57 protein-coding genes (2 of these 57 cut by a window edge) are annotated in these 57,671 nt (G+C 29.3%); 46 read left to right on the top strand and 11 right to left on the bottom strand.

Annotation, left to right across the window (positions count from 1 at the left end; all coding sequences use genetic code 11):
• From ABD715_RS09780 to ABD715_RS09630, 31 genes are all read left to right on the top strand, one after another.
• A protein-coding gene (locus ABD715_RS09780; protein WP_344788019.1) for an ABC transporter ATP-binding protein crosses the window boundary here: on the top strand, positions 1–804 show its 3' portion. The gene continues 444 nt to the left of window position 1, outside the view; 804 of the gene's 1,248 nt are visible here — the last part of the coding sequence; its start codon lies off the left edge, out of view; its stop codon occupies positions 802–804.
• A complete protein-coding gene (locus ABD715_RS09775) occupies positions 797–1,945 on the top strand; it encodes a glycosyltransferase family 4 protein (RefSeq protein ID WP_344788018.1) in 1,149 nt (382 codons plus the stop codon). The genes ABD715_RS09780 and ABD715_RS09775 overlap by 8 nt, the downstream gene beginning before the upstream one ends.
• A complete protein-coding gene (locus tag ABD715_RS09770) occupies positions 1,927–2,931 on the top strand; it encodes a glycosyltransferase family 2 protein (RefSeq protein WP_344788017.1) in 1,005 nt (334 codons plus the stop codon). Before ABD715_RS09775 ends, ABD715_RS09770 begins: the two co-directional genes overlap by 19 nt.
• 37 nt (positions 2,932–2,968) lie before the next feature.
• Positions 2,969–4,138, top strand: coding sequence for a glycosyltransferase family 4 protein (locus tag ABD715_RS09765; RefSeq protein ID WP_344788016.1), 1,170 nt, complete (start codon positions 2,969–2,971; stop codon positions 4,136–4,138).
• Positions 4,139–4,140: 2 nt separating this feature from the next.
• Entirely contained in the window at positions 4,141–5,157 is a 1,017-nt protein-coding gene (locus tag ABD715_RS09760) for a glycosyltransferase family 2 protein (RefSeq protein WP_344788015.1), read from the top strand.
• 80 nt (positions 5,158–5,237) lie between these two features.
• On the top strand, positions 5,238–6,083 hold the full coding sequence (locus ABD715_RS09755) for a class I SAM-dependent methyltransferase (RefSeq protein WP_344788014.1): 846 nt from the start codon (positions 5,238–5,240) through the stop codon (positions 6,081–6,083).
• Positions 6,084–6,141: 58 nt separating this feature from the next.
• A complete protein-coding gene (locus ABD715_RS09750; RefSeq protein ID WP_344788013.1) occupies positions 6,142–7,095 on the top strand; it encodes a beta-1,6-N-acetylglucosaminyltransferase in 954 nt (317 codons plus the stop codon).
• Between the two features lie 107 nt (positions 7,096–7,202).
• Positions 7,203–8,132, top strand: coding sequence for a glycosyltransferase family 2 protein (locus ABD715_RS09745; RefSeq protein ID WP_344788012.1), 930 nt, complete (start codon positions 7,203–7,205; stop codon positions 8,130–8,132).
• 1 nt (position 8,133) lies between these two features.
• A complete protein-coding gene (locus ABD715_RS09740; protein WP_344788011.1) occupies positions 8,134–9,342 on the top strand; it encodes a glycosyltransferase family protein in 1,209 nt (402 codons plus the stop codon).
• Positions 9,343–9,345: 3 nt separating this feature from the next.
• On the top strand, positions 9,346–10,017 hold the full coding sequence (locus ABD715_RS09735; RefSeq protein ID WP_344788010.1) for an FkbM family methyltransferase: 672 nt from the start codon (positions 9,346–9,348) through the stop codon (positions 10,015–10,017).
• 1 nt (position 10,018) lies between these two features.
• Positions 10,019–11,044 carry a glycosyltransferase family 2 protein gene (locus tag ABD715_RS09730; protein ID WP_344788009.1) on the top strand — a complete coding sequence of 342 codons (1,026 nt, stop codon included), beginning with the start codon at positions 10,019–10,021 and terminating at the stop codon, positions 11,042–11,044.
• Positions 11,045–12,328 (top strand): glycosyltransferase family protein, encoded by a 1,284-nt coding sequence (locus ABD715_RS09725; RefSeq protein ID WP_344788008.1) that lies wholly within the window; start codon positions 11,045–11,047, stop codon positions 12,326–12,328.
• A gap of 25 nt (positions 12,329–12,353) precedes the next feature.
• Entirely contained in the window at positions 12,354–13,028 is a 675-nt protein-coding gene (locus tag ABD715_RS09720; protein WP_344788007.1) for an acylneuraminate cytidylyltransferase family protein, read from the top strand.
• Positions 13,029–13,038: 10 nt separating this feature from the next.
• A complete protein-coding gene (locus ABD715_RS09715; protein ID WP_344788006.1) occupies positions 13,039–14,091 on the top strand; it encodes an acyltransferase family protein in 1,053 nt (350 codons plus the stop codon).
• A gap of 11 nt (positions 14,092–14,102) precedes the next feature.
• A complete protein-coding gene (locus ABD715_RS09710; RefSeq protein ID WP_344788005.1) occupies positions 14,103–15,152 on the top strand; it encodes an N-acetylneuraminate synthase family protein in 1,050 nt (349 codons plus the stop codon).
• A complete protein-coding gene (locus ABD715_RS09705; protein ID WP_344788004.1) occupies positions 15,146–15,733 on the top strand; it encodes an LbetaH domain-containing protein in 588 nt (195 codons plus the stop codon). The genes ABD715_RS09710 and ABD715_RS09705 overlap by 7 nt, the downstream gene beginning before the upstream one ends.
• Before the next feature lie 4 nt (positions 15,734–15,737).
• Positions 15,738–16,856, top strand: a complete 1,119-nt coding sequence (neuC, locus tag ABD715_RS09700) for a UDP-N-acetylglucosamine 2-epimerase (protein ID WP_344788002.1) — start codon at positions 15,738–15,740, stop codon at positions 16,854–16,856.
• A gap of 3 nt (positions 16,857–16,859) precedes the next feature.
• Entirely contained in the window at positions 16,860–17,774 is a 915-nt protein-coding gene (locus ABD715_RS09695; RefSeq protein WP_344788001.1) for a polysaccharide deacetylase family protein, read from the top strand.
• Positions 17,771–18,604: a GNAT family N-acetyltransferase gene (locus ABD715_RS09690; RefSeq protein ID WP_344787999.1), complete on the top strand. Its 834-nt coding sequence runs from the start codon at positions 17,771–17,773 to the stop codon at positions 18,602–18,604. The genes ABD715_RS09695 and ABD715_RS09690 overlap by 4 nt, the downstream gene beginning before the upstream one ends.
• A gap of 6 nt (positions 18,605–18,610) precedes the next feature.
• Complete coding sequence (locus ABD715_RS09685) at positions 18,611–20,014, top strand: UDP-glycosyltransferase (RefSeq protein ID WP_344787997.1); 1,404 nt, start codon at positions 18,611–18,613, stop codon at positions 20,012–20,014.
• Between the two features lie 4 nt (positions 20,015–20,018).
• On the top strand, positions 20,019–20,582 hold the full coding sequence (locus tag ABD715_RS09680; protein ID WP_344787996.1) for a serine O-acetyltransferase: 564 nt from the start codon (positions 20,019–20,021) through the stop codon (positions 20,580–20,582).
• Positions 20,583–20,604: 22 nt separating this feature from the next.
• Positions 20,605–21,330: a glycosyltransferase family 2 protein gene (locus tag ABD715_RS09675; protein WP_344787994.1), complete on the top strand. Its 726-nt coding sequence runs from the start codon at positions 20,605–20,607 to the stop codon at positions 21,328–21,330.
• Positions 21,331–21,332: 2 nt separating this feature from the next.
• Positions 21,333–22,634 (top strand): hypothetical protein, encoded by a 1,302-nt coding sequence (locus ABD715_RS09670; protein WP_344787993.1) that lies wholly within the window; start codon positions 21,333–21,335, stop codon positions 22,632–22,634.
• A complete protein-coding gene (locus ABD715_RS09665) occupies positions 22,631–23,791 on the top strand; it encodes a glycosyltransferase family 4 protein (protein WP_344787992.1) in 1,161 nt (386 codons plus the stop codon). Before ABD715_RS09670 ends, ABD715_RS09665 begins: the two co-directional genes overlap by 4 nt.
• On the top strand, positions 23,772–25,304 hold the full coding sequence (locus ABD715_RS09660; RefSeq protein ID WP_344787991.1) for a glycosyltransferase family 2 protein: 1,533 nt from the start codon (positions 23,772–23,774) through the stop codon (positions 25,302–25,304). The genes ABD715_RS09665 and ABD715_RS09660 overlap by 20 nt, the downstream gene beginning before the upstream one ends.
• 1 nt (position 25,305) lies before the next feature.
• On the top strand, positions 25,306–26,301 hold the full coding sequence (locus ABD715_RS09655) for a glycosyltransferase family 2 protein (RefSeq protein ID WP_344787989.1): 996 nt from the start codon (positions 25,306–25,308) through the stop codon (positions 26,299–26,301).
• A 128-nt stretch (positions 26,302–26,429) separates the two neighbouring features.
• Entirely contained in the window at positions 26,430–27,551 is a 1,122-nt protein-coding gene (locus ABD715_RS09650; protein ID WP_344787988.1) for a glycosyltransferase family 4 protein, read from the top strand.
• Positions 27,548–28,615: a glycosyltransferase gene (locus ABD715_RS09645; RefSeq protein WP_344787987.1), complete on the top strand. Its 1,068-nt coding sequence runs from the start codon at positions 27,548–27,550 to the stop codon at positions 28,613–28,615. The genes ABD715_RS09650 and ABD715_RS09645 overlap by 4 nt, the downstream gene beginning before the upstream one ends.
• An 8-nt stretch (positions 28,616–28,623) precedes the next feature.
• The gene (locus ABD715_RS09640; RefSeq protein ID WP_344787986.1) at positions 28,624–29,979 is read left to right on the top strand and encodes an O-antigen ligase family protein; all 1,356 of its coding nucleotides are present in this window, start codon (positions 28,624–28,626) and stop codon (positions 29,977–29,979) included.
• Positions 29,933–30,943 carry a glycosyltransferase family 4 protein gene (locus ABD715_RS09635; RefSeq protein ID WP_344787985.1) on the top strand — a complete coding sequence of 337 codons (1,011 nt, stop codon included), beginning with the start codon at positions 29,933–29,935 and terminating at the stop codon, positions 30,941–30,943. The genes ABD715_RS09640 and ABD715_RS09635 overlap by 47 nt, the downstream gene beginning before the upstream one ends.
• Before the next feature lie 57 nt (positions 30,944–31,000).
• Positions 31,001–32,398 (top strand): sugar transferase, encoded by a 1,398-nt coding sequence (locus ABD715_RS09630; protein ID WP_344787984.1) that lies wholly within the window; start codon positions 31,001–31,003, stop codon positions 32,396–32,398.
• A gap of 4 nt (positions 32,399–32,402) precedes the next feature.
• Here the strand turns inward: ABD715_RS09630 and ABD715_RS09625 are convergent, their stop codons facing one another.
• Both ABD715_RS09625 and ABD715_RS09620 read right to left on the bottom strand, forming a co-directional pair.
• Entirely contained in the window at positions 32,403–33,590 is a 1,188-nt protein-coding gene (locus tag ABD715_RS09625; protein ID WP_344787983.1) for a lipoprotein N-acyltransferase Lnb domain-containing protein, read from the bottom strand.
• Between the two features lie 15 nt (positions 33,591–33,605).
• Positions 33,606–34,703, bottom strand: a complete 1,098-nt coding sequence (locus tag ABD715_RS09620) for a putative type IX sorting system protein PorV2 (RefSeq protein ID WP_486357905.1) — start codon at positions 34,701–34,703, stop codon at positions 33,606–33,608.
• Between the two features lie 147 nt (positions 34,704–34,850).
• Between ABD715_RS09620 and ABD715_RS09615 the strand changes: the two genes are divergently transcribed.
• Genes ABD715_RS09615 through ABD715_RS09605 form a run of 3 tightly spaced genes read left to right on the top strand, consistent with a single transcriptional unit; the run spans position 34,851 to position 37,032 of the window.
• Positions 34,851–35,600: a CDP-alcohol phosphatidyltransferase family protein gene (locus ABD715_RS09615; RefSeq protein WP_344787981.1), complete on the top strand. Its 750-nt coding sequence runs from the start codon at positions 34,851–34,853 to the stop codon at positions 35,598–35,600.
• A gap of 8 nt (positions 35,601–35,608) precedes the next feature.
• Positions 35,609–36,415 (top strand): TerC family protein, encoded by an 807-nt coding sequence (locus tag ABD715_RS09610; protein ID WP_344787979.1) that lies wholly within the window; start codon positions 35,609–35,611, stop codon positions 36,413–36,415.
• A 20-nt stretch (positions 36,416–36,435) separates the two neighbouring features.
• A complete protein-coding gene (locus ABD715_RS09605; RefSeq protein ID WP_344787978.1) occupies positions 36,436–37,032 on the top strand; it encodes an LURP-one-related family protein in 597 nt (198 codons plus the stop codon).
• Between the two features lie 116 nt (positions 37,033–37,148).
• On the opposite strand, the gene lptB is transcribed toward ABD715_RS09605, so the two are convergent.
• From lptB to ABD715_RS09590, 3 genes are all read right to left on the bottom strand, one after another.
• Complete coding sequence (gene lptB / locus ABD715_RS09600; protein ID WP_344787977.1) at positions 37,149–37,889, bottom strand: LPS export ABC transporter ATP-binding protein; 741 nt, start codon at positions 37,887–37,889, stop codon at positions 37,149–37,151.
• Positions 37,890–37,997: 108 nt separating this feature from the next.
• A complete protein-coding gene (gene tatC / locus ABD715_RS09595) occupies positions 37,998–38,828 on the bottom strand; it encodes a twin-arginine translocase subunit TatC (RefSeq protein WP_344787975.1) in 831 nt (276 codons plus the stop codon).
• A complete protein-coding gene (locus ABD715_RS09590) occupies positions 38,828–39,793 on the bottom strand; it encodes a KpsF/GutQ family sugar-phosphate isomerase (RefSeq protein WP_344787974.1) in 966 nt (321 codons plus the stop codon). The genes tatC and ABD715_RS09590 overlap by 1 nt, the downstream gene beginning before the upstream one ends.
• 202 nt (positions 39,794–39,995) lie before the next feature.
• Here ABD715_RS09590 and ABD715_RS09585 point away from each other — a divergent pair, with 202 nt between their 5' ends.
• The 5 genes from ABD715_RS09585 (at position 39,996) to ABD715_RS09565 (ending at position 45,259) form a co-directional block, all read left to right on the top strand.
• The gene (locus tag ABD715_RS09585; protein ID WP_344787973.1) at positions 39,996–42,200 is read left to right on the top strand and encodes a RecQ family ATP-dependent DNA helicase; all 2,205 of its coding nucleotides are present in this window, start codon (positions 39,996–39,998) and stop codon (positions 42,198–42,200) included.
• Between the two features lie 283 nt (positions 42,201–42,483).
• Positions 42,484–43,416 carry a peptidylprolyl isomerase gene (locus ABD715_RS09580; RefSeq protein ID WP_344787972.1) on the top strand — a complete coding sequence of 311 codons (933 nt, stop codon included), beginning with the start codon at positions 42,484–42,486 and terminating at the stop codon, positions 43,414–43,416.
• 328 nt (positions 43,417–43,744) lie between these two features.
• Entirely contained in the window at positions 43,745–44,167 is a 423-nt protein-coding gene (locus tag ABD715_RS09575; RefSeq protein ID WP_344787971.1) for a hypothetical protein, read from the top strand.
• 56 nt (positions 44,168–44,223) lie between these two features.
• Complete coding sequence (locus tag ABD715_RS09570) at positions 44,224–44,766, top strand: YfiT family bacillithiol transferase (RefSeq protein ID WP_344787970.1); 543 nt, start codon at positions 44,224–44,226, stop codon at positions 44,764–44,766.
• A 7-nt stretch (positions 44,767–44,773) separates the two neighbouring features.
• Positions 44,774–45,259 (top strand): GNAT family N-acetyltransferase, encoded by a 486-nt coding sequence (locus tag ABD715_RS09565; RefSeq protein WP_344787969.1) that lies wholly within the window; start codon positions 44,774–44,776, stop codon positions 45,257–45,259.
• On the opposite strand, the gene ABD715_RS09560 is transcribed toward ABD715_RS09565, so the two are convergent.
• Positions 45,256–45,813, bottom strand: a complete 558-nt coding sequence (locus ABD715_RS09560; protein ID WP_344787968.1) for a thioredoxin family protein — start codon at positions 45,811–45,813, stop codon at positions 45,256–45,258. The genes ABD715_RS09565 and ABD715_RS09560 overlap by 4 nt on opposite strands.
• Before the next feature lie 125 nt (positions 45,814–45,938).
• On the opposite strand from ABD715_RS09560, the gene ABD715_RS09555 reads away from it, so the two are divergent.
• The 3 genes from ABD715_RS09555 to ABD715_RS09545 are packed head-to-tail and all read left to right on the top strand — an operon-like array spanning position 45,939 to position 48,217.
• Positions 45,939–46,274: a tRNA-binding protein gene (locus ABD715_RS09555; RefSeq protein WP_344787967.1), complete on the top strand. Its 336-nt coding sequence runs from the start codon at positions 45,939–45,941 to the stop codon at positions 46,272–46,274.
• Positions 46,275–46,277: 3 nt separating this feature from the next.
• Complete coding sequence (locus ABD715_RS09550; protein WP_344787966.1) at positions 46,278–47,174, top strand: bile acid:sodium symporter family protein; 897 nt, start codon at positions 46,278–46,280, stop codon at positions 47,172–47,174.
• Between the two features lie 11 nt (positions 47,175–47,185).
• A complete protein-coding gene (locus ABD715_RS09545; RefSeq protein ID WP_344787965.1) occupies positions 47,186–48,217 on the top strand; it encodes a lysophospholipid acyltransferase family protein in 1,032 nt (343 codons plus the stop codon).
• 50 nt (positions 48,218–48,267) lie between these two features.
• Here ABD715_RS09545 and ABD715_RS09540 read toward each other — a convergent pair whose 3' ends face one another.
• Both ABD715_RS09540 and ABD715_RS09535 read right to left on the bottom strand, forming a co-directional pair.
• On the bottom strand, positions 48,268–48,672 hold the full coding sequence (locus ABD715_RS09540; RefSeq protein ID WP_344787964.1) for a PUR family DNA/RNA-binding protein: 405 nt from the start codon (positions 48,670–48,672) through the stop codon (positions 48,268–48,270).
• Positions 48,673–48,832: 160 nt separating this feature from the next.
• Positions 48,833–50,590 carry an ABC transporter ATP-binding protein gene (locus ABD715_RS09535; protein WP_344787962.1) on the bottom strand — a complete coding sequence of 586 codons (1,758 nt, stop codon included), beginning with the start codon at positions 50,588–50,590 and terminating at the stop codon, positions 48,833–48,835.
• Between the two features lie 238 nt (positions 50,591–50,828).
• Between ABD715_RS09535 and nusB the strand changes: the two genes are divergently transcribed.
• The 3 genes from nusB to yajC all read left to right on the top strand — a co-directional run bounded on the left by nusB (position 50,829) and on the right by yajC (position 52,648).
• A complete protein-coding gene (gene nusB / locus ABD715_RS09530; protein WP_344787961.1) occupies positions 50,829–51,773 on the top strand; it encodes a transcription antitermination factor NusB in 945 nt (314 codons plus the stop codon).
• 77 nt (positions 51,774–51,850) lie between these two features.
• The gene (locus ABD715_RS09525) at positions 51,851–52,336 is read left to right on the top strand and encodes a DUF1573 domain-containing protein (protein ID WP_344787960.1); all 486 of its coding nucleotides are present in this window, start codon (positions 51,851–51,853) and stop codon (positions 52,334–52,336) included.
• Positions 52,337–52,357: 21 nt separating this feature from the next.
• The gene (gene yajC, locus ABD715_RS09520) at positions 52,358–52,648 is read left to right on the top strand and encodes a preprotein translocase subunit YajC (protein ID WP_344787959.1); all 291 of its coding nucleotides are present in this window, start codon (positions 52,358–52,360) and stop codon (positions 52,646–52,648) included.
• 89 nt (positions 52,649–52,737) lie between these two features.
• On the opposite strand, the gene cysK is transcribed toward yajC, so the two are convergent.
• Positions 52,738–53,649 (bottom strand): cysteine synthase A, encoded by a 912-nt coding sequence (gene cysK / locus ABD715_RS09515; RefSeq protein ID WP_344787957.1) that lies wholly within the window; start codon positions 53,647–53,649, stop codon positions 52,738–52,740.
• An 18-nt stretch (positions 53,650–53,667) separates the two neighbouring features.
• Complete coding sequence (gene pepT, locus ABD715_RS09510) at positions 53,668–54,909, bottom strand: peptidase T (RefSeq protein ID WP_344787956.1); 1,242 nt, start codon at positions 54,907–54,909, stop codon at positions 53,668–53,670.
• Between the two features lie 255 nt (positions 54,910–55,164).
• Here pepT and ABD715_RS09505 point away from each other — a divergent pair, with 255 nt between their 5' ends.
• Positions 55,165–56,193 carry a quinone-dependent dihydroorotate dehydrogenase gene (locus tag ABD715_RS09505; RefSeq protein WP_344787955.1) on the top strand — a complete coding sequence of 343 codons (1,029 nt, stop codon included), beginning with the start codon at positions 55,165–55,167 and terminating at the stop codon, positions 56,191–56,193.
• A 9-nt stretch (positions 56,194–56,202) separates the two neighbouring features.
• Here the strand turns inward: ABD715_RS09505 and ABD715_RS09500 are convergent, their stop codons facing one another.
• Positions 56,203–57,671, bottom strand: the 3' portion of a protein-coding gene (locus ABD715_RS09500; protein WP_344787954.1) for a T9SS-dependent choice-of-anchor J family protein. Its footprint extends 484 nt past the window's final position; only the last 1,469 of its 1,953 coding nucleotides appear in the window; the start codon falls outside the window, past its right edge; its stop codon occupies positions 56,203–56,205.

Below are 57,671 nucleotides of genomic sequence, written 5' to 3'. Positions count from 1 at the left end.
TCTAAAATAGATGAGATTATAGACTTTTCTGGCTGTGAGCGTTATATTGATACACCTGTAAAACGCTATAGCTCTGGTATGACAGTGCGTTTAGCCTTTGCAGTGGCAGCCTTTTTAGAGCCTGAGATATTAGTTATTGATGAGGTATTAGCTGTAGGTGATGCTGAGTTTCAGAAAAAAGCTATTGGTAAAATGCAAGATATTAGTCGCGGAGAAGGAAGAACGGTACTGTTTGTGAGTCATGATATGACAGCGATTCGCAATCTTTGTAAAAAAACTTTAATGTTGAAAGACGGTACAGTTTTTATGATTGGAGAAACAGATCATGTCATTCAAGAATATTTAACCGATTCTTTAGAAAATATTGATGATAATTTATTAAAATCAAAATTTATCAAGAGTATTGAAGTCCTTAATAAAGCCATTAATATTGGAGGGAAATTTGAGATTAAGATAATTTTTAAAGATGATTTAAAAGATAAAATAGATTATTGTTTTATAGGAGTAGAGAATCAAGATCAAAGAAGGGTTTTTTCAACAGGATCGCATCTTGATAAAGATTTTCATAGCCTTTTCGAAGCTAATGCAAGTTTAACATGTTCTATTGATTCAATTAACCTAATTCAAGGCAGATACAATGTAATGGTTGCCCTAGGAACTAATATGCCAAGGAAAAACTTAGAGGTAATACATGATGCTTTTTCTTTTGAAATTGTAGAAAATAATTATTTTGAAAATGGATTGTCATTAAATAGAAATCAAGGTGTTGTTATTTTTAAATCAAAATGGTCTTTAGGTGAATAAAAAATTAGTCATAATACCATCAGACCCTATACACGAATATGAAGCTAAAGGTACATCTTCTTGGTTAGAAGAATATTTCAACCCTAATTCTTATTTTGAAGAAGTATACGTATTATCTCCTAAAGAAAATAAAGAGCGAGAAGTGTATGGTGTGAAAATAATACCAATTAAATCAGATAAACAATATAAAAAGCTTTTAAAAAAAATTAACCCATTCTGTGTTAGAGCATATGGAGGTTATTGGGCAACAGATTTTGCTAATTACAATAGAGTAGGTAAAATTCCTGTTGTTTCAAGCATTCATGATACTAACACAGATTTAATACATGAATCGCTAAAATTTTCAGATGCTTATTTTACTATGAGTAAAGCTGTAAATAATATTTTACTTGATAAATTAAATATTAAATCAACCAATTTACTAGGGAACAGAGTAGATACAAGCAAGTTTATTAAAGAAACTAAATATACAAAATCAAATAAGTTTAAATCTAAAAGAATAGTACTTCACGTTGGGAGAAAAACGTATCAAAAAAATATTGAAAATACAATTGAAAGTTTAAAGTATTTACCAGAAGATTTTATTTTAGTTTTAATAGGAAAAGGAGACATAGAGCCTTATTTAAAAATAGCTGTTGAATATAAAGTTGAAAATAGAGTGCATTTTATTGAGAAGGTTGAAAATACAGAATTAATAAAATGGTATAATTTAGCAAAAGTATTATGTGTACCAAGTAGATGGGAGGGTTTCGGGTTAGTGTTTGCGGAAGCAGCGAGTTGTAAAACCAAGATTGTAACATCAAATATTAAACCAATGAATGAGTATTTGATTAATGATGGTGTTATGAATGTTTTGGTTGAAGATTTTGAAAACCCAATTTCAATTTCTAAGGCTATTCTTAAGTTAGTAAATAACCCTAATACAAATAAAAAAACAAGAGAATATATTGTTGAAAATTTTGATAAAAAAGTTATAGCTAAACGTGAAATTGAATTTTATAAAAGTGTAATCTATAAAGGGAAAAATAAGAAACTAGACTATAAAAAATGGTATTATAAATTTTTATATAGAAAAGATATAATGCACACTAAAAATAGAATTATTAAGTTACCTAAAAGAATATGGAGAAAACTGAGCTAGTCTCTATTATTCTCCCAGTTTATAATGGAGAGCAATATCTTAAGCAATCTATAGAAAGTTGCTTAAATCAAACCTATAGCAATATTGAGCTTATTATAGTTAATGATTGTTCAACAGATGCTACTTTAAAAATAGTAAATCAGTATTTAGCTATAGATAATAGAGTAAGAGTAATAAATAACGTTATAAACAAAAAATTACCTGCTAGCTTAAATATTGGGCACGATCAGGCTAAGGGTGCATATATCACTTGGACAAGTGATGATAATTATTATGATTTATTAGCAATTGAAACAATGGTAAATATAATACTGCAAGAGAAAACAGATATTGTCTATGCTAATTATAACATGATAAACGGAAATGAGAATACTGTTGTTAAATTATTAGATTTTTATAATTTATTACAACTTAACTGTATTGGAGCTTGTTTTTTGTATAACAATCAAGTATATAAAAACTCAGAAAAGTATGATGAATCTTTATTTTTAGTTGAAGATTATGATTTTTGGTTACAGTCTTTAAAAAAATATAAATTTTATCATTTACCTAAAGTTTTATATCATTATAGATTACATAATGCGTCATTAACCCAAAGTATTCAGGTTGATAGTGAGCGTAATCAGCTTTTTGTTAAGAATATAGAAGTTAGTTATAAAAAGTTTTTCTCAAGCTTTGATTTAGATGTAAATTATTGTGCAAAACTATTTACTAAACTGCACATAGCACCTTATTCGATAAAAAATACTAGAGAGATTTTTGATATAAGAGCAGTTGTTAATGTTTGTAGTAAAAAACTAAGACTTTCAAAAAAGAATAAAAAAGCGTGGTTATTTTCAATAATGCAATTACAACTACAATTATTACGGTCCATAAATAAAGACGTTAGTTTTTATAGTTGTTTAAGTTTTTTAAAAACAAACTATAAATTAATGACTTATAAAAACTATAAAGTTTGGATTAAATTATGTTTTAGATTAAAATAAATTATAAGAATTTTTAATGGAAAAATAAAAGCTTTAGATGAAATTTGATAATAAAAATGTATTGTTAGTACTTCAAGTTGGTACATTAGGAGGTGCAGAAAGACAAGCATTGGGACTTGGTAAGTTTTTAGTAAATAATAAGAATTGTAATGTTGATATTTTATTTGTTGTATCAAATAATAGAACCAAAGAATTTAATGATTTTTTTAATACAACAGGAATAAAAAATGTTTTTTATTTTGGATTCCCTCATGTCGTTCTTAGAAGAGAATTGTCAATTAAAAACTTAAAACGTTTAAAATGGTCGATTCAATACTTTTTACTTTTAAAAAAGGAACTAAATAAGAATAAGTATGACGTTGTTGTTCCATTCTTAAACACACCATCAAAAATCTCATATTATTTATATAAACTATTACCAACCGTTAAATATACTTTTTGGCATCAGTTAGGCTTAGATTTTTTGAAAAAAGATATTTATGAAAGTATTGCAATTAATAATATGCCTTGTATTATAGGTAATGCAGACAATTGTTTTGATATTTTTAAAAATGAGTATGTAGTAAAGAACAAAGTGTTTAATTTATTGCCTCAATACTTGACGCTTAAAAAAGAGAATAGAAACTCAGACATAATAAAGGAGAAATATAATATTAATAAAGAGGATATTGTATTTGGAATGATAGCTCATTTTAAGTCTTTTAAATACCATGATTTAGCATTAAAAGTTTTTGCTAGGTTAGCTAAAGAGACGGAAAAAGTGCACTTAATTTTACTTGGAAATAAAGACAATGATGAGATTTGTTTAGAGATATATAATAATCTTAGTGAAAGTATTGATAAAATGAATATTTCAGATAAGGTGACTTTATTAAGTAATGAGGATGTTACAGATGTATTGAATGTTTTAGATATAGGTATTCTCTTATCGCTTATAGAAGGTACACCAAATGTCGTTATGGAATATATGCTATATGCGCTTCCTGTAATAAGTTCAAATCACCCAGGGTGTATCGGTTTGTTACAAGATTCTAAGTTTCTAGTAAATAATACAGAAGAAGAGGTTTTTCAAGCAATGTATAAGTTAGCAGCTAATGAAATACTAAGAGAATCAGAAGGCGCTAGAAATGCGAAACGCATAAAAAAATATGACATCGAAACTTATGTTAATAAGTTAGAAACCATATTAACAAATAGCTTTGAATAATTATGGATAATAATGATTTAGTGTCAATAGTTATACCAGTATATAACGGTGAGAAGTATTTAGCATTGTCTATTGAAAGTTGCTTAAATCAAACTTATTCTAATATAGAATTGATAATTGTAAATGACTGTTCAACAGATAATTCTTTAGCTATTGCAACTGAGTATCAAAAAAAAGATGATAGAATTGTAATTATTAATAATATAAAAAATTTAAAACTTCCAGCAAGTTTAAACGTTGGGCATATTGCAGCTCAAGGAAGTTTTATAACATGGACTAGTGATGATAATGTATACAATTTAAATGCTATAGAATGTTTGTTAGGGAACTTAAAAAAAAACTATGCTGATTTAGTTTATAGTGATATTTCAATAATTAATATAGAAGGTGCTGTAATTAGAAAAGTTTCTCATGTAAACTTTGAAAACAATTTATTCGGAAACTTTATAGGATCATGCTTTCTTTATAAAAAAGAGGTGTTTGAAAAAAACAATGGTTATAATGAAGATTTGTTTTTAGTTGAAGATTATGATTTCTGGTTAAGAGCTTCATTGCATAGTAGATTTTATCAGCTTAAAAAGAATCTTTATAATTATAGATTACATGGCGACAGTTTAACATATAGTATTGCTTTTGATGAGAACAAAAAATCACTTTTTACAAAAAATGTCAAAGTTATGTATATTAACTTTGTTGATGCTATAATGAAGATAGGTGGTGATATTATAGTTGACTTTCAAACAAATATTTTAATGCACAATAAGATTGAATTTGCTTGGCTTATAAAAAATAAAAAACTGATTTTTAGGTTTATAAAAAAAATTAACAAATATGAAAATTATAGTGATAATAGGGAACTAAGAAAAGTGTTTAGAGATAAAATGGTTCACGTTTTAGTAATGAATTCAGAAAAAAGATATAATTTTCAAAGAGCACTGTTTGTTATAATTAATTTTTATAACGTCATGGATATAAATACGCTAAAAACATTAATTAAATATTCTTTATTTAAAAAATAGAATATTGGAAGTAAGTAAAGAGTTTAAGGTAATAAAATTTTAAAAGAAGGTCAAATATTAGTTTATATAAGTAAATAAAAATGGATACTTCAAAGGAAAACACAATAAAAAATGAAGAGTTTTATGATAAGCAGTACGAAAAAGTAAACATAGAATCCATTTTAAATAAAATAAATAATCTAAACAGTTTTTTAATATATGCAACAGCAACTCATACAAGTTGGGTAGGTTTGTATCATAACAATTTTAAAGACCAATTAAAAGGAAAAAAAGTTTTAGAATTAGGATGTGGTGATTGCACTAATGCCGCTATAATGTCTGCTTTAGGTGCCGAAGTTCACGGAAATGATATTTCGCAAAAATCTGGAAAAATTATAAAAGCACTTAACGAAAAATATAATTTTAAAACTCCAATAAAATTTATAAATGGTGATTTTTTAAAAGCCAAAATTGTTGAAAATGATTATGATATTATAGTAGGAAAAGCTTTTGTACACCATTTAACACATGCTCAAGAAATTGAATTTACAGAAAAAATTGTAAAAGCATTAAAACCAAATGGTATGGTTCGCTATTTTGAACCAGCTGTAAATAATAAAATTCTAGATGAAATTCGTTGGCGCATACCTGTGCATGGTAGACCATCAAAATTTCAAAAAGAAAAATTTGCTATTTGGAAAGAGAATGACCCACATCCCGAAAGAGATAATTCTTCAAAGCGTTATATAAAAATAGGAAATACATATTTTAAGGATGTTATTATAACACCTATAGGAACAATAGAAAGATTTCACAGGCTTTTACCAAAAAAGTATAGTATAAAATTTAGACGCTTGGCGTTTAAAATTGAAAAATATATTCCAAAAAGGCTTAATTTAATTTTAACTCGAAGCCAATTAATAGTTTATAAAAACCCTAGAAAATAGATGTTAAGATTTAGTAAAAAAGCAATTAATAGTTTTTTATATAAATAGTGTTTTTATAATGAATAAAATATATATACTTTCTGTACATAAAAAACCAACACAATTAAAAAGGTTAATAGAAAAGTTAGACGATGACAGCTCTAAGTTCTATATACACGTCGATTTAAAAGCCGATATAAACATCTTTTTAAATCAAATTAAAAAAACAAACGTTTGTTTTATTAAAAATAGACTAGATTGTATTTGGGGTGATTTTTCTCAAGTTTTAGTTACAATAAACCTTTTAAAAAATGTAGCTCTTGAAAACCATAATAAGTTTACTAAAGTTATACTTTTAAGTGGTCAAGATTACCCAATAAAACGCTTGTCTCAAATAGATAACTATTTTATAGAAAATAAAGAATATGAATTTATTAGTTTCGATAAAAAAGCATTCAATAAAACTAATAAGCTTTACATAAATAGAGTTTTAAAATTTGCTATTAAACCTTCAGGTTTATCTCGTGGTTATATTTATTTGTCACCAATTTTTAATGCAGGAATAAATAATTTTAAATCATTTTTAAGTTTAACTATAAACGGACAGATAAAAATTAATAATTGGCCTATTTTCTTTAATGTTAGAAGAAAATCAATTTTTAAAAAACATTTCAAAGGGTCAAATTGGTGGGCGTTTAATCTGGAAACCGTTTTAAAATTATTAAAATATATTGAGTTAAATGAAAATGAATTATACAATTATTATCAATTTACCTCAAGTGCAGACGAACAATTTTTTCATACTATTTTAAAAGAATTAATGAAAAACGATGCCAACATAAAAATTAAATCCTCTTTACATTTTATTGATTGGGAAAGAAAAGATGTAGACTTACCAGTTACTTTTACAAAAAGTGATTTTCAATTACTAAAAAAACAACCTGAGTATTATTTATTTGCTAGGAAATTTGATTCAAAATTAGATGAAGAAATTTTAAACCTAATCGATAAGAATATTTTAAACAGTAATTAGTGTAAATTAATACTAAATAGTACAATATTTTCATTTAGAATTTTAATATTTAATTTTAATAAAATTTACAATTTGTGTTATAAAAGTTTATATTCTAAAAAAATTAAATGAAACCAACAGTATCAATAATAATGGCAACATACAATAGAGCTCAATATATTGTTGAGTCTATTAAATCTATTCAAGCGCAAACGTTCGAGAATTGGGAATGCCTAATAATAGACGATGGAGGAACTGATAATACAAGCGAAGTTTTAAAACCAATTTTAAAAGAAGATAATCGATTTTCTTACTTAAAAAGAACAGATAATTATGCAAAAGGATTACCAGGTACAAGAAATTATGGATTAGATTTGGCAAAAGGCGATTATATTATTTTCTTTGATGACGATGATATAGCACATCCTCAAAACTTAGAAATATGCGTTCACGAGTTTAAAACTAAAACTATAGATTTTTGTCGTTATATAAGAGCTGTTTTTACTGGAGATTTTAACTATAAATATGACTTTTCAAAAGAATATACACACTTTGAAATAGACAAAAAAGATGTAAACCGAATACTTAAAAACGAATTGCTTTTCAATTCTTGCGCTATCATGTGGAAAAAGGAATGTTTTGATGCTAATCATTACATAGAACACCTTATGTATGCAGAAGAATGGGAATTATATTCTAGAATTGTTGCACAGGGTTATAAAGGTATCTCTATAGATAAAATTTTATTCTATGGTAGAAAGCATGAACAATCTAATACAGGAGAGTTTTTTAAACAAGATCCTGTTAGGGTAAAATCTAATGCAGATGCCATTGTATTGGTTTTTCAAAACTTAAAAAAAGAAGGATTACTTTCTAGCAGTATTATTCGTTATTTTATTCAAGTCTCGTTAGATTATAAAAAGTATAATTTATTTAATAGAATAATGCTTACTCTTAATTTGTCAAAAAAAGAAACTTTAAAATGGAAATTGTATTACACTCAATTACCATTACGTTTATTCTTTTATAAATGGTATAAAAAATATTTAAAAAAATAAAATGAATTTTTTAATAATAGCACAAGACCTTAGAATTTCTGGTACAAGCGAAGGCGTAGTATCACGATCTTTTATAGCAAAGTTAAGGATAACGTATCCAGAGGCTACTATAGATGTGCTGTATCTTAAAAACCATAATAATGAAGATCAATTAGAATTATTGCCAGTAAACTCAATACAGTCTCACGTTATTAATTTAAAGCCAACATTTAGCGTTAAATGGATAAATAGATTTACACGAAGAGTGTTTAATATCTCTTGGTACGATAGATTTATACACAAATCTTATGCAAAACATATTGCAGCTGTAAATCATGAAAAATACAATCATATATTTATAAGAAGTGCAGGCTTAAACCACGAAACTATTTTAGCAGCTAAAGATTTACCAATTTTAAAAAAGGCAATAATAAATTTTCATGATCCTTACCCTTTTTTTTGGTATCAAGGTTCTAAAAATAAATTATCTGGAGACGAGCTAAATCGCTTTAGTAATATGTATAAAGTAGTGCAACAGGCAAAAGTTTGTTTAAGTACTGCACAGTTAATGTCTCAAGATATGGAGTTTTTATATGGTTCTAGAAAACGATTTTATACATTACCACATCAATTCTCTAAAACCGTTTTCGATTTAACAGATGTTAAACACATTCGTAAAAAACAAAAGCTTGTAACAATAGCTTATCATGGTTCAATTCAATTTGGAAGGCAAATAGAAGTTTTATTAGATGCTTATAGCTCTTTGGTTGCAACCAATTCTAAAATTAAAAATAATACAGAATTTGTATTACGTTTAGCAGGAGGAGATGTTCAAAAAATTAAAAACAAATATTTAGAAACTAAAAATATTGTAATTTTAGAAACTCTAAACTTTTCTAATTCATCTTACGAGCAAATGCATATCGCAGATTTAAATGTTATTTTAGAAAACGGACCACTATATTGTAATATTCTTGTTGGTAAAGCTCCTTTTTTAGGAGCTACAGATAAACCAATTTTTTGTGTATCGCCAGAACGAAGTGAATTAAAAAGATTAATTAAAGATAAAAAGTTTATTGCTTCAGGAAGTAATGTAAATGAAGTAAAAGAGAAGTTAGAAACCTTAATTCTCGATATAATTTTAAATAAAAAAACTTCAAACGTATTTGGCAGCTATTTTAGCGATGAATATTTTAAAGAAACATTAAATAGTATTTTGAAAATTGATTAAAATATGTTGTTAAACACTTTAAAAAAAATTATAAGGAAACGATATAATATTAGTTTTTCAAAATCTGGAGACGATATTCAGCTAAATAAACTAATTAATAAAACCACACCCGGTACATACGTAGATATTGGATGTTGGCATCCCGTAAAGGCTTCTAATACTTATTATTTTAGTTTAAGAGGTTGGAAAGGACTATGCATTGACCCTAATCCAGATTTAAAACCGTTGTATAAAACGTTTAGACCTAATGATTATTTTATAAATGCTGCAATTGGTGATTCTAACACCGAATTAGATTATTATTATCTTAAGGAAAGCTCTATGAATACGGTAAGTTTAGATTTTATAAAGAAGCATAACTTAGAAGATAAAATTATAAAAAAAACAAAAATCCCAGTATATTCATTAAAAAGCATATTAGAAAAGTATCTTACAGATGATGATAGATTAGATTTTTTCGATGTTGATGCAGAAGGTTATGATCTAGAAATATTAAAAACAAACGACTGGGAAAAATATAGACCAAGAATTGTTGTAATAGAAAGTGATATTAGCATTACAAGTGATATAGCTTCGGATATTGTTAAGTATCTAGAATCTAAAGATTATAAGCTTTTAGGTAAATCCATTATTAATGGAAATTTAGGTAATTTATTTTTAGTTTCTAATTATTAAAATGAGAATAGGTTACAACCCACATAAAGACCAAGTATTAGAAAAAACTGAATTTATACATCAGGTAATAATGCCAGTTTATATACCAAATCAAGAGGGTTATTTTAAAGATAGTTTCTCTATTTTAAAATTATCTTTAGAGTCTTTATTTAAGACCACACACAACAAAACATTTTTTTCTGTAATAAATAACGGAAGTTGTGAAGTGGTAGTTAATTACTTAGAAAATTTACATAAAAGTGGAGCCATTCAAGAGTTAATACATACCATAAACATTGGTAAATTAAATGCGATTATAAAAGGTTTGGTTGGTAACAATATAGAATTGGTTACCATTACAGATGCCGATGTTCTTTTTTCTAGCCAATGGCAAATAGAAACCACTAAGGTTTTTAGAGCTTTTCCAAAAGTAGGAGTGGTTGGTGTTGTACCTCAATTTAATATGTTTAAGGCACATTGTGGAAACATAATTTTTGATAATTTATTTAATAAAAATCTTAAATTTATTCCTGTAAAATCTCCAAAAGCATTAGCGTTATTTTATAAAAGTATTGGATGGGATACAACTTATAATAAAGATTTTTTAAAGTATGGTTTAGGTATACAAAGTAAAGAAGCAAATGTTTTGTTAGGTTCTGGTCACTTTGTAGCAACCTATAAAAAACATCAATTTGACGAAGTAAAATCTTATATAGGATATAAATTAGGTGGAAATTCTGAATCGTATTTAGATTCTGCAGCTTTAAATTTTGATTATTGGAGAGTAACAACACAGAATAACTATGCTTACCATATGGGCAATACTTTGGAAGATTGGATGTTAGAGGAAAGGCATATAGATAATATTGACGATATTGTTTTTTTAGAATCACAAAAAAGAAGAAAAATATCTAGGTTTAGCTACATGGTGAAAAATAAATTATTTTATAAGTTAATTTTAAATAAGCATGTTTCTAAATTGTTTTATTTCTGGAAAAAGCTTCCAAGAGAGATAATTGATAATTATAATAGCATAAAAGCAAAGTAAATGTTTTATAGAATTATAGTGTCTGCTTTTGCTGTACAGCCAGATCAAAAATCTAGCGAAGCTATTGTTAATAAAAACTGGTTCGATATAGTATCTAAAAAAGGAACTGTTATATATGCTATGTCTGCTTTTAGTAATTATTTATTTGAAAAAGAAGGGGTTAGGTTGGTGAAGAAGCACAAGGTAAGCTTAGTTTTATATAAGATTTCAAAAAAAAAGAAAGGTTTAATTACGTTTATATATCGATTATTAAATAAAATATACAAAACCCTTACAGGTTCTAATAGTAGTTTACAAGAAGAGCTTTGGGTAAAAGCACAAACAAAAATACTAGACAAAAGTATTATTAAAAAAGATGTTGTTTGGGCTAGAATTTTACCAGCTATATCAATAAAACCAGTGCTTAATGTTTATAATAAACAACCATTTCCTTTTGTTGTAAATGTAAACGACCCAATATATGCAGGTGTTTTTATAAAGAATAATTTAAACAGAGATCAATCTATCTTTTTAGAGACAAAAAAAATAGCACAAGCTTGGACGTTTCCATCGTCAAAATTAGCCGATAGAATGGCAAATAATTATAATCTAGATAGGCAACGCTGTTTTGTAATACCACATGCAATGCGTAAAGTTAAAAAGCTTTATGTAAGAAATATAGAGAAGAAGGAAGTCAATTTTTTATATACAGGAACTTTTTATAAGAGTGCTTTTACAGAAGAATTTAAAACGAGTTTAATCAATTTTAATAAGCTTAAAGAAGCTGAAAAAGTGAATTTTACATTTGTACTTTCACAATTCGACGACGATTCTATTACTTGGTTAAAAGCATCAATACCTAATGTTACTTTAAAGTATAAATTAGAGAGAACAGAAGTGCTAGAATTAGTTAAGCAATCGGACTGTATGTTTGTTGTAGATTCTATTTTGCATGGAGAACTATTAAAAGGCAAATTAATAGAAGCCTTATCTTTTGGTGTACCTGTATTAGGGGTTACTTATCCAAATTCTATTATGGATAAAGTGGTTAACACTTATGGCTGTGTTTCGGCTTATCAAAATAAAAAAGGAGACATATTAAATAAAATGAGGTTTTTTGTAGAAAACATCAATAATCTTAATTGGTTAAATGCATTTTATAAGCAAAGAACAATAGCTTTAGATAAAATTTCTGAAGATTATGTAGCAGAGGCCACACAGTTAGTAAACACATTTGCATACAATCGTTTTAACAATAAAAATAAAGCTACTATTGTAGCTCCGCAACAATTAAATTGGCCTTGATATAATAATATAAATAGTACTAAAATTGAAAACAATAATAGTTATACCAGCACGTGGAGGATCTAAAAGATTGCCAAATAAAAATGTTTTAACATTAGGTAATTTACCCTTAATAGTGCATAGTATTTTGTATGCTAAAGCCAATTTACATGTGGTGGATGCTATTTATGTAACAACAGATGATGTAGAAATAAAAAAAATAGCACTGTCCTATGGTGTAAATGTTATAGACAGACCTTCAAATATTTCAGGAGATTTTGAACCAACAGTTTCTGCGGTTAAACATGTTTTGCAATCTATAGAAGATGATATAGAAACAGTAATTCTATTGCAACCTACAAATCCATTAAGACCAAAAACATTACTGGAAGACTGTTTTAAAGTTTATAAAGAAAAAGTTTACGATAGCGTGTTTACAGTATCTCAAAGTCACCATAAGCTAGGTAAAATAAAGAATAATGTTTTTAAGCCTTTTAATTATAAACCGGGACAGCGTAGTCAAGATTTAGAACCATTATTTTTCGAAAATGGTTTAATATACATAACTAAAGCAACAAGTATATTAAATAATGAGATAATAACTAATAATGGGTTTCCTATTAAAGTAGAACATGTTTTTTCTTTAGTGGATATAGACACACAGAACGATTTAGATTATGCAAATTATATTTATTCAAGTTTTAATAAAATAAAGAGTTAATTAGAGGTAGATGAGAATAGAACAATTAACCTTTACAAGGTTTATAGCAGCTCTTTTAATTGTTGTTTTTCATTTTGCCAGTGGAAGATTTGGGTTTGCAAGTGAATACACGCAGTTTTTGTTTAAACAAGCAAATGTTGGAGTAAGCTATTTTTTTATTCTATCTGGTTTTGTTATGATTATTGCATATCATAAAAAATCAAAAATTAATTTTAAAGAGTATATGGTAAATAGATTTGCTAGAATCTATCCTGTATATTTAATTGCAACATTATTACTTTTGTTGCTATTGGTAATTTCTAACCAAATAGATTATTTAAATTTTTTTCTAAATTTAACCATGATACAGGCCTGGATACCAGATAAAGCTCTCGTGTTTAATATTGCAGCATGGTCATTATCTGTAGAGCTTTTTTTCTACTTAATTTTTCCGCTATTATTCAATAAGTTTTATTCTAAATTCAATTTTAAAAAATTATCAATAATAATTATACTATTTTGGTTAATTAGCCAATGTGTTTTTCATTTTTTTATAGCTCAAAAAGAATTTACCTACTTGTTGTACAGCAGTAAAGATATTATGTATCACCCGCTTTTTCATTTAAATGGTTTTGTAATAGGTAATTTAGCAGGATTATATTTTGTGAAAAGAAGTGAAAGAACAAAAAATTACGATTTCTATATTATTGGATTAGTATTACTTGTTTTATTAGCTTTAAAATTTCCTATTGGTTTAAATTTTCATAACGGTTTATTAGCTGTTTTTTTTATACCTATAATTGTTTTATTATCACTAAACACGGGATATTTAACTAAGTTATTTAATTATAAAGTTTTTATTTTTTTAGGAGAAATTAGTTATGGACTTTATATTCTTCAATTTATAGTATGGCAATATATAAGCGATTATAGATTAGAAAAGTATTTTGGTTTAAATAAAGCTGAAGATTTCTTATTTTGCTTCTTTTTAAGGCTGTTTATACTTATAGCTATATCTGTTATAAGTTATATATACATTGAAAAACCAGCAAGAAAGAAAATAAAAAAAATATGCAATAAATAAGATAAATTAATATGAATAAACCATACATAGAAATTGAAGGTCGTAAAATTGGTCAAGATTTTCCGCCATTAGTTATTGCAGAAATAGGTATAAACCACGAGGGATCTTTACAAGTTGCTAAAGACATGGTAGATGCTGCACATCGTGCAGGCGCAGAGGTTGTAAAGCACCAAACACATATTGTTGCAGATGAAATGAGTAGTGCTGCTAAAAAAGTAATTCCAGGAAATGCCAACGTTTCTATTTACGACATTATGGAACGCTGTTCTCTAAATGAAGACGATGAACTAGCACTTAAAAATTATGTAGAATCTAAAGGTATGATTTTTATTTCGACACCTTTTTCTCGAGCAGCAGCAGAGCGTTTAAAAAAATTTGATATTCCTGCTTATAAAATTGGATCTGGTGAGTGTAATAATTACCCATTACTAGAGCATATTGCACAATTTGGAAAACCAGTTATTTTAAGTACTGGAATGAATACTGTTAAAAGCGTTAAAAAAGCAGTCGCAATTTTTGATAAGTATAAAGTGCCAGTTGTATTATTACATACCACTAATTTGTATCCTACACCAGTGCATTTAGTGCGTTTTGGAGCGATGATGGAGTTACATAATGCTTTTCCAAATAAAATTTTTGGACTTAGTGATCACACTTTAAATAATAATGCTTGTTTAGGAGCTGTGGCATTAGGGGCCTCTGTTTTAGAGCGTCATTTTACAGACCATATGAAGCGTACAGGTCCAGATATTGTATGTAGTATGGACGAGCAGGCTTGCAAAGCTTTAATTAAAGATAGTGCAGAAATTGCTCTTATGCGAGGCGGTACTAAAGAACCTGCTAAAGAAGAACAAGTAACCATAGATTTTGCTTTCGCAACGCTATGTAGTATAAAACCAATTAAAGAAGGAGAAATATTTACTAAAAACAACATTTGGGTTAAAAGACCAGGCACTGGAGATATTTTAGCAGAGGAGTTTGAAAATGTCCTTGGAAAAATAGCAACAAGATCAATAGCAAGCGACGAACAATTAACTTGGGCAGATATTAAAGAATGGTAGATTTTGTTTCCTTTTTACAAACTAAAGTTTATAATTCTAAAGAGATTTCGCAAGAATTAGTACTAGAGGCTTTTGAGAAAAAGGTTAAAGATATAAATTATCATTTACCAGATTTATCAAAAAAAGAAATAGAACAAAGAATACAAAGTAATGCTAACGAGTTCGCAGTTTTTTTGTTTAGGTTAGGAAATTTACTTTTATTAAATAATAAAAAAGATTTAACACCTCAAATACACTGGTTGTTAAAAGAGTTGTGTTCTTGCGAAATCTATTTTAATAATACTATTGGCGAAGGTTTTTATGTAATACATGGCCAAGGCACAGTAATAGGTAGTAGAAATACCATTGGAAAAGGTTTTATTATACATCAAGGTTGTACTATTGGACATAAAAAAAATGGCGAAGGTAATGGAGTTATAATAGGCAATAATGTTACATTATATTGCAATGCTTCAATACTAGGTAATTTAAAAATAGAAAATAGCGTAACTATAGGTGCTCATGTACTTGTAAGCACTAATATTAGCAGTAACACTATTGTTTTAAAAGATGAAACAAATAGAATAGCGCCTTTAAAGTAGATAGATGAAAAAAATTGTTTTTTTAACAGGCACACGAGCAGATTTTGGAAAAGTAAAATCTTTAATACAAATTTTAGAGGGTAAAAACCAATTTGAGGTACACATATTTGTTACAGGTATGCACATGCTTGAAGAATATGGTTATACATTAATAGAGGTTAAACGTTGTGGTTTTAAAAATATTTCAACATTTAATAATCATACTCACGAAGCTACAATGGATTTAACATTGGCTAAAACAATTACTGGTTTTTCAGAATTTATAAAAACTGTAAATCCAGATTTAATTGTTATTCATGGAGATCGAGTTGAAGCATTAGCAGGAGCCATTGTAGGGAGTTTAAACAATAAGTTAGTGGCACATATTGAAGGGGGAGAACTATCAGGTACCATAGATGAGCTTATACGTCATTCTACAAGCAAAATGAGTCATATCCATTTTGTGGCAAATAATAAAGCCAAAGAGCGTTTAGAACAAATGGGGGAAATGCCAGGATCTATTTACACAATAGGTTCTCCAGATGTAGATATTATGTTCTCTAAAAACTTACCAAGTTTTGATACAGTTAAAACCTATTATAATATTACTTTTAATGATTATGCAGTAGCAATGTTTCATCCCGTTACTACAGAACATGAACAAATGGAATGTTATGCAAAACAATTTGTTAAAGCATTAGTAGAAAGTAAAAAGAACTATGTTGTTATTTTTCCTAATAACGATTTAGGAAGTAAAACTATACTTGAAGTTTATAAAGCCTTAAAAAAGCATCAAAGTTTTAGAATTTTTCCTTCTATTAGGTTCGAGTACTTTTTAACTTTATTAAAAAAATCTCAATTTATTATAGGAAATAGTAGTGCAGGTGTTCGCGAAGCACCTTACTATGGAATTCCTACAATTAATGTTGGAACAAGACAAGCAAATAGAGTTTTATTAGGTTCAATTATTAATTCAAGTTATAATACTGTAGATATTTTAGAGGCTATCAATAATATAAAAGAGTTTGAAATTGAGAAAAAAGAAATTTTTGGAAAAGGAAATAGCGCAGAAGCTTTTTTAAAAACGCTGTTAACGGAAGGTTTCTGGGAAACCAACCATCAAAAACAATTTATGGATATTTAAATTATGCTAACAGTTAGTAACTATCATTACATTCGAGAAGATTTTAAAACAAAGTACCCTAGTATTTTTGGCGTGTCGCCTTCAAGTTTTAAAAAGCAGTTAAAGTTGCTTAAAAATCAAGGCGATTTTATTTCTTCTAAAAATTTAATTGAAAACGAGCATAGAATTTTAACTAGTAAAGAAAATTACATATTAATAACTTTTGATGATGGTTTAAAAGAGCAAGTACATTTTGGTTTTTCAATATTAAACGAACTAAGTATTCCAGCTTTGTTTTTTGTGAATTCCATTAACTATCAAGAACAAAAGATATCTACCGTGCACAAAATTCATTTGTTAAGGTCTAAAATTGAATCTGAAATTATATTAAAAAGAATTGAATCGAAATATATAAGTAAATTGAAATTTTTAGATATTGCTAAAATAAAAGCGATTTATATTTACGATGATGAAAAAAGTGCTGTTTTAAAATACATATTAAATTTTATTTTAGACTATAAGGAGCGAGAAGAGGTTGTAAACGAGTTATTTTCTAATTATTTTAATGAAAATGAGATGTTAAATTATTTGTATATGACGACAAATAATTTGCAAGAATTAGCTGGTTTAGGGTATTTAGGGAGTCATACACATAGCCATTATCCTCTTGGTTTATTGCCTTCAAAACAAATAGCTAACGAGTTAGAACATTCTAAAAAATATTTAGAAAATTTAACCAAAACTAAAATAGAAACGGTAGCTTATCCATATGGAACAGAAGAGGCTTGCACAGCTGAGGTGTCTAAATTAGCTGCGTTAGCTGGATATAAATTTGGTTTTACAACTAAACGAGGTGTAAATAATAACACTAAAAATAAACTACTCTTAAATAGATTCGATTGTAACGATATTATTGGAGGAAAAAATTATAAATCATGATAACCAGAGAAGCAACCATAAATGATTGGGACGAACTATTTGTTTTCTTTACAAAAATATATAGGAAGAACCACCCTTTACATAAATTAGAATTTTGGAAATGGCAATTTGGAGACCCTAAATTTGGACGTTCTTTTATTTGTTTAAATGAGAATAAAGAAATAGTTGGGCATGTAGGAGCTAATTTTCAAGGAGGTTTAGCTTGGATAATTAATGTGTATTTAGATAAAGAGTGCAGAGGAAAAGGTGTTTTAACAAAGTTATATGCATTGGCAAGAAATTATTACCCATTAGCTGCTACTGCAGCTAACGAAGCCGGTTTGGGATTGTATCGTAATATGAGATGGATTCGTTATCATGATTTGGTTCGCTATGTAAAAATTAATCCGCAATTAGAAGACAAGTCATTTCATTCTGTTTGTAAAAGCACTCCAGTTAATGTTAAACATTTATTAAATGCAAAATCGCATTATTTTCAACAACCAGGTATTAAAGGTTTGTTGTTTAATGATGGCTCTAAAGCTGTAAGTCAAGAGCATGTAGGAGGATTAAGAGCTGTAAATATTGTAGATCTTAATGCTTTTGAAGAACAAGTATGGATGTTGGGATATAGCTGGATAGATTATATTACCTCTTGGAATGACTTAGAAATAAAAAAACTTGAAAAAAATGAATGGACTATAGATTATAAAAATGTTGTGCCTTGGCGTTTAAATCCAGTCGAAGAAAACTATTTTTGCGATATTACATTTCTTTCAGAAAAACCTTTGGATAACGAATTTATTGTTCACAGAAATTTTTCAGATCATGGAAGAATAGGTAGTTTATAGATTATTATGATAAATAAAAAAGTATTTATTCTTATCCCGTCCGGTATTGCACTTCGTAATTTTGCATTCACCAAATTTCACGATTTAGCTAAAGCTCAAAACCTAGATATTACTTATTGGAATAGTACACCTTTTTCTATTTCAGAAATGGGTTATAAGGAAATTAGGCTAAGTAATATTAAACCACATTGGCTTACAGGTATATTAAAGAACGCTAGAAAAACGATAGAATTAAATTTAAATATTAAAAATACTGGAGACTCTATTTATAATGCATATAAGTTTCCAGCTAGTAATAAATCTTTAAAGGCAGTTGTTAAAAGTATAATAACTAAAATTAGTACAACTCTTTTCTCTTCTCCAAAAGGATTAGAGAGGCTTAAAAAGATAATTAATAAAATAGAAAGTTCAACTGCTTATTACAACAATTGTGTTAATGTTTTAAAAAAAGAACAACCAGATTTTCTTTTTTGTACTAACCAAAGAATTGTAGATGCTATTGCGCCTTTACTTGCTGCTAGAAGTATGGGTATTCCTACTGCTACATTTATTTTTTCTTGGGATAATTTACCTAAAGCAACGCTAGTTGTAGATACAGACTATTATTTTGTTTGGAGTGATTTTATGAAAAATGAAATGCTTTATTATTACGCTCAAATTAATGCCAACCAGATAAAAATAACAGGAACACCACAATTTGAGTCGCATTACGATAGCGAAACAATAAAAACAAAAGAGGTGTTTTATAAGGATTATAATCTAGACCTTAAAAAAGAATACGTTTGTTTTTCTGGAGACGATGTTACCACTTCTCCAGACGATCCTAAATATTTAGATGATTTTGCGAAGGCAATAGCATCTTTAAATACAAAAGGATATAATCTTGGTATCCTTTTTAGAAAATGTCCAGTAGACTTTTCTAATAGGTATGATAATGTTATATCTAAATATAAAGGGTTAATTATAGAAGTGGCTCCCAAATGGCAAAATGTAAATAATACATGGAATACGATGTTACCTAGTAAAGAAGATAATATTTTGTTATCTAATACTATAGCGCACTCTTTGTTTGTTGTAAATTTGGGGTCTTCTATGGTTTTCGATTATGCCGCATTTAACAAAGCTTGTGGTTATTTTAATTACAATCAAAAAGAACAATTAAATACTAATTGGAGTATTCATACATGTTATAAATATATTCATTTTCGTTCCATGCCAGAAGGAGCAGTAGTATATTTTGATCAAGCAGAAGAGATTGAAGAGAAAATACTAAGTATTATTAAAATAAAATCTGATACAGCAAAGAAAGCAAAATTATGGTATGATATAATATGTAAATTTCCACAAAAGGAATCTTCTAATAGAATTTTATACGAGATATCTAAAATAATATCTAAAAAACGCAAGTAAAAGTATGGGAGTATTAAATTTTAAACATATTCTAGAAGAAGACCTAAAACGTTATGGGTTAAACTCTAAAGTTTCCTTTTTTAGTTGCCTAAAATATCTGTTAATTTATACTGCTCCAGGAGTTAAGTTTTCCATTGTATTTAGAAATTGTCAGTATTATAGAAAAAAAAACAGGATTTTGTTTTATTTTTTCTTTTTGTATTTAAGAAGAATCAAACACAAATACGGTTTTGATATATCGTATAGAACATCTATTGGAAAAGGGCTTTATTTAGGGCATTTTGGAGGTGTAGTAATACATGGCGAGAGTGTAATTGGTGAGTACTGCAATATTTCTCAAGGTATTACAATAGGTGTTTTAAATAGAGGTAAAAATAAAGGCGTTCCCAAAATAGGAAACCATGTATTCATTGGTCCAAATGCAGTAATTGTTGGTGGTGTTTTAGTTGAAGATGATGTTTTAATAGGAGCGAATAGCTTAGTGAATTTTAATGTAAAAACGAAGTCTGTAATAGCTCCATCACCATCGCAAATTATATCCTTTAAAGGTTCTCAAGGTTATGTTTAAACCTTTTAAATAAAATTAATAAATGAATTCTAAGATAAAGACACTTTCCATTATTATACCTGCTTACAATGAAGCAAATACAATACATTTAATTTTAGATAAGGTTAAGGATGTAGTATTGTTAAATGATATTTGTAAAGAAATTATTATTGTTAACGATTGTAGTAGCGACAATACTGTGCAGGTTATTCAAGAGTATCTTGAGGTAAATAAGGATATGAATATTAAACTTTTTCAACAAGAAAAAAATTATGGAAAAGGTGCAGCTTTACATAGAGGCATAAAAGAAGCGACAGGAGAAATAATAATAATTCAAGATGCTGATTTAGAGTATAATCCAAATGAGTATAACAGGTTGTTAAAGCCTATAGTAGATGGTTTTGCAGATGTTGTTTATGGTAGTAGGTTTATTGGAGGTAACCCGCATCGAATTTTATTTTTTTGGCATAGTTTAGGAAATAAATTTTTAACTTTTTTAAGTAATATGATGACTAATATGAACTTTACAGACATGGAAACCTGTTATAAAATGTTTAGATCTGAGCATATTAAATCATTAAAATTAAAGGAAAAACGATTTGGTTTTGAACCAGAAGTAACTGCTAAAATGTCGCGAATTAAAAATATTCGTGCCTACGAAGTTGGTATAAGCTACTATGGAAGAACTTATGACGAAGGAAAAAAAATAGGATGGAAAGATGGAGTTAGAGCTATTTATTGTATTATTAAATATAAACTTGTAAAATAATAATGCCTATTAAAAGTTTCACTATTCTAATAATAAGTGTTTTAATATTACTAACTCCTAAGTTTTATTATTTATACTTATCACTTGATAGTAATAAGTATACCGAAAAGAGTGTTTATAATAGTGGAGATGAGACACATTATTTATTGTTGGCTAAAAATTTAAGTGAAAATTTTGTCTATGCAGACAATGGTTCAAACACCCCAACAGAATCTGCTGTATGGAGATCGCCAATTTGGCCCATAATCTTAGCTGCTTTGTTTGCTATTACAAACCAAATATTTTCTTTAATTTTATTAAAGTTTATAATGGAATTAACTCTCATTGCTTTAGCTCTTTCTTTATATTATAAATATGGTGGTATTAAGTATAAATTTATTTTTCCTTTTTTATTATTACTTATAGAGCCACAATATATTAAATACTCATTAACATTCCTTTCCGAGAGTATAACATCTATTTTTATATTAATACTAGTAATATGTTTTTTATTGTTTTCAAATTCTAGAAAATATAGTATATCAATAATTGTATGCGCTTTAATTGTTTTTTATTGTCATCCAGTTAGTGCTTTTTTCGTTGGTTTCCTATTACTGTTTTATGGTCTGTTAAACCTTAAAAAATCTTTTTGGCGTGTACTATGTCATGCTTTAATATTTATTTCTGTTTTTTCTATATGGCCAATAAGAAATCATTTAACTTTTAATAAAGGTTTTTTTATAACTGCATCTCAAGGTGCAACATTTTCGAAAGGATGGAATAAAAATGTAATTTCTAAATTTAATAATTGTGATGGCGATTTAGCAAATGAAGGTTTAAACCTAGACTATTTAAGTTTAAAAGACGAGGATACAAAAAATCTTAGCGTTTTAGATAAAAGCAAATTATATAAAAAAGCAACATTTACCTTTTTAAAAGCAAGTAGTTATTCAGAAATTTTAAAAATAATTTTAGTAAAGATAAAATCAAATTTTAATCCATTCATGGAAAAAAGTAAAGATGTTTTTTTAGAAAAAATAGCAGTGCCATTTAGGTTTCTTTATTGCTTCGTTTTTATTCAGACGCTATATTTTCTTTTGTTTAAAAAGGAAGAACTTATAGTTTCTAATAGATATAAGGTTTCCATAGCTATATTAGCCATATTATTAGGTCAAGTTTTTATGTCTGTTTATATATATACAGGCTTGAGATTTAATGCTATTTATAGTTTAGTGTTGCTTTTTTTATCAATAGTTTTTAATATGAATTTAATTAATAAATTGTTTATTTTAATAGGTTCTAAATATAAAAGTATAAGCAGATGAAAATAGCATTCTTAACACCAGAATACCCACATGAGCGCATTGGTCATTCTGGAGGTATTGGTACAAGTATTAAACATCTTGCAATAGCCTTAAATAAATTAGGTCATGAAGTTAGTTTATTAATATATGGTCAAAATGAAGATGTTCAATTTAAAGAGGATGACATTCAGTTTTATAAAATAAAAAACCCAAAATTAAAAGGGGTATCGTGGTACTTAACACGAAAGAAAATACAAAAGCTAATAAACGGTTTACATACTATAGGTAAAATAGATCTTGTTGAGGCTCCAGACTGGACAGGAATAGCTTCATTTATAAATATAAACTGCCCAATAGTAATAAGAGAGAATGGTAGTGATACTTATTTTTGTTATTTAGACCAAAGACCAGTAAAAGCTATTAATCGTTTTCATGAAAAACAAGCCTTGAAGCAAGTGGATGGAATTATTGCTGTTAGTCAATTTACCGGAGCATTAACTAATAAACTTTTTAATTTAAATAGACAATTTACAGTAATTCCCAATGCAATAAGTTTAAAAGATTTTAAGCCTTCTGTATTGTCTTTAAAAAAGAGTTCAAAAACCATATTGTATTTTGGTACATTAATTAGAAAAAAGGGATTACTAGAATTACCACATATTTTTAATATAGTTAATCAAATACATCCAGACGCCACTTTATTATTGGTAGGAAAAGATAGTCCTGATATTAAAACGCAATCGGGATCCACTTGGGCATTAATGCAGCCTTTGTTTACTGTATCTGCTTTGCAAAAAGTAAATTATATTGGAGCTGTAGCCTACACCAAAATGCGAGAGCAGATTCAAAATGCTAGTTTATGCGTATTTCCTACATTTGCAGAAGCCTTACCTGTATCATGGTTAGAAGCTATGGCTTTAAAAAAGCCCATTGTAGCATCAAATGTTGGTTGGGCAAAAGAAGTTATTAATGATGGTGAAAATGGGTTTTTAGTACATCCAACTGCACATAAAGATTACGCTAATAAAATTATAAAACTATTAGAAGATTCAACGTTGTGCGAAACCTTTTCTCGAGAAGCTAGGCAAAAAGTAGAACAAAGTTTTAGTGCAGAAATTATAGCGCAAAAAAGTGTAGATTTTTATAAAAAAATAATAGATGCTTATACTGTTTCATAAAAATAATAAAGTTGTTGATGTTATAGATGTAGAATTAGGTTTGAAAATAAATAATTCTGAAAATAACCCAACAAAAGCACTATTTAATTTATCTTCCACTTTTAGTAGTCGTATTATTTGTTGGGCGCATTTTAGTTATAAGGGTAGTATCAATCTTGAAAAATTAAAGTCATTTTTCTTAAATACTAATACTATGGTTTCTACCGGAAGTATAAGTTACTTATCCGATTCGATTGGATATGTCGAAGACTCTCTTTTTATAAATGTTAATAAAAAAGTAAAATACCCTACTTGGTTAATGCATAGTAACTGTGGCGCAATTTATGGTAAGCATTTGCTAACATTTAAACCGTATATTGATGTAAATCAAGATTTAGTGTACAATTTAAATAGTATAGCAAAATTAGGAATAAGCAATGGTTTATACTGTTATGCTTCATCAAAAATTATCGAGAAAAATAATCTAGATGCTACTTTTAAAATCGCATCTAAAGCAAAACTATTTCAGTTTGTAAAAGAACATTACAAAGTAAGATGGCTTTTTTTACTATTCCTTAACTTTATAATACATGAAAAGAAAATACTAATTATCCCTTTATTAAAAAGTCTTAAATATAAGAGGAAATATTATAAAAATCTTATAGCCTCAGATAATAAAATAGATACTATAGAAATAGAAAAAACAATATCTGTTATAATTCCAACATTAGGAAGGGCACCATATTTATATAATGTTTTAAAAGATTTAGCTTTACAAACATTAAAGCCAACCGAGGTTATAATTATTGAGCAAGGTGATAAAACTTTTTTTAAAACAGAATTAGATTATTTGAAGATAGATAATTGGCCTTTTAAAATAGTCCATAAATTAATTACAAAAACAGGAGCATGTAATGCAAGAAATATTGGTTTGAATTTTGTAACTTCTAAATATACATTTTTTGCTGATGACGATATAAGGTTTAATAAAAACATGTTAAGTGAAGCATTAAGTTTTATGGAAGTTCAAGGTCACGATGCAATAACTTTAAGCTGTTTAAAAGAGAGTGAAATAGAAACTCAAAAAGTACCAGTACAGTGGAAATCTTTTGGTTCCGGTTGTAGTATTGTTAAAAGTAATGTAATAAAAGACCTTAAATTTAATATGGCTTTCGAGCATGGTTTTGGTGAAGATGCAGATTATGGTATGCAGCTTAGAAATAAAGGCGTTGATGTTATTTATTTACCTTTTGTAAAGTTAAAACACTTAAAAGCTCCAATTGGAGGTTTTAGAACAAAACACACCCATGCTTGGGAAATAGAAAAAGTGCTACCTAAGCCATCTCCAACAATTATGCTATATAATTTAAAATATAAAACAAAGGAGCAAGTAAATAGTTATAAGCTAACTTTATTTTTAAAACTTTATAAAAGACAGTCTATAAAGCAACCTTTTAAGTATTATAATATGTTTAAAGAACGTTGGGCAAAAAGTCAAACTTGGGCTAATAAGTTGGAAAATAAGGCTATTTAATATGAAGTTTTCTTTAATAATTTGTACCTATATGCGACCAAAACCACTTTTACAATTGTTGGAGTCGGTAAAAAGTCAAACCTTATATCCAAATCAAATTATTATTGTTGATGGCTCTATAGGTAATGAAACAACAAGAGTTATAGAAAATAATGTATTCGAAAATTTAGAGTATTATAAAGTTGATGAACTAAATCGAGGTTTAACTAAACAGCGTAATTTTGGAGTTAATACAGTAAATAAAACATCAGAAATTATATGTTTTTTAGATGATGATGTTGAGCTCAAAAAAAACTATTTTGAAGTATTAATTAGTACCTATAAAATTCACCCTGAAGCTTTGGCGGTTGGAGGGTACATAACAAATGAAATATGTTGGGAAACACAATCTACAAGAAATAATACTTCTTATTTTTATTTTGATGGATGGCAACGATTAGATCCTTTAAGATTTAAAATGCGAAAACGATTTGGTTTATTACCAGATGCAAAACCAGGTTGGATGCCTACCTTTTCTCATGGAAGATCTGTAAGTTTTTTGCCTCCATCTGGAAAAGTTTATCAAGTAGAACAAATAATGGGAGGTGTATCATCTTATAAAAAGAAAGTTTTTAATACCTTATCTTTTTCAACGTATTTTGAAGGTTACGGGTTGTATGAAGATGCAGATTTCTCTATACGATTAGCTAAACAAGGAAAATTATTTATAAATACAGCAGCACAATTAGCACATTATCATGAAGCATCTGGAAGACCAAATCAATTTAAATATGGAAAAATGGTCATTAGAAATGGTTGGTATGTTTGGCGTGTAAAATATCCAAACCCTAGTTTTAAAGCTTGTTTTAAGTTTTATGCGACATCTATATTGTTAATGACTATTCGCGCGACTAATAGTATTACTTCTAAAGAAAAACGTAAAGCTATAACTGAAGCCTTTGGACGATTTGCAGGTTTGATTTCGTTAATTTTTAAGAAACCTAGAATTCAAACGTAATTTATGGAAACAATATATATCTTAAATATTTCTAACTTTTATTCATCTTATTATTCATCTGGTTTAAATAGAGTATTTAATATTAAGTTTGAAATGGATCCACGATTTTTAAAATTAAAAATTAAATAATGCGTTTTTTAATAGTTACTCATGTCTTACATAAATTAAGCGCTCAACAGCAGTATGCTTATGCTCCTTATGTGCGTGAGATGAATTTGTGGTTAAAACATGTAGATGAGGTTGAAATTGTTGCTCCAGTAATAGATGCATCTGTTTCTAATATAGACATAGCTTATACTCATAACAAACTTACATTAACTAAAATACCTGCAATTGCTTTTATTAATGTAAGTAGTGTTATTAAGTCTATATTGGCATTACCATACATTATTTTTAATCTTTGGCAAGCTTGTAAGCGTGCAGATCACATACATTTAAGATGTCCAGGTAATATTGGGTTATTAGGCTGTATGTTACAAATATTTTTTCCGAAGAAAATAAAAACCGCTAAATACGCAGGTAATTGGGACCCCAAGGCTAATCAACCCTTAAGTTATCGTATTCAAAAACGTATTTTATCCAATACCTTTTGGACTAAAAATATGACTGTTTTAGTGTATGGTGCGTGGGACAATCAAACCAAAAATATTAAACCGTTTTTTACTGCAACATATAAAGATAATGAGCGATGTAAAATTGAAACAAAAAATTACTCAAAAACATTACGGTTTGTATTTGTAGGAAGTTTAGTTAGTGGTAAGCGTCCTTTACTAGCTATTCAAATTATAGAAGCACTAAAGCATAAAGGCTATTCTGTGACACTAGATTTATATGGCGATGGCGTATTAAAACAAGAATTACAAGCTTATATTGATACAAACCAATTGCAAAATATTATAGTTTTACACGGAAATCAAAGCAGTACTATTGTCAAACAACAATTAAAAGCTGCTCATTTTACGCTATTAGCTTCTCAGTCCGAAGGTTGGCCCAAAGCTATAGCAGAAGCTATGTTTTTTGGAGTCATACCCATTGCTACAGCAATATCTTGTGTCCCTAATATGTTAGATAATGGTAATAGAGGTATTTTAATAACGCCTAACGTAAATGAAGCAGTTGCTAAAATTGAAGCTGCTTTATCTCATACTAAAACATTAGAACAAATGTCTAGAGACGCTTTAGCTTGGTCACAGTATTATACTTTAGATTTATTTGAAGATGAAATTAAAACATTAATACAAAATAAATGAGAGTCCTTCAATTAATTGATAGTTTAAATGCTGGAGGCGCAGAGCGTGTTGCTGTTAATTATGCCAATGGTTTAGTAGGTCAGGTGGAACGAAGTTATTTATGTAGCACGAGAGCAGAGGGTTTGCTAAAATCTAGTATCAATAATCAGGTTGGTTACTTGTTTTTAAACAAGACAAAGACTTTAGATTTTAAAGCTATTAAAAGATTAACTCGTTTTATCAAACAGAATAATATAAACTTAATTCATGCTCATAGCTCTTCTTTTTTTATAGCAACCTTTGTTAAATTGTTACATCCAAAACTGCAATTGGTTTGGCATGACCATTACGGTAACCGAATTAATACACCAAGGAAAGAAATATTAATATTTCAAATTTGTTCAATATTTTTTTCGAAAATTTTAGTTGTTAATAATGACTTAAAAAAATGGTCCAAGAAAAAAATGCTTACAAAGCACATTCATTATATAAATAATTACCCGTTATTAGACTATAGTATAAAACAAACTGTTTTAAAAGGGGTTGATAACAAACGTATTATTTGTTTAGCTAATCTAAGACCTGTAAAAAATCATCCTTTTTTAATAAAATCATTTAAAAAGATATTAAAAAATCATCCGGATTGGACTTTACATTTAGTTGGTCAGAATAACAATGATAACTATTCAGAAAGGTTAAAGTATTTAATAAAATCACTACAGTTAAATAAAAATGTATTTTTTTATGGAAGTTGTCCTGATATAGCTAATATTTTAAATCAAGTTGAAATTGGTGTTTTGTCTTCTAAATCAGAAGGTTTACCTATAGCATTATTAGAATATGGTTTAAATGGAATAGCAACTATTGCAACAGATGTTGGGTATTGCCGAAAAATAATATCAAATTTTAAAAACGGGTTGTTAATTGAATCTAATAATTCAGAACAGATGGTTAATTCAATTGAATATTTAATTAATAATACTAATATTAGACAAAATTATTCTAGTCAATTGAGACGTTTTATTTTAGAAAATTATTCAGAATCTTCGACCTTAAACCGTTTGTTAGAAATTTATAAACAGTGATAAATTTAATGCAAAATAATTACTTAAAGCTTTTAGGTTTACATGTTGTTATAGGAGTAATAATATATTTATTTAGACCCTTAGGTCATTTCTATTTTTATGGAATAGTTTGTTATTTTCTTATAAAAACTATATCGATTAAACCTCAGTTTAAAAGTTTTCAAATAGTAAGTGCTTGTGCTTATATAGTTGGAGCTGAAGTTATTTTAAGAATGACTAATAGTGGCCCTTTTTATGAGGCTAGCAAGTATTTGGTTACCTTATTTTCTGTTCTAGGCTTGTTTTATAATGGGTTTAATAGAAAGGCGACAACCTATTTGTTATACATTTTATTTTTAGTTCCAAGTATTTATGTTTCCTTATATTTATTAGATGTTGGTCAAAATATAAGAAAAGCTATTGCGTTTAACCTTAGTGGCCCTGTTTGTTTAGGTATTGCAGCTTTATTTTGTTATAAAGTAAAATTAACTAAAGCGCAATTGGGAACTGTGCTTGATTACGCTGTTTACCCTTTAGTAAGTACTTTGGTTTATGTTATATTATACAATCCTAATGTTGCAGCTATATCTAATAGTACAGGCTCTAATTTTGCTGCCTCAGGTGGTTTTGGGCCTAACCAAATGTCTACAGTGTTAGGTCTTGGTTTTTTTATAATGACGGTTCGTTTTTTTTATTTTAGTAAAGCAAAATGGTTGCGATACTTAGATTTGTTATTAATTCTTCTTTTTGCGTTTAGAGCTATTGTTACTTTTAGTCGTGGAGGCGTACTAACAGCTATTATAATGATTGTTGCTTTTGTAATTATTTTGTACAGTCGTACAAACAGTAAACAAAAAAGGAATCTATTATTTTCGTTATTAGGTTTCACTGTTATTGGAATTGCAACTTGGATAATTTCTGCAAGTCAAACCAATGGATTGATTGAAAAACGTTATGCTAACCAAAACGCCATGGGTATTGAGAAGAGTGATGTGACTACAGGGCGTAGTGAATTGTTTTTAGCAGAGTTTGATGAGTTTTTAGAAAATCCTTTTTTAGGAGTAGGAGTAGGGCGCGTAAAAGATTTACGTTTCCAGAAAACTGGTATTCATGCTGCATCTCATAACGAAATGAGTCGTATTATTGCAGAGCATGGATTACTTGGTGTAATTGCTTTTACTATTTTGTTGTTAGTGCCTTTATTTTTTAGATTAGGAAATCGTAGTAATGTCTTATTTTTTTCCTTTTATTTATTTTGGCTACTAACTATTAATCACTCAGCAATGCGTATTGCTGCACCAGCTTTTATTTATGCATTAAGTTTATTACACATCATAGATGACACACCTAGTTTACATAGGAAACAAATTAACAAAGCACAATAAAACTATAACTACTATTGATGCTTTAGGCAAAGGTCTGGAGACCTCTGGTTATAATGTGACTTATGCTTCTAGTTATAAAAACATAGTATTTAGATTTGTAGATATGTTGTGGACGGTTTTTAAGCATCGCAAAACAATAGACTATGTACTTATAGATACTTATAGTACTTTAAATTTTTATTACGCTTACGCTGTTAGTGTGTTATGTCAGTTTTTTAATTTAAAATACATTCCAATTTTACATGGTGGAAATTTACCTAAGCGTTTAAAACAAAACCCTAAATTAAGCCAGAAGTTGTTTGGAAAAGCTTATATCAATTGTTCGCCTTCAGAATATCTTAAATCTTCCTTTCAGGCTTTTGGATATGATAATGTGAAAGTTATTCCTAACAGTATTACTATTTCAAACTATCCTTTTAATAAGAGAGCAATGGATACAATCCGCTTACTTTGGGTACGTTCGTTTTCAAAACTATATAATCCTAAATTAGCTGTAGACATTTTAGGCCAATTACAAAAACAAGGCTATACTGCTAGCTTGTGTATGGTTGGTCCAGATAACGATGGTAGTTTACTTACAACCCAAGCCTATGCAAAATCTTTAAATCTTGATGTAACATTTACAGGTAAATTAAGTAAAGATGAATGGATTGCATTGTCTAATTCTTATAACTTATTTATAAACACCACAAATTTTGATAACACACCAGTAAGTGTTATTGAGGCTATGGCTTTAGGCTTGCCAATTGTTAGTACTAATGTTGGAGGTCTTCAGTTTTTAGTAGAGAACGAAAAAGAAGGTGTATTAGTAGAACCTAATAATGCCAAAGTTTTTGTAAATGCTATTAAAAGTGTAATATCTCAACCAAACAAAACTTTAAAAATGGTTGAAAATGCTAGAAAAAAATCAGAAAAGTTTGATTGGGAATGTATTAGAATAAAATGGAAAGCAATACTGCAATAATAGCACACAATCAAAATTACTTAGTATCTTTATCCCCTCTCAAATTATTCGTTTTATATGTCAAAAAAAGGTGTTCATTTTAATATTTCTGAAAGACGGATATTATTGCGTGTCTTTGATATTGTTTCAGTACTTACTGTTTTATATATAGTAAGTTCTTGTTTCGATTTTAATTATTTTACAATTAACGATGAAAATTGGAGATGGATATTTGTTTTAGTAGTATATATATCTGTTTTCGGAACTATTTTCGAATTGTACGATTTACAGAGTTCTAGCAGAATAGAAAAGGTGTCTGCTAATATTGTTTTAACAGTGTCTATTACTGTCTTGTTTTATTTTTTAACACCATTTTTTACTCCAGTTTTACCAGATAATAGACTGCAAATATTATATTTTTATGTCTCTATTCTTACCGCTTTACTTATTTGGCGTTGGGCATATCTATTGCTAATTGTATCTCCAAGGTTTTTTAAAAAGGTTTTAGTAATAGGAGAAATTTCTAATATTGAAGCAATAATAAAAGCTTTTAATTATGCTGATCCAAATTATAAAATAGTGGGCTTTATTAATTGTGAAGTAAATAAAGAAAATAGGGTAAGGCTTAATATTAAGAATGTAGTTGAGTACAGCCCAAAGGAGATATACGAGGTAATTAAAGAAAAACACATATCAGAAATTGTAATAGCGAGTTATAAATCAGAAAACATAACTTCAGAAATTTATCGAGATTTAATTACTTTATTAGAGGGTGGATTTTCTATAAAAGAGTACACACAGGTATATGAAGAAATGACTTATCGTGTTCCGGTTCAGTTTGTTGGTAAAGACTTTTACAAATACTTTCCTTTTAGTAGAAGCAATCATAATAAAATGTATTTGTTTTTTCATCGTTTTTTCGATATTGTGCTTTCTATATTCGGACTTCTTGTTGGTTTTGCTATTTTGCCTTTTATTCTTTTAGGAAATTTAATAGGTAATAGAGGGAGTCTTATTTATAAGCAAGAGCGTATTGGTAAAAACGGTAATATTTTTAATATTATTAAATACAGAACGATGGTGCATAATGCCGAAAAAAATGGCGCAGTATGGGCAAAGAAAAATGATAAAAGAATAACACCATTTGGTAAGTTTATGAGAAACACAAGGTTAGACGAGTTTCCTCAGTTTATTAATATTTTAAAAGGAGAAATGAGTTTAATTGGACCCAGACCAGAACGACCACATTTTGTTCGAGAATTGTCTCAAGTATTGCCATTTTACGAAACCAGACATATAGTTAAGCCAGGGTTAACGGGTTGGGCTCAAGTAAATACTAGGTATGGTTCTTCTATAGACGATAGCTTGCTTAAACTTCAATATGATTTTTATTATATTAAGCATCGTAGTTTTTTTCTAGATGTTAATATTATAATAAAAACAATAAGTACTATGATTTTTTTTAGAGGGCAATAGACTGTTAAGCCTCTTGTTTTTGTCTTTTGCTAAAATAAATTATAAGGAATATATAGCGTAAAAATAGGGCTATAAGTAGCGGTATTAAACCTATAGCATATATTTGCACTCCAATTAACCAATGCAAGGTTAGCAAGCATAAAAGAATAACTAAAAATTTAAGATACTTAATAAACCATAGTTTAGTTGTTTTCTTAAATAATTGGCCAATAACTAAAATATTAGGTGCAAAAGCCCAAAGTAAATTATAGTTATTATGGGTTCCAGAGTGGTCTGTAGCAAACCATAGTAATAAAATAACGATACCAATAAGTCCGGTAATAATAAATAGCGTAGTATCTAACCAAACCGTTTGCTTATTCTTTTTTAAATCGGAATAGGTAATGTATATTATAATTAATCCTATAATGCCTAAAACCATTAATGGACTAGTCAAAAAATTATGAGACTTAATATTTTTCTTTTCCTTATTTAAAACATGTGTTTGTTTTACAAGTTGGTCTCCAGAATTGTTAATTGTAGCGTTTTCAAAGAAGTTAAATATGTATTTAGGCAAAAACATATGTTCTTTTGCAGTAGCTTTTCTGTCTATAACAGAACCTAATGCTAGGTCAATTCCAAAAGACCCCCAAGAGTTACGATTAAGATTGCCATGTATAAGTGCTCTAAATTTTTTATTTTTAAAGCCTTCAGGGGGCTTAAAATTAATGTTATTGTTAAGTGCTATTTGAGAGACATCTCTAATTTTTGTAGCGCAATTATCAAAAAAGAATTCGTATAAATAGTTTCTGTTTTCTGGTTTGTAATTATTAAGTAAGAAGTTAAAAAGCTTTTGTTTTTCATCAAGAGACAAATTTAAAACCTGCTCTTTAATAGACCTGTTTTGATGCGTGTAAAACCTTAAAAAATCATAAAAATTGCTAGTGCCTAAAGCATAATCTAGCTTACCTCGTGCAAAGTTTAAATAAAAATTAGGTGCATTAAAATCGAATCGACCATAGTCAAATGTTTTATCAAAATTAGTACTAGGGTCTTTTATTCTAAAGGCATTATGTCCAAAGGCATCATTTAAAGAGGTTCCTGGGCCAATAGTTAGTACGCTAATTTCTGCTTTGCTAGATAATTTGTTTTGTTGTGCCGATGCAATCGATAAAAAAGTAATAAAAATTATAAAAAAATATTTTTTAAGCATAACAAAAAATTAAGGTTATCTAAAAATACTAAAATCGAGTTTTAATGAAAAAACGTTGGAATATAAAGCCACACTTTGATCTCCAATATCTGTAAAGGCATAATCTATTTGAATACCATTATACTTAAAGCCTAAACCAAAACTAGGCTGAAAACTTAATTGTTCTGTATTATCTATTTGTAATTCGTTTTGAAAGTTGCCCATTCCTGCTCTTAAATATACCATGTCTACGTATCCAAACTCAAAACCTAGTGCAGGGTTTACACTCGCAAAAGAAGACGAAATAATATCGTTGTTTTCTTCAAAGCGCACGTTTAAATTAACAGAGGTTAAAAGTGTGTAATCATAATTAAAATCTACTAGTTTAGATACACCAATTTGTAGTTTAGGAATAGTAATTTCTGTAGTTTCTGGTAGTTCTTGGTTTTGTCCTTCAACCGCATCTTTAATGGTTTCAAATTGTTCTTCGTCTATAGCCCAAGCGTTATATGTGGTAGTAATATCGCGAGCCATAACCCCAAATTTCCAGTTGTTTTCGGTCTCAAACTGTATACCAAGGTCTAGTCCAAAACCCCAAGAAGTTGCAAAGTCTCCTATTATTCTTCTAATTACTTTAGCATTAACACCATAGTTAAGGCCTTGAACGGGTAAGCTTCGTGCGTACGAAAATGTTAAACCATAATCTGCAGTAGAAAACAAACTAATTCTATCGTAATTAATATTGCCTTGCGCATCAATAAGCTGAGTGGTGTTTAAAATATCATCAACAGCAAATCTAATTAAAGAAATGCCAACAGCACTTCTGTTATCCAAGGGCATGGCAAAAGCTGCATAGTCATAACTAGCTATGTTAGCAAAATAACTAGAGTGCATTAATGATAGCTGATTGTCTTCTAAAGCAAGTAATCCTGCAGGATTCCAATATCCAGAGTTTACATCGCTTGTATGCGCTGTAACAGCACTGCTCATTCCTAGAGCTGCTGCGTCTACTCCAATGTTCATAAATTCGTTTGAATATTTTCTAACGGATTGTCCAAAAAGGGTAAACGAGATGATGCATAAAAAAGAAGTAAAGTAAGCTTTCAATCGCAATTTTTTTACAAAGATGCACATAATACCAATTTAATCATAGAATTAAAGATTGAAACTTCCTGTTTAAGTTATTTAACGTTATAATATTTTAACTATAAACTTGAATTTATTACAGATATTGTTTTAGACGAAAATTGTTTGCTATTTTTACAAGCAGAAAATTAATTTATGAAAAAATATATTCCTAACGCTTTAACGCTAACAAATCTATTTTGCGGTTGTGTAGCGGTTGTTTTTGCAGTGCATACTAATTTTGTTTTTGCTGCTATATTTGTTTTTTTAGGTATATTCTTTGATTTTTTTGATGGTTTCTTTGCTCGTAAATTTAACGTTCAAGGCGAGTTGGGCTTGCAGTTAGACTCTTTAGCAGATATGGTTACTAGCGGACTTGTTCCTGGAATTGTAATGTTTAAGTTATTAGAATTAACCAATTCTAGTTGGAGTAATAGCGCCACAGATAGTTTGGTAAACTCGGTTTTTTCTCAAATTACAGATGCAGGTTTTTTACCTTTTTTAGGGTTTGCAATAACTTTAGCTTCTGCTTATAGATTAGCTAAATTTAATATAGATACAGAGCAGCAATCGTTTTTTAAAGGGTTGCCAACGCCTGCAAATACGTTGTTAATTATGTCGCTTCCGTTAATAATGGAGTTTCAAAACAACGATTTTATTAATGCCATTATTTTAAATAAATGGTTTTTAATTGTTTTAACTTTAGTTAGTTGCTACATTTTAAACTCAGATGTTAAATTATTTGCTTTAAAATTTAAAAACTATGGTTTTAAAGATAATGTGGTTCGTTACATTTTTATTCTGTTATGTGTTGTACTTTTAGTAGTATTGCAATTCGCATCAATTCCTGTTATTATTTTACTTTATATAATCATGTCTATATTAGACAATTTAACATCTAAATAAAAAAAGCAATGTTAGAAAATATTTTTACATTATTAATGTTAGTGCTTTTGCAAGCAGTTTTGGGCTTCGATAACTTATTATATATTTCTTTAGAGAGTAAAAAAGCTCCTGTAACAGATCAAAAAAGAGTTAGAAAAGTAGGTATATTAATAGCTATTGTTTTAAGAATTGTATTGCTTTTTGTGTTGGTGTCTATAATAGGCTTTTTTCAAGAACCATTTGCGTTTTTAAGTGGAGGTATAAAAGATATTGTACATTTTGCTTTTAATGGGCATAGTATAATTGTATTAGCTGGTGGCGGATTTATTATTTATACAGCCATAAAAGAGATATGGCATATGATAGGCACTACCGACTTAAATCATGATCTAGAAGGAGGAGATGGTAAACGAGGTAAAAGCTCTAATGCAGTTATTACAAGTATTGTTATAATGAATTTAGTGTTTTCTTTTGATTCTATTTTAGCAGCAATTGGGCTAACAAGTGATATAGAAAACTCTACCACTGCATTTATTATTATGGCTATTGCTATTGTTGCTAGTGGCTTATTAATGCTTTTATTAGCCGATAAAATCTCGACGTTCTTAGCTAAAAATAGAATGTACGAAGTGTTAGGCTTATTTATCCTTTTTATTGTTGGTATTATGTTGGTTACAGAAGGAGGGCATTTAGCACATTTAGAATTATTTGGAAACCATATTGTGCCAATGAGTAAAACAACTTTTTATTTTGTTCTAGCTGTTTTGGTTATTGTAGATGTAGTTCAAGGAAAATACCAAAAGAAATTATTAAAAGAAAAAGCTGCTCAAGAGTAATAATAATTTAAGCAAATAAGATGAAAGACATTAATTATCCTGTAGATTTTAAATTTAATATTGGAACACTCTCTAACGATTTTACAGCTACAGATTCGCTAGGAGAAACTATTGCTTACGTAAAGCAAAAAATGTTTAAGTTTAAAGAGGATATTCTTATTTACAACAACGCATCTAAGCAACATTTAGATTATAGAATTAATGCAGATAGATGGATCGATTTTTCTGCTGCATATAGTATTAAAGATAAAAACGACAAAGAAATAGGTAAGGTAGCGAGAAAAGGTTGGAGGTCTATATGGAAAACAGAATACGAATTAATAGACCAGCATCAAAAATTACAATATCATATTAGAGAAGACAATGCCTGGGTTAAGGTGTTAGATTCTTTATTGGGAGAAATACCGGTTTTAGGTTTTTTTACAGGGTATTTTTTTAACCCTAGCTACAGTGTGTTAGATTTAAATAATAAAGCTATTGTTAAATTAACAAAAGAAGCTTCTTTTTTTGGAAGAAAATTTAAAATTTCGAAACTAAATGATATTGATTTGGATGATCAAGAACGTATTATTTTAGGTTTGATGATGATGATCTTGTTAGAAAGAAGAAAAGGCTAATTTTCCTATTTTAGAATTAGTAGCCATTAAAAACGCTATAAAAAACTGTTATATTTACCTCAAAGAAATCAATATCATGTAAAATAACAGGAAATGTTTTTTTAAGGTGGTTAAGCTTACTCTCTAATTTTCTTTTTACGAAGCTCGAAGTTTTGACCCAAATAGACTTTACGTACCATTTCGTCGTTAGCTAGTTCTTCAGGTTTTCCTGCTTTAAGTATACTACCTTCAAACATTAAGTAAGTTCTATCTGTAATAGCTAGTGTTTCTTGTACGTTGTGATCTGTAATTAAAATACCAATATTCTTTTTGGTAAGTTGGGCTACAATACGTTGTATATCTTCTACAGCAACAGGATCTACCCCTGCAAAAGGCTCATCTAAAAGAATAAAATTTGGGTCTGTAGCTAGAGCACGAGCAATTTCGGTACGTCTACGTTCTCCACCAGATAATAAATCGCCTCTACTTTTTCTAATATGTCCTAAGCTAAACTCGTCAATTAAAGATTCCATTTTATGGAGTTGTTCTTTTTTACTTAGTTTGGTAAGTTGTAAAACACTTAAAATATTGTCTTCTATGCTTAGTTTTCTAAATACAGATGCTTCTTGTGCCAAATAACCAATACCGTTTTGTGCACGTTTGTACATTGGAAATTTTGTAATCTCGGTATTATCTAGAAAAATTTGTCCTCCATTTGGCTTAATCAGTCCAACAATCATATAAAAAGATGTTGTTTTTCCAGCACCATTAGGGCCTAGTAAACCTACTATTTCGCCTTGATTAACTTCAAGAGAAACAGACTTTACAACTTTTCGTCCACTGTAGGACTTCATTAAATTTTCGGCTTTTAAAATCATATCTTTATAGTGAACGCTAAAAATAGTAAAATCATATACACTATTATAGCAGGTTGTAAAATTATGTTGGTTTACTAACTAGTTTTCGCGAAAGCGAAATTATATGTTTTAGGCTTTTTGTCTTGCTTTACGTTCTTTTCTTTCTTGATTTCTAATTACAATTTTAGAAATATAAATACTTACTTGGTATAGAATAATAATAGGAATAGCAACAATAACCTGGCTTGCAATATCTGGAGGTGTAATAACAGCAGCTAGTATTAATACGCCAACAAGAGCAAATTTTCTGTATTTACGTAAAATCTCTGGAGTTACTAAGCCTACTTTTGTTAAAAAGTATATAATTATTGGTAATTCGAATATTAGTCCAGAAGCCAAAACAGATGCTCTAATTAAGCCAATGTAGCTATTTAAATCGAAATCGTTGTGTACTTTATCTGCGACTTGGTAGGTGCCTAAAAAGTTAATAGAGAGTGGGCAGATAATATAATATCCAAAAAGACACCCCATAAAAAATAAAAGCGATGATATTATAATAAAACCACGCGAATGTTTGCGTTCGTTTTCGTGCATGGCTGGACTTATAAATCGCCACAATTGATAAATTACGTATGGAAAAGATATTATAAAACCAAAGGTTATAGAGGTCCATATGTGAGCAGAGAATTGCCCTGCCATGGTTCTACTCTGTACTTCAAAATTAAACTCTGTACCACAAAAACTATCAAAACCTAATAATTGCGATGCTTTGCATAATAAGTCGTAGGTTAAAAAATCTGATTTTGATGGACCAAATATTATGGTGTCAAAAATAAAACTTTTCATTAAAAAAGCAGCAGTTGCAGCTATTAAAATAGCAACTACAGCTCTAATTAAATGCCATCTTAAATCTTCAAGATGATCTAGAAAAGACATCTCGTTTATGTTTTTATTTGCCATTATATAATACCTTCTTTTACTAAATCGTGTATGTGAATAACTCCCGCATATTTACCATCGTTTTCTACAAGAAGATGCGATATGCCATATGTTTCCATCACTTCTTTTGCGTCTACAGCCATTTTATCGTTATTAATACATTTTGGGTTAGGCGTCATAATATCTTTAGCAGTTAAACCTGTAAAGTTAGATGTTTTGGTAAGCATTCGTCTTAAATCTCCATCTGTTACTATCCCTAAAACTTCATCATTTTCAATTACTGCTGTAACACCTAACATTTTTTCTGTCATTTCTAAAATAACATCTTTTATACTCGCATTAGTATAAACTTTAGGTTTTTCGTTAACCTTAGATATGTCTTCAACTTTTAAGTATAGTTTTTTACCTAATGCGCCACCAGGATGATATTTAGCAAAATCTGAACTAGAAAATTGACGTAACTCTAATAAGCATACCACAAGAGCATCACCAATTACTAGTTGTGCAGTAGTACTTGTTGTTGGAGCTAAATTATTAGGGCAAACTTCTTTATCTACAAAGGCATTTAAAATATAATCGGCTTCTTTACCTAAAAAAGAATCGACATTACCAGTAATAGCAATCATTTTATTTTTTGCTCTTTTAATTAAAGGTACTAACACTTTAATTTCGGGAGTATTACCACTTTTAGATATACAAATAACAACATCGTCTTCTAAAATTAAACCTAAATCGCCATGTATAGCATCTGCAGCATGCATAAAAACAGATGGTGTACCAGTAGAGTTTAACGAGGCTACAATTTTACTTGCAATAATGGCGCTTTTACCAATACCGGTAATAATAACACGACCTTTAGCGTTATATATAAGTTGTACAGCTTCGCTAAAATCGTTATTTACTAAATTAGATAAATTTAAAATGGCTTTACCTTCGGTTTCAATAGTTTGTTTAGCGATATTTATGATAGAATCTGTGCTATTCAAAATTTGTTAATTTTTTTACTTGATGCTTTTAAAGATTTTATTATCTTTAATCTCGCTCAAATTTAATTTAATATTAAATTTAAAATTTCGTTACAAAACTAATGAAAAAAAATATGAGGGCTCTCGAAATGCATTACTAAAATTAATCTATTAAAATAGGTTATTTTGTTTGTATAATAAGTAAATAAATTTTTTTCAATTCATGTCAATAGATAAAAGTGAATTACACGCAGCGTTAAAAAAATATTTTGGCTTTAACAAGTTTAAAGGTTTACAAGAAGATGTTGTAGAAAGCCTGTTGTCTGGTTCTCACACTTTTGTGATTATGCCAACAGGGGGAGGTAAATCTTTATGCTACCAATTACCAGCATTAATGCAAGAAGGTACAGCAATTGTGGTGTCGCCTTTAATAGCTTTAATGAAAAACCAAGTAGATGCCATTCGTGGTATTTCTAAAGAAGATGGCGTAGCACATGTTTTAAATTCATCTTTAAACAAAACCGAAGTAAAAAGAGTAAAAGAAGATATTGTAAATGGTATAACCAAACTGCTATATGTTGCACCAGAATCGTTAACCAAAGAAGAGAACGTAGAGTTTTTGCGTACTGTTAAAGTCTCTTTTATGGCTATAGACGAGGCGCATTGTATTAGTGAGTGGGGACACGATTTTAGACCAGAATACAGAAACCTAAGACATATTATAGGACGCATTGGCGATAATATTCCAATTATTGGGCTTACAGCTACTGCAACACCTAAAGTACAAGAAGATATTATTAAAAATCTTGGTATTTCTGGCGCAACAACATTTAAAGCCTCTTTTAACAGACCTAATTTATATTATGAAGTAAGACCAAAAACGAAAACTGTAGATGCAGATATTATTCGTTTTGTAAAACAAAACGATGGTAAATCAGGTATTGTTTATTGTTTAAGTAGAAAACGTGTTGAAGAATTAGCGCAGGTTTTACAAGTTAACGGAATTAAGGCTGTGCCATATCATGCTGGTTTAGATGCAAAAACAAGAAGTAGTCATCAAGATAAGTTTCTTATGGAAGATGTCGATGTGGTTGTAGCTACTATTGCATTTGGTATGGGAATAGATAAGCCAGATGTTCGTTTTGTAATACATCACGATATACCAAAAAGTATAGAAAGTTACTATCAAGAAACGGGTAGAGCAGGTCGAGATGGTGGCGAAGGTCATTGTTTAGCTTACTATGCCTATAAAGATATAGAGAAATTAGAAAAATTTATGTCTGGCAAGCCAGTAGCCGAGCAGGAAATAGGACATGCTTTGCTACAAGAAGTTGTTGCTTTTGCAGAAACCTCAATATCTAGAAGAAAATTTATACTACATTACTTTGGTGAAGAATTTGATAACGAAACTGGTGAAGGAGGCGATATGGATGATAATATTCGTCATCCAAAAAAACAAGTTGAAGCTAAAGATGATGCTAAAATTTTATTAGAAGTAATTAGAGACACTAATCAAAAATATAAATCAAAAGATTTAGTAAATGTTATAACAGGTAAAGAAAATGCCTTAATAAACTCTCATAAAACTAACGATCAGCCCTTTTTTGGCAAAGGTAAACATAAAGACAATAAGTATTGGATGGCATTATTGCGCCAAGTATTAGTTGCTGGTTATCTTAAAAAGGATATCGAAACTTATGGTGTTATAAAACTTAAGGAGTCTGGAGAAGCATTTATTAAAAAGCCAGTGTCTTTTATGATGACAGAAGATCATATATTTGATGGCGAACAAGAAGATGGAACCATTATAACCGCAGCTAAAGGAGCAGGAGCTGTTGCAGATGCTACTTTAATGGGCATGTTAAAAGATTTACGTAAAAAGAATGCGAAAAAACTAGGCGTTCCGCCTTTTGTTATTTTTCAAGATCCGTCGTTAGAAGATATGGCGTTAAAATACCCTATATCTATTCAAGAGTTGGGTAATGTTCATGGAGTGGGCGACGGAAAAGCAAAAAAGTATGGTAAAGATTTTGTCGCTTTAATTGCAACTTATGTTGCAGAAAATGATATAACACGACCAGACGATTTGGTTGTAAAATCTACAGGAAGCAATTCTGCAAACAAATTATACATTATTCAAAATATAGATAGAAAATTACCTCTAGACGATATATCTTCTTCCAAAGGTATGTCTATGGAAGAGTTTATTAAAGAAATGGAAGCTATAGTTTATTCTGGAACAAAATTGAATATAGACTATTGGCTTAACGATATTTTGGATGAAGACCAACAAGAAGAAATCCATGATTACTTTATGGAATGCGAAACAGATAGTATAGGTGATGCTATAGAAGAGTTTGATGGAGATTATGACGATGAAGAGCTAAGGTTGTACAGAATTAAGTTTATTAGCGAAGTAGCTAATTAAAAAACATAAGTTAATATTGGGGCGTTACCTAAAGGTCGGGCTTTTAGCAGTTGCTTCCCAAAGAAAAATGGGGAGAGCCTCAATAGCTAACATGGTAATATGCCATAGGTGTTAATTGGTTGTAAATTTACAGCCTATTTTAGTTTGTAAAGGTTATAGATAAAATACAAATCACATAAATATAAAGAAGGTGAGTTTGCTATATATTTTAAAACTAATAAGTTCTATCTATTAACTTTTTAACTAACTTTCCTATCTTTGCACTTTCTTAAAAATTAGAACAATGCAAGACGGTTTATACGCAAAATTTAATACTACAAAAGGCGAAATTATAGTCGCTTTAGAATACAAAAAAACACCAGGAACAGTTGGTAACTTTGTTGCTTTAGCAGAAGGAAACATGGAAAACTCTGTAAAACCTCAGGGAACACCTTATTACGATGGATTAAAATTTCATAGAGTAATACCAGATTTTATGATTCAAGGAGGATGTCCTCAAGGATCTGGATCTGGAAACCCAGGGTACAAATTTGAAGACGAAATTCATCCAGATTTAAAGCACGACGGACCAGGTGTTTTATCTATGGCAAATGCAGGGCCAGGAACAAACGGAAGTCAATTTTTTATAACGCATATAGAAACAGCTTGGTTAGATGGTAAGCATACTGTTTTTGGAAAAGTAACAGAAGGACAAGACATTGTTGACGCTATAGCACAAGGCGATGTTATTGAAAGCTTAGAAATTGTAAGAGTTGGAGCAGAAGCTGAAGCATATAATGCTATTGAAGCCTTTAGAACTTTTGAAGGATCTAGAGAGCAAATGTTAGCAGAAGCAAAAGCTAAAGCAGAAGCAGAGTTAGATAAAATAGCTACAGGATTTAAAAAAACAGATAGTGGTTTACGTTACCAAATTATTCAAGAAGGATCTGGAGCGCAAGCAGAAAAGGGAAAAACAGTGTCTGTACATTATAAAGGACAATTAACGGATGGTACTGTTTTCGATTCGTCTTACAAACGTAACCAACCTATAGATTTTGCTTTAGGCGTTGGACAAGTTATTCCAGGATGGGACGAAGGTGTAAGTTTACTTAAAGTAGGAGACAAAGCTCGTTTTGTAATACCTAGCGATTTAGCTTATGGTAGTGCAGGAGCTGGAGGAGTTATTCCTCCAGATGCATCGCTTATTTTTGATGTAGAATTAATGGATGTAAAGTAAGCAGAGTACAAGTATCTTTTTTTACAATTAAGATATTCTGTATCTAGGTAAAAACATATACAAATACTTAAACTAAGGATAAAATTATAATTTAAAAGCATCATCGAAAGATGATGCTTTTTTTATTGACCAGCAGAGTAAAAATTAAAAACACAAACTAGTCTTGGGTATTCTTAGTTTTTTTAAGTTTCATTGTTAAATTAATATATAAAAGAGTTATTTAACAACAATAAAATACTAGCTACAGCTAGTAAATAGTTAATTTGTCGAATATATTTAACAATTTAATTTTTTGTGTTTAATTTTATCTTCCGATTAATAGCAAATAATGGTAAGTATAAAAGAAACAGAAATTTATTCAGATGTTCTAAAAGAACTCAATTATCCCTTTGGAACAATCTTTATTTTTAAAGGCTTTGTTGTATCAGAAATAAACAAAGGCATTTCGTTTAGCTGGGAAAACCATGCAAAAAAAGTTGTAGAAGATATCTCTATGTTTTTAGGCACTAATGGAAACGATTTGGTTTATATTTCTAATAGAGTTAATTCTTATTCTGTAGTGCCATCAGATTGGCTTAAATTTATAAAAAACACTTATGCGCTTCAAGAATATTGTATAGTTTCAGATAAAGAAACAACAAAATTAAGTTGGCTAGTAGAAAATTTGTTTTTTAATAAAAAAATAAAAAGATTTAATTGTATATATACAGCAATAAATTGGGTTCATAATAGGTTAGACGAGGTTGCTTAATAAGTATTTATGTTTATCTTTATTAATGCGTATTAATAATTTTAAATATTTGTATTTTGAATAATGTTAATTTAGAAAAATTAAAGTATCCTATTGGCCAGTTTAATAGTCCCGAAAAAATTACTGCAAACCATTTAAAAAAATGGATATCTGTATTAGAAAACTTTCCTAGCAGATTAGAAAATCTAGTTAAAGACTTAACAGACGAGCAATTAGATACTGTTTATAGACCAGGCGGATGGACTATTAGGCAGGTTGTTCATCATGTGTCAGATAGTCATCACCATAGTTACACTCGTTTTAAATGGGCTTTAACAGAAGATAAGCCAGTTATAAAAGCTTATTTTGAAGAGCTATGGGCAGAGTTATTCGACTCTAAATCTGCTCCTATAGAAATGTCTTTAAATCATATTAAAGCCATACATTTTAAACTTGTTTATTTGCTAAATGGATTGGAAGAAAAAGATTTAAATAAAGTTTTTATTCACCCAGAAACAAACAGCGAAGTACCATTAGGTTTTAATATTGGTAATTATGCTTGGCATAGTAATCACCATTACGCACATATCGAGAATTTAATAAAAAGTAATAATTGGTAGTCATTTTATGATTAGGGATTTTAACAAAAAAGATATAAAACAGCTATTAGATATTTACAATTACTATGTGTTAAATTCTATTGTTACTTTTGATATAGAACCTCTTTCTTTAAGTACTTTTACCGAAAAAGTAACCCGAATTAATAACGATTATCCGTTTATTGTTTTTGAAGAAGATAATCAAGTTTTAGGTTATGCTTACGGTAGTAAATGGCGACCAAAACCAGCCTATAAACAAACAGTAGAGTCTACGGTTTATGTTAAAAACGGAGTTCATGGTAAACAAATAGGCACAAAGTTATATCAAGAATTATTGCGCTTGTTTAAGCAAGAAGATTACCATGTGGTTTTAGGCGGGTTAACACTGCCAAATAATGCTAGTGTTAAATTACATCAAAAATTTGGTTTTGAGCAAGTTGCTCATTTTAAAGCAGTAGGACGTAAATTCGATACTTGGCTAGATGTTGCTTTTTGGCAATTAAAACTTCGCTAATTAATCCACTTAATACCACAACCAATACTTGGGTTTTGTGTGTTACTGTTTGTTTTGTTCTCTAATAAACAATTTAAAGCATGTGTTACATCTGCTCCTGTGCAAGGAAAACCATTGCCTGGTCTAGAATTATCTAATTGCCCTCTATAAGTTAGTTTTAACTCAGAATCAAAAATATAAAAATCAGGAGTACAAGCAGCATCATAGGCTTTTGCTACATTTTGTGTTTTATCATATAAATAAGGAAAAGGATAATTTTCCGTTTTAGCATGAATAGTCATTTTTTCTGGGCTATCTTGGGGGTAATTTATAGCATCATTACTAGAAATAGCAATAAAACTTATGCCTTTACCTGCATAAGCGTTAGCAATTTTAACTAAAGTAGAATTTACATGTATAACAAAAGGGCAATGGTTACAAATAAACATAATAACGGTACCTTTACTTCCTTTTAAACTATCTAGAGAACGTGCTTTATTAGATACAGTATCTAATAAATTAAAAGTTGGAGCTACAGTGCCCAGAGGAAGCATGTTAGAAGATGTTCTTGCCATTTTATTAGTTTTATACAAAGTTCGTAAAATTAGGAAGAACCTTGTCTTAAATTTATTTTAATTTTTTTTGATAAAATTTTTAGTAGTTCTATTTATATTTAAAGGTGTAAATTGTATTTTTAAGGATGACAAAAACGATAACATTCGAAGATTTTTCTAAAACCGACTTAAGAGTTGGAACTATAATTGAAGTAAACGATTTTCCTGAAGCTAGAAATCCTGCATATCAATTAATTATAGATTTTGGAGATTTAGGTGTTAAAAAATCTTCTGCACAAATAACCACTTTATACTCTAAAACAGACTTGTTAAATAAGCAAATAATAGCAGTTGTAAATTTTCCTAGTAAGCAAATAGCAAAATTTATGAGCGAATGCTTAGTGCTTGGCGCTGTAAGTGGAAAAGATGTTATTTTACTAAATCCAGAAAAACGTGTAAAGAATGGAGTTTCTGTAAGCTAGATAATGCAAGAACTCGATACCGTTAATATTAATTTTTCTACCAATAGTCTTTGGGTTTTAAATATTGCGCTAGCTGTGGTTATGTTGGGTGTTGCTCTAGGTATTTCTACCAAAGATTTTAAGCTATTGTTTAAAAAGCCTAAACTGCTTCTAGTAGGTTTTTTATCGCAATTTATATTACTGCCTTTTGTAACATTTCTTTTTGTATTGGTGTTAAACCCACAACCAAGTATAGCTCTAGGAATGATAATGGTTGCAGCCTGTCCTGGCGGAAATATTTCTAATTTTATGACGCATTTGGCTAAAGGCAATACAGCTATGTCTGTTAGTTTAACAGCATTCGCCACTTTTTTTGCTGTTTTTATGACGCCTTTTAATTTTCAGTTTTACGGTAGTTTATATCAACCTACATCCTCTATTTTAAAAGACGTAGCTCTAAACCCTTTTGAGTTGCTTAAACTTGTAGTTTTAATTTTGGGTGTACCTTTAATATTAGGTATGTTTATAAGGCATATTAATATAAAGTGGGCAAATATATTATCACAAATATTAAAACCATTATCCATTTTAATATTCGGCGTTATAGTTTGTATTGCTCTTTTTAACAATATAGATGTGTTTAGCGATTATATAGATAGGGTGTTATTAATTGGTATTTCTCATAATGTACTTGCCATTCTTTTAGGTTTGGGCGTTGCTAAACTATTTAGGTTACCTTTTAAAGAAGAGAAAACCTTAGTTATAGAAACAGGAATTCAAAATTCGGGGCTTGGATTGTTGCTTATTTTTACTTTTTTTGATGGTTTAGGAGGAATGGCTATACTTGCTGCCTTTTGGGGTATTTGGCACATTGTTTCTGGTTTGTTATTAGCTTTTTATTGGTCTAATAAGGGGAATTAAAATAAAAATTTTTGAAAAACATTTGGTTACATAGCGTACGTTTTTATATAAAATTAGGATTGTTTTTTTATTATAAAAACATAAAGGTTATTAATGCAAAATATATACCCAAGGATAAGCCTGTTTTATTTTTGTCTAACCACCAAAATGCATTATTAGATCCTTTGTTAATAGTAACTAGTTGCAATTTAATGCCATATTTTTTAACAAGAGCAGGAGTTTTTAAAAGTGATTTTGTGAGTAAATTTTTAAAGGGTTTACAATTATTACCCGTGTACCGAGTAAGAGATGGCTGGTCTACTATTAAAAATAATAAAGAAATTTTTGAAACTAGTGGCTCTTTATTGCATTCTGGCGAATCTTTAGGTGTTTTTCCAGAGGGAAATCATAGTTTAAAAAGAACAGTGCGACCACTAAGTAGAGGTTTTACAAGGGTTGTATTCGAAACTTTAGAGCGTTTTCCAGAAACAGATTTACAAATTATTCCTATAGGTTTAAATTATAAAAAACCAACTTGTTTTGGAGATAGTTGTACTGTTATTTACGGTAAGCCAATAGCTTTAAAAGACATAGATATTTCAAATAAAAATAAAGCAGCATCAGCTTTAAAAGCAACTGTTTTTAATGAATTAAAATTGCTTACAACTCATATTCCAGTAGAAAATTACAATAAAATTTTAAATGTTTTAAAAACAAAAAAAGCGAATTTTTTAAACCCTAATGCTATAAACAAGTTTATTTTAAAAGGTGTTGAAGTAGACGGTTTTAAGAAAGAAAAAAGCTCTCTTTTTGTAAAGCCACTGTTTAAAGTATTGCTTATAGTATGCCTTATTTTACCTTACGTTTGTTGGAGATTTGTTGCAAAACCAAAAATAAAAGAAAACGAATTTATAGATACCTTTAGGTTTGCAATAGCTATTACATTAGTGCCAATTTGGGTGGTTTTACTTATGTTAATTATACTAGTGCTAATAGGTTGGACTTTTAGTTTGGCATACTTAATTATGGTTTTGTTTTTTGCTTTACTTGCTGTAAAAGCATAAAAAAACCATTACAATTACTGTAATGGTTTTAAAATCTTTGCGCTTAGTTACTAAATATCGTCAAAGCTAATATCTGTAAAATTATCTGTAGATGGTGTATCTTCTTTAGCTATTTCGTTAGTTGTTGGTGTTACAGCATCGTTGTTATTGTATTCTTTTTTGAAATCTTTTTGATGGCGCTCACTAATTACTTCATCGCCTTTTTCGCGAATAATATAATCTGTCATTTCAGAAAGAATTTCTCTAAACTCAGAAAAATCTTCTTTGTAAATATAAATTTTATGTTTTTTATAATGAAAAGATCCATCGTCATTTGTAAATTTTTTACTCTCTGTAATCGTAAGGTAATAATCTTCAGCTTTTGTAGCTCTTACATCAAAAAAATAAGTACGTCTTCCAGCTCTTAATACTTTAGAAAATATCTCCTCTTTCTCCATCATATCATTATTATACATAGTTGTATTGAATTTGTAATATTATCATTATTTGTATCAAAAATCTAAAAAAAATATATAGAAACCAACAAAACCTGCAGATTCTTTTTGTATTTTATAACAATATAGAAGAAAAATGAATATAAAAATATGTAAGATGAAGTTTTTTAGAGACTTACATTTATTTAGATGCTGTTTCGCTAAGCTGCTTTAAATATAGGTGTTTGTAGTATCCATCTATATTAATAAGATCGTCGTGCGTGCCTTCTTGTGCAATTTCTCCATTATCTAAAACTATAATTTTATTAGCATTTTTAGCTGAAGAAATTCTGTGACTTACTATAATAGTTGTTTTATTAGCCGAAACTTTAGCTAAATTTTTAAGAATTTTTTCTTCTGTTTCTGTATCAACAGCAGACAAGCAATCGTCGAATAATAAAATTTCTGGAGATTTTATAATCGCTCTAGCTATAGAAACGCGTTGTTTTTGTCCTCCAGAAAGTGTAATACCGCGTTCTCCTAAAACGGTATCATATCCATTATTAAACTTTTTAATGTTTTTATGGACTTGGGCATTTTTCGCAGCATTAATTACCTCCTCATCGGTCGCGTTTTCTTTCCCGAATTTAATGTTGTTTTTAATAGAATCAGAGAAAAGAAATGCATCTTGTGGTACATAGCCAATTTGGTTTCTTAAATCAGATAAGTTGTGTTTTGCAATTTCTATATTGTTAATAATAAGAGATCCTGAGTCAATATCATAAAGTCTACCTATTAAATCTAAAATAGTCGATTTTCCAGAACCTGTTTTTCCAATTATAGCCAAAGTATCTCCATGGTTTATAGAGAAACTAACATTTTTTAAAGCTTTAATATTAGTATCATCATAAGTAAAAGAGACATTATTAAAAGCAATGTCGCCAGTAATTTTTGTGTGTTCTTTGGTTGTGTTTCTAATTTCTGGTTCAATTTGTAAAAACTCGTTAATTCTTTTTTGCGAAGCTTCAGCTTGCTGTATAATAGAGGTAACCCAACCAACGGTTGCTACTGGCCATGTTAGCATATTTACATAAATAATAAACTCTGCAATGGTGCCTAAACTCTTTATTTCTCCGTTTATATATTGCATGCCTCCAATATAAATTACTAAAAGATTACTAGCTCCAATAAGTAATATCATCATAGGAAAAAAGAAAGCCTGTACTTTAACTAAACTGAGTTGTTTTTGTTTGCTTGTTTCAGATAGGTTTGTAAAATTTGTAGAGGTTTGATGTTCTATACCATAGGCTTTTATTACAGAAATACCACTAAAAGATTCTTGTGTGTATGTCGATAATTTAGAAAGATATTCTTGTACAATTGTACTTCTTCTATGTATTTCTTTACTAAGTTTATAAATAGCTAAAGATAAGATAGGTAAAGGTATAATAGTGTAAAAAGCTAGTTTTGGAGCTTCGTTAAACATATAAATAAAAGCAATTAAAAAAAGCGTAATAGTATTAATGCTGTACATAATTGCAGGCCCCGCATACATGCGTACTCGTCCAACATCTTCGCTAATACGATTCATTAAATCGCCAGTTCTATTCTTTTTATAAAAGTTTAAAGAGAGCTTTTGGTACTGCTCGTATATTTCGTTTTTTAAATCGAACTCTATATAACGCGACACATTAATTATGGCTTGTCTCATAAAAAAGGTAAGTAAAGCTCCAATTAAAGATGCGCCAATAATAAAAAGAATGGCTTGAGTTAAATCTGCTTTAAAAACATCCTCGGTAATAGTGCCAGCCATACGTTTTTCTATTACTAGAAAAATTTCTTTTACGTAACGCGGAGTAAATAGTATAAATATTCTTGCTATTACAGTAATTACAACGCCTGCTAAGAGGTTTGTTTTGTATTTTAAAAAGTATTTATTAAGGTGTTTTAATTCTTTCATTTATGGGTTTAAAAGATAGGCACAAATATAAAGTATTAAAAGTAAAAACGTATTGGCTATACTTATTCCAATTGTTAAATATACCCTAAAGTATGAAGTGTGTTTTTAACTTTTAAGATGTAATGTAAAGTAATTGAATAATAACATGAAGAATATGAAGTAGTTTTTTAAAATAGTATTATTTTTGCACTCGAAAGTAAAAACGCTTTAATTTATATATATAAAGTTCTTTGTAATTATGCTAAACAGAAGACATATTCGTGTAAAAGTAATGCAAACCATTTATGCCTTTAAAGGAGGTGAAAGTGATGATTTTAGTACTAACCAAAAATTTTTATTGTTTAGTATAGATAACATGTACAATCTGTATTTGTTAATAATATCTATTCTTATAGAAATTCAGAAAAGAGCAGAAAGTGATATTGAAAAAAAGCAAAAAAAGCATTTGGCTACTGCCGAAGATAAAAATCCAAACAGAAAGTTTATTAATAATGAGTTGTTAAAAAAATTAAAAGATAATTTTAATTTAGAAGACGACATACAAACCCACCAAATTAACAATTGGGAGCTAGATCAAGAGTATATAGATGTACTTTTTAAAGCCATTGTATCTAGTGATTTGTATAAAGATTACATGCAAACTAGGGTGTCTGATTTTAAGGAGGATAAAGATTTTATTGTTGATATTTTTAAAGATATTATAGCACCAAACGAAAAGCTGTACGATTATATAGAAGATAAAAACTTAACATGGTTAGACGATTTACCAACAGTAAATACTACCATTTTAAAATTACTTAGAAAAGCTAAAGCAACATCTATAGATAGCCACTTTACACCTAAGTTATACAAAGATTTAGAAGATAAACAATTTGCTATAGAGTTGTTTAAAAAGACCTTGTTAAATAGAACAGCATTAAACAATGAAATAGAGTCTAAAACTAAAAACTGGGATTCTGACCGTATTGCAAATGTAGATTATGTGCTTTTACAAATGGCTATTTGCGAATTAAAAAACTTTAGTTCTATTCCTGTAAAAGTAACTATTAACGAATATTTAGAAATAGCGAAAGAATACTCTACTCCAAAAAGTAGCATTTTTATAAACGGAATTTTAGATAAATTGGTAAAAGAATACGAAAGCAATAATGCCTTGAATAAAATAGGAAGAGGCTTAATGTAATTTGTGTTAAGAAGATTATAAAAATTTTAAAACGATTAAAATATTGTTATTTTTGCCAACAAATAAAAAACTTTAACATGAAAAAATTAGCATTAACCCTTAGCGCAGTTTGCCTAATTGCATTTACATCTTGCAAAGAAGATGCAACAAAAAAAATAAACGAAACTAATGTGGCAGAAGCTGCTGCAAGAGATGCTGTTTCTTCAAAATTTCCTGTACTTGAATTCGAAGCATCTGAGCACGATTTTGGTCAAATAGAAAAAGGAAACTCAGTAGAAACAGTCTTTAACTATAAAAATACAGGTGTTGCACCATTAGTAATAACTAATATAGCTACTACGTGTGGTTGTACTGTACCAAAAGATTGGTCTAGAGAGCCATTATTACCAGGAGATTCTGGTAAATTTACTGTAAAGTATAATGGTAGCGGTAACGGTGCTATTACAAAATCTATTACGGTAACAGCTAATACAGAAAAAGGATCAGAGATTGTAAAAATTAAAGCTTTTGTAAAAGCAGATCCTAATGCTGGAGGTTCTGCATCGCCAGTTGCTAAAAAATAACTAACAACAATAACTATAAAAATGGGAGAAGGTATTGGGCAATTTTTGCCCTTCATTTTAATGTTTGTAGTCGTGTATTTCTTTATGATTGCACCTCAAATGAAACGTGCTAAGAAAGAAAAGAAGTTTGCAGAAGAGTTAAAACGTGGTGATAAAGTAATTACCAAAAGTGGTTTACACGGTAAGGTTTTAGAACTTAATGATAAAGATGGAACTTGTGTTATAGAAACAATGTCTGGAAAATTAAAGTTTGATAAGTCTGCTATTTCTATGGAGATGAGTGCAAAATTAAACGCTCCTGCAAAAAAATAAAACAAATTTATTTGTACAAAAAAAAGCTTCCTAAAATTAGGAAGCTTTTTTTATGAGATTTAAGGTCTAAAATATATTCTTAAAAACTTTTAAGATAAAAGCCCGTCTATAGATAGGTAACGTTCTCCAGTATCGTAATTCATGGTAAGTATTGTGGCTTCGCTATTTATAGTAGCTAATTGTTTTCTAACCGCTGCTAAAGAAGCTCCTGTAGAAATACCAACTAATATACCTTCTGTTTTTGCTATGTTTTTTACTTCGTCAAAAGCTTCCTCTTTAGTAATTCTTACAGCGCCATCAATAGCCTTTTTGTCAAATACATCAGGGAAAAAACCTGGTCCAATACCTTGTAAAGGATGTGGTCCTGGTTCGCCTCCAGAAATAATAGGCGATCCATCTGGCTCTACAGCAAGTACTTTTAGGTTTTTATATTTTTTCTTTAAAACGTTAGACATGCCAGTTATGTGTCCTCCAGTTCCAACTCCTGTAATTAGGTAATCTAATCCTTCTGGAAAATCTTCTATAACCTCTAAGGCTGTTGTATTACGGTGTATTTCGGGATTGGCTTGGTTTGTAAATTGCGAAGGCATCCATGCATTTTTGTTATTAGCAACCATTTCGTTTGCTTTGGCAATAGTACCACCTAAACCTAATTCTTTAGGTGTAAGCACCAATTTTGCACCATAAGCAGCCATTAAAGCTCGTCTTTCTACCGACATAGATTCTGGCATAACCAAAGTAAGGTTGTAACCTTTTATGGCTGCAACCATAGCTAAACCAACACCTGTATTACCAGAAGTAGGTTCTATAATTTCGGTATCTTTAGTTATCAGGTTTTTCTTTTCGGCATCTTCAATCATAGCCAATGCTATTCTATCTTTTATGCTTCCGCCAGGATTTGCTTTTTCAAGTTTCATCCAAACATTAGCATCAGGAAATAACTTACTTAGTTTAACAACTGGGGTATTACCTATGCCTTCTAATATATTATTTATTTTCATGATAATTTTTGTTTAATATTATTTATTATTAGTAGCTGTTAATTCAGAAATCTTACAAATAACTTGTGTTGCTTTTATCATACTTTCTACAGGAACATATTCATAACGTCCATGAAAATTATGACCGCCAGCAAATATATTTGGGCAAGGTAAGCCCATATAGCTTAGCTGAGAGCCATCTGTGCCACCACGAATAGCTTTTATAAGTGGTTTTATATCTAATTGTTTCATGGCTTCTTCTGCAGTGTCAACAATATGCATTACAGGTTCTACCTTTTCTTTCATATTAAAATATTGATCTTTTATTTCTACCGTAATAACCTCGCGTCCATATTGCGAATTTAATTCGTTAGCAAGTTTGGTCATTACTGCTTTTCTAGCTTCAAAATGCCCTTTGTCGTGGTCGCGAATAATATATTCTAGAGTGGTTTCTTCAACTTCTCCTTTCATATTATGTAAATGGAAAAAGCCTTCGTATCCCGATGTGTGCTCTGGTGTTTCTAATTGAGGTAATGAGTTAATAAACTCTGTAGCAATGTACATCGAGTTTATCATTTTTCCTTTGGCATAACCTGGGTGTACAATTTTACCTTTTACTTTAACAACAGCACCTGCAGCATTAAAGTTTTCGTATTCTAATTCTCCAATTTGACTACCATCCATAGTGTAAGCCCATTCTGCTCCAAATTTTTCTACATCAAATTTATGAGCACCTCTACCAATTTCTTCGTCTGGTGTAAAGCCCACACGTATTTTTCCGTGTTTAATTTCGGGGTTATTAATTAAATACTCCATAGCCGAAACAATTTCGCAAATACCAGCTTTATCATCTGCTCCTAATAATGTTGTTCCGTCTGTAGTAATTAAAGTTTGACCTTTGTAAAGTAATAAGTCGTCAAAATAACTTGGCGATAAAATTATGTTTTCTTCTTTATTTAATACAATATCTTTACCGTCATATTTTTCAATAATTTGAGGTTTTACGTTTGCACCAGTAAAGTCTGGCGAAGTATCAAAATGAGAAATAAAACCTATAGTTGGCACCTCGTGGTTTACATTACTAGGCAATGTGGCCATAATATATGCATTGTCATCTATAGTAACATCTTCCATACCAATAGTTTTTAATTCTTCGGCAAGTTTATTTGCCAAATCCCATTGGTTAACTGTACTTGGTGTAGTCTCAGAATTTGGGTCAGATTCGGTGTCAATGGTAACGTAACCTATAAAGCGTTTTATAATGTGTTCTTTTGAAATCATTAAAATAAAAATTAAGAAATTTAGCGAGGTGAATACGTCCTCTTTATGGCATCTAAATTACGATTATTAATTGAGAAAATTAATCGATTTAACATTTCTAAAGGTTATAATTTTGATAGTTTTTTTGATTTTGATAAAGATGAAAAACAGTATTTTGTATATATAATTTAAGCGGTTAAAGTGAATTAAATATTTTTTTGACTTTTGAATTGGTTGATTTTTTATTTAGAAGTACTTTTGCACAAATAATTTTTGATGTATAAATTACTACTTCGCCCAATATTCTTTCTTTTCGATCCTGAAAAAATTCACTATTTCACTTTTTCTTTAATTCGATTTTCATCTAAAATACCAGGAGTGTCTGCTATATTTAGAGGTTTATATCAAGTAAACGACGCTAGATTAGAGCGAAACTTATTTGGGTTAACATTTAAAAACCCGGTTGGTTTGGCTGCAGGTTTCGATAAAAATGCTGTTTTATTTAATGAGTTAGCCGATTTTGGATTCGGTTTTATAGAAATAGGTACCGTTACACCAAAGGGACAAGCAGGAAACCCAAAAAAACGATTATTTCGATTAAAAGACGACCAAGGTATTATTAACCGTATGGGTTTTAATAACGAAGGTATGGAGGTTGCCATAGAACAATTAAAGAAAAATAAAGGAAAACTTATAATAGGAGGTAATATTGGTAAAAATACCGACACAAAACCAGAAGGATATACCAAAGATTATTTAGAGTGTTTTAATGCTTTGCATAATTATGTAGATTATTTTGTACTTAACGTAAGTTGCCCAAATGTGGGAAGTCATGCTAAATTAAACGATAAAGACTATTTGTTGGAGTTAATAAGCACGGTACAAAAGGCTAACAAAACGTTCGATAAACAAAAGCCTATTCTTTTAAAAATTGCACCAGATTTAAATGATATACAGTTAGACGAAATTGTAGAGCTTGTTTTAGAAACAAAACTAGATGGTGTAATAGCTAGTAATACATCTACAGATAGAACGGGTTTAAAAGCATCTAAAGAAATGCTAGAAAATATTGGTAATGGAGGTTTAAGCGGACAACCTATTAAAGATAAAAGTACTAAAGTAATTAAGTATTTAGCAGATAAAAGCAATAAAGCATTCCCTATTATTGGAGTTGGTGGAATTCACTCTGCTGCAGATGCTTTAGATAAAATTGAAGCTGGAGCAGATTTGGTACAGATTTACACAGGGTTTATTTACGAAGGACCAAGTCTTATTAAAAAAATAAACAAGGCTATATTAAAGTAACAAAGCCATTTACTTTATTATTTTTTTTATTACAGTAGACGTATTGCTATTTACTTTTAAAAGGTAAGTGCCTTTATTTAGTCTATTAATATTTATACTGTTATTGGTAACAACACCTTGCATTAAGCTTTGTCCCATTGTATTTAAAATGCTGTAGGTTATAACATCGTTTGTGTTTTCTGCCAATATGTACAGTGCATCTCCAGAAACAGGGTTGGGGTAAACTTTTACATTAAAGCGATTAGAATCTGTAGGTTCTAAAATATTTTGTTCTTTAATACTAATATTATCTATGGCAATATCGGCATCCCAACTTGTACCACGAATGGCTCTAAAGCGTATTTTAATAATTTGACCACTGTATTGAGATAAATTAACTTCTTTTACTAAATAATCATCATTAGCTTTGTTTTGTGTTTGTCCTACTAAAGGCGTTATTATATCGTTTTCAAAACCAGAATCGGTTTGTATATCTACATGTAATTCGCCCATATGTTCTCCAAACATGTGATAAGAAAACTCTAATAAGGTGTTATATTGATTTATTTCTATACAAGGCGAAATAAATTCTGCAATATCACCTGGTTGAGCGCCAGAAGCCTCGGCAAAAATATAAGTACCAGAAGTTTTGTTTTTAGAATTATCGTTAGACGGACCTGTTTTTTCTGTAGGTGTATTACCTTTATTAACTAACCAATTATATCCGTTTTGAGACGCATCAATAGTACTCCAACCTGCATCGTTGGTTGTTGTAAAATTATCAAAACCTTCTGTAAAAGGCGATGTTTTTAGCATGCCAACTTTTATATAATTGTAATAGGTTTTATTTATAGATTTTGTTTTATTAGATACCGTTAGCGTTACGTTGTAAACACCAGAAGTAAAGGTGTGAGTAGGGTTTTTAGTGGTGTAATCTATAATGCCATCTTCGTTAACATCCCATTGCCAAGAGGTTGCGTTTTTGTAATTAGCATTAAAATTTACAGTTAGTGTGTTGTCGCAGGTTTGATTAACATCGGTAGTAAAATCGGCGTTAAAGTCGTTAGAGCTATAATAGTTTTTTGCCGATTTATAAAAAGCAAACATGCGGGCTAATTGTTGTTTAGAAAAATGAGAACGACAAGCCTTTTTAGAATACGACATAATGTTTTGGGTGTCTGGTTTAAACACATCGCCATGGGCATCAAAAACAGTTTCTGTGTAGGCACAAAAGTTGTTTACGCTTGTTGCATTAATTTTAGGATCTGCAGGTGTATCGCATATACCATCGCCATCTGTGTCGCAATTGCTACCATCTACCAATTCTGTTGTTAACTTATTTTCGTCTGGACCATGTGTATGCATTAGCGAAAATAAATGTCCTATTTCGTGGGCTAAAGACGATCCATTTTTAGCACAATCGTTTTTCATTACAATTACATCGGTTCTGCCTACATTATTTGTGTAACCACAAATTTTGTTTTCCAATTCGTTTTCTA

The organism is Postechiella marina (genome assembly GCF_039538365.1).
In the GTDB taxonomy this organism is placed as follows: domain Bacteria; phylum Bacteroidota; class Bacteroidia; order Flavobacteriales; family Flavobacteriaceae; genus Postechiella; species Postechiella marina.
This window is presented reverse-complemented; position numbering and strand designations above follow the sequence as displayed.

Excerpts from the sequence above, each read along its gene's own strand:
- ABD715_RS09615 (WP_344787981.1), top strand. The coding sequence starts at position 34,851 with ATGAAAAAATATATTCCTAACGCTTTAACGCTAACAAATCTATTTTGC.
- ABD715_RS09745 (WP_344788012.1), top strand. The coding sequence starts at position 7,203 with ATGAAACCAACAGTATCAATAATAATGGCAACATACAATAGAGCTCAA.
- ABD715_RS09770 (WP_344788017.1), top strand. The coding sequence starts at position 1,927 with ATGGAGAAAACTGAGCTAGTCTCTATTATTCTCCCAGTTTATAATGGA.
- ABD715_RS09505 (WP_344787955.1), top strand. The coding sequence starts at position 55,165 with ATGTATAAATTACTACTTCGCCCAATATTCTTTCTTTTCGATCCTGAA.
- ABD715_RS09705 (WP_344788004.1), top strand. The coding sequence starts at position 15,146 with ATGGTAGATTTTGTTTCCTTTTTACAAACTAAAGTTTATAATTCTAAA.
- ABD715_RS09730 (WP_344788009.1), top strand. The coding sequence starts at position 10,019 with ATGAGAATAGGTTACAACCCACATAAAGACCAAGTATTAGAAAAAACT.
- ABD715_RS09630 (WP_344787984.1), top strand. The coding sequence starts at position 31,001 with ATGTCAAAAAAAGGTGTTCATTTTAATATTTCTGAAAGACGGATATTA.
- ABD715_RS09585 (WP_344787973.1), top strand. The coding sequence starts at position 39,996 with ATGTCAATAGATAAAAGTGAATTACACGCAGCGTTAAAAAAATATTTT.
- ABD715_RS09695 (WP_344788001.1), top strand. The coding sequence starts at position 16,860 with ATGCTAACAGTTAGTAACTATCATTACATTCGAGAAGATTTTAAAACA.
- ABD715_RS09710 (WP_344788005.1), top strand. The coding sequence starts at position 14,103 with ATGAATAAACCATACATAGAAATTGAAGGTCGTAAAATTGGTCAAGAT.
- ABD715_RS09755 (WP_344788014.1), top strand. The coding sequence starts at position 5,238 with ATGGATACTTCAAAGGAAAACACAATAAAAAATGAAGAGTTTTATGAT.
- tatC (WP_344787975.1), bottom strand. The coding sequence starts at position 38,828 with ATGGCAAATAAAAACATAAACGAGATGTCTTTTCTAGATCATCTTGAA.
- ABD715_RS09550 (WP_344787966.1), top strand. The coding sequence starts at position 46,278 with ATGCAAGAACTCGATACCGTTAATATTAATTTTTCTACCAATAGTCTT.
- ABD715_RS09560 (WP_344787968.1), bottom strand. The coding sequence starts at position 45,813 with ATGGCAAGAACATCTTCTAACATGCTTCCTCTGGGCACTGTAGCTCCA.
- ABD715_RS09575 (WP_344787971.1), top strand. The coding sequence starts at position 43,745 with ATGGTAAGTATAAAAGAAACAGAAATTTATTCAGATGTTCTAAAAGAA.
- ABD715_RS09525 (WP_344787960.1), top strand. The coding sequence starts at position 51,851 with ATGAAAAAATTAGCATTAACCCTTAGCGCAGTTTGCCTAATTGCATTT.
- ABD715_RS09565 (WP_344787969.1), top strand. The coding sequence starts at position 44,774 with ATGATTAGGGATTTTAACAAAAAAGATATAAAACAGCTATTAGATATT.
- ABD715_RS09555 (WP_344787967.1), top strand. The coding sequence starts at position 45,939 with ATGACAAAAACGATAACATTCGAAGATTTTTCTAAAACCGACTTAAGA.
- neuC (WP_344788002.1), top strand. The coding sequence starts at position 15,738 with ATGAAAAAAATTGTTTTTTTAACAGGCACACGAGCAGATTTTGGAAAA.
- ABD715_RS09715 (WP_344788006.1), top strand. The coding sequence starts at position 13,039 with ATGAGAATAGAACAATTAACCTTTACAAGGTTTATAGCAGCTCTTTTA.
- ABD715_RS09650 (WP_344787988.1), top strand. The coding sequence starts at position 26,430 with ATGCGTTTTTTAATAGTTACTCATGTCTTACATAAATTAAGCGCTCAA.
- ABD715_RS09740 (WP_344788011.1), top strand. The coding sequence starts at position 8,134 with ATGAATTTTTTAATAATAGCACAAGACCTTAGAATTTCTGGTACAAGC.
- ABD715_RS09640 (WP_344787986.1), top strand. The coding sequence starts at position 28,624 with ATGCAAAATAATTACTTAAAGCTTTTAGGTTTACATGTTGTTATAGGA.
- ABD715_RS09670 (WP_344787993.1), top strand. The coding sequence starts at position 21,333 with ATGCCTATTAAAAGTTTCACTATTCTAATAATAAGTGTTTTAATATTA.
- ABD715_RS09680 (WP_344787996.1), top strand. The coding sequence starts at position 20,019 with ATGGGAGTATTAAATTTTAAACATATTCTAGAAGAAGACCTAAAACGT.
- ABD715_RS09535 (WP_344787962.1), bottom strand. The coding sequence starts at position 50,590 with ATGAAAGAATTAAAACACCTTAATAAATACTTTTTAAAATACAAAACA.
- ABD715_RS09690 (WP_344787999.1), top strand. The coding sequence starts at position 17,771 with ATGATAACCAGAGAAGCAACCATAAATGATTGGGACGAACTATTTGTT.
- ABD715_RS09645 (WP_344787987.1), top strand. The coding sequence starts at position 27,548 with ATGAGAGTCCTTCAATTAATTGATAGTTTAAATGCTGGAGGCGCAGAG.
- ABD715_RS09605 (WP_344787978.1), top strand. The coding sequence starts at position 36,436 with ATGAAAGACATTAATTATCCTGTAGATTTTAAATTTAATATTGGAACA.
- ABD715_RS09610 (WP_344787979.1), top strand. The coding sequence starts at position 35,609 with ATGTTAGAAAATATTTTTACATTATTAATGTTAGTGCTTTTGCAAGCA.
- ABD715_RS09725 (WP_344788008.1), top strand. The coding sequence starts at position 11,045 with ATGTTTTATAGAATTATAGTGTCTGCTTTTGCTGTACAGCCAGATCAA.
- ABD715_RS09765 (WP_344788016.1), top strand. The coding sequence starts at position 2,969 with ATGAAATTTGATAATAAAAATGTATTGTTAGTACTTCAAGTTGGTACA.
- pepT (WP_344787956.1), bottom strand. The coding sequence starts at position 54,909 with ATGATTTCAAAAGAACACATTATAAAACGCTTTATAGGTTACGTTACC.
- ABD715_RS09540 (WP_344787964.1), bottom strand. The coding sequence starts at position 48,672 with ATGTATAATAATGATATGATGGAGAAAGAGGAGATATTTTCTAAAGTA.
- ABD715_RS09660 (WP_344787991.1), top strand. The coding sequence starts at position 23,772 with ATGCTTATACTGTTTCATAAAAATAATAAAGTTGTTGATGTTATAGAT.
- lptB (WP_344787977.1), bottom strand. The coding sequence starts at position 37,889 with ATGATTTTAAAAGCCGAAAATTTAATGAAGTCCTACAGTGGACGAAAA.
- ABD715_RS09735 (WP_344788010.1), top strand. The coding sequence starts at position 9,346 with ATGTTGTTAAACACTTTAAAAAAAATTATAAGGAAACGATATAATATT.
- ABD715_RS09620 (WP_486357905.1), bottom strand. The coding sequence starts at position 34,703 with ATGTGCATCTTTGTAAAAAAATTGCGATTGAAAGCTTACTTTACTTCT.
- yajC (WP_344787959.1), top strand. The coding sequence starts at position 52,358 with ATGGGAGAAGGTATTGGGCAATTTTTGCCCTTCATTTTAATGTTTGTA.
- ABD715_RS09750 (WP_344788013.1), top strand. The coding sequence starts at position 6,142 with ATGAATAAAATATATATACTTTCTGTACATAAAAAACCAACACAATTA.
- ABD715_RS09675 (WP_344787994.1), top strand. The coding sequence starts at position 20,605 with ATGAATTCTAAGATAAAGACACTTTCCATTATTATACCTGCTTACAAT.
- ABD715_RS09685 (WP_344787997.1), top strand. The coding sequence starts at position 18,611 with ATGATAAATAAAAAAGTATTTATTCTTATCCCGTCCGGTATTGCACTT.
- ABD715_RS09655 (WP_344787989.1), top strand. The coding sequence starts at position 25,306 with ATGAAGTTTTCTTTAATAATTTGTACCTATATGCGACCAAAACCACTT.
- cysK (WP_344787957.1), bottom strand. The coding sequence starts at position 53,649 with ATGAAAATAAATAATATATTAGAAGGCATAGGTAATACCCCAGTTGTT.
- ABD715_RS09625 (WP_344787983.1), bottom strand. The coding sequence starts at position 33,590 with ATGCTTAAAAAATATTTTTTTATAATTTTTATTACTTTTTTATCGATT.
- ABD715_RS09635 (WP_344787985.1), top strand. The coding sequence starts at position 29,933 with ATGACACACCTAGTTTACATAGGAAACAAATTAACAAAGCACAATAAA.
- ABD715_RS09665 (WP_344787992.1), top strand. The coding sequence starts at position 22,631 with ATGAAAATAGCATTCTTAACACCAGAATACCCACATGAGCGCATTGGT.
- nusB (WP_344787961.1), top strand. The coding sequence starts at position 50,829 with ATGCTAAACAGAAGACATATTCGTGTAAAAGTAATGCAAACCATTTAT.
- ABD715_RS09760 (WP_344788015.1), top strand. The coding sequence starts at position 4,141 with ATGGATAATAATGATTTAGTGTCAATAGTTATACCAGTATATAACGGT.
- ABD715_RS09580 (WP_344787972.1), top strand. The coding sequence starts at position 42,484 with ATGCAAGACGGTTTATACGCAAAATTTAATACTACAAAAGGCGAAATT.